The organism is Modestobacter lapidis (genome assembly GCF_054780755.1).
The window spans coordinates 56551-112780 of the sequence record NZ_BAAGVS010000004.1; the positions used below are offsets into that span (position 1 = coordinate 56551).

The window sequence follows — 56230 nt, forward strand, 5'->3', positions numbered from 1 at the left end:
GTTCGCGACGGCGACCTCCTCCTCCAGCTCCGGGGAGGCGGTGACCCACTCGGTCAGCCGCTGGGCCAGCACCAGGGCATCGTCGCCGAGCATGAGGCAGTAGGCACCCAGGTCGGCGGGGTCCACGCCGTCCGGAACGGTGGTGTCGACGCCGGCCAGCGGCTCGTCGAAGCCGGTGCCGAACGCCCACTGCCCCTCGCCGCCGTGGGCGTGGTCCAGGGCGTCGTACACGGTCTCCTCGTGTCCCATCCCAACGGTCCTCTCCTCGGTGGGCAACCAGCCATCGGTCCTTCACATGTGGGGGACGTTCTCGGGGATCTCGTAGAACGTGGGATGGCGGTAGACCTTGTCGCCGCTCGGGGCGAACATCGGGTCCTTCTCGTCCGGGCTGGACGCGGTGATGTCGGCCGCGCGCACCACCCAGATGCTCACGCCCTCGTTGCGCCGGGTGTACAGGTCGCGCGCGGCGTGCACCGCCATCTCGTCGTCCGGTGCGTGCAGCGACCCGACGTGCACATGGTTGAGCCCCCGCTTGCCGCGCACGAACACCTCGTACAGCGGCCAGTCGCGCCGGGCCGTCGCCGCCTTCGGTGCGACGGGCACCTCCGACCCGGTCGGGACGGCGCCGTGCCCGCCCTCCGCCGTCACGTCGCTCACGCCGAGACCGCCGCGTGCTTGTGGGCGTACACCGTGGCCGCCTCGGTCACCCACGCGTTGTCGTCCCGGGCGGCCCGCCGACGGCGGATGCGCTCGGCGTTGGCCGGGCCGTTGCCGCTGATGACCTGCTTGAACTCGTCCCAGTCGATGGCGCCGAACCGGTAGCGGCCGGTCTGCGGATCCGGGGCGAGCTCCGGGTCGGGCAGGGTCACCCCGAGCGCCTCGGCCTGCGGCACGCTCATGTCGACGTACCGCTGCCGCAGCTCGTCGTTGGTGTGCCGTTTGATCCCCCACGCCATCGACTGCGCCGAGTTGGGGCTGTCGTCGTCGGGCGGCCCGAACATCATCAGCGAGGGCCACCACCACCGGTCGACGGCGTCCTGCACCATGGCCCGCTGCTCCGGCGTGCCGCGCATCATCGTCATCAGCAGCTCGTAGCCCTGCCGCTGGTGGAAGGACTCCTCCTTGCAGACCCGGATCATCGCCCGGGCGTAGGGCCCGTACGAGCTGCGGCACAGCGGCACCTGGTTGCAGATCGCCGCGCCGTCGACCAGCCAGCCGATCACCCCGACATCGGCGTAGGTCGGCGTCGGGTAGTTGAAGATTGAGCTGTACTTCTGCCTGGACTCGATGAGCTTGTCGGTGAGGTCGGCCCGGTCGGCGCCGAGGGTCTCGGCGGCCGAGTACAGGTACATCCCGTGCCCGGCCTCGTCCTGCACCTTCGCCAGCAGGATCGCCTTGCGTCGCAGGCTGGGGGCGGCCAGCAGCCAGTCACCCTCGGGCTGCATCCCGATGATCTCCGAGTGCGCGTGCTGGGCGATCTGCCGGATCAGCGTCTTCCGGTAGCCCTCCGGCATCCAGTCGCGCGGCTCGATCCGGTGGCCGGCAGCGATGACGCCGTCGAAGTGCGCCTGAAGGGAAGCCTCGTCGAGCGTGCGGTCGAGTGCGGGTGCGGACATCGCAGCTCCTCTGGTGGATCAAGCGGCGGGGCCATTTACCGACCGCCCGGTCAGGAATAGTGTGACCCGGAACGCCGCTCGTCCACAAGCCTTGGGGCGGGCGCAGCTGACCGAGGGGACGGCCCGGCGATGACGACGATCGATGGAGCACGGCGACTGGGGAGCCCGGCCGACCCCGCGACCCTCGATCCGGCCGAACGGGCAGGAACCGACGAGCTCCGCGCCCTCCAGCTCGGCCGGCTGCGGTGGACCCTGCGGCACGCCTACGACAACGTGCCGCACTACCGGCAGGCGTTCGACGCGGCCGGCGTGCACCCCGAGGACTGCACGGAGCTCGCCGACCTGGCGCGGTTCCCGACCACGGGCAAGGCCGACCTGCGCGACAACTACCCGTTCGGGATGTTCGCCGTCCCGCAGGCCGAGGTGCGCCGGGTGCACGCCTCCTCCGGCACCACCGGCCGGCCCACCGTCGTCGGCTACACCGAGCGGGACATCGACACGTGGGCCACCGTGATGGCCCGGTCGATCCGCGCGGCGGGTGGGCGCGCCGGCGACACGGTGCACAACGCCTACGGCTACGGGCTGTTCACCGGGGGGCTCGGTGCCCACTACGGCGCGGAGAAGCTCGGCTGCACCGTCATCCCGGTGTCGGGCGGGATGACCCCGCGGCAGGTGCAGCTCATCCAGGACTTCCGACCGCGGGTGATCATGGTGACGCCCTCCTACATGCTCACCGTCATCGACGAGTTCGACAAGCAGGGCATCGACCCGCGCTCGTCCTCCCTGGAGATCGGCATCTTCGGCGCCGAGCCGTGGACCGAGGAGATGCGCCGGGAGATGGAGCAGCGCCTGGACATCCAGGCGGTCGACATCTACGGCTTGTCCGAGGTGCTGGGCCCGGGGGTCGCCCAGGAGTGCGTGGAGACCAAGGACGGCCTGCACGTCTGGGAGGACCACTTCTACCCGGAGGTCATCGACCCGGACACCGGCGACGTCCTGCCCGAGGGCGAGCAGGGGGAGCTGGTGCTCACCTCGCTCACGAAGGAGGCCATGCCGGTCATCCGCTACCGCACCCGCGACCTCACCCGCCTGCTGCCGGGCACCGCCCGCCCGGGGATGCGCCGGATGGAGAAGATCACCGGTCGCACCGATGACATGATCATCCTGCGCGGGGTGAACCTCTTCCCGACCCAGATCGAGGAGATCGTGCTCCGCACCCCGGGGCTCTCCCCGCACTTCGCGCTGGAGCTGACCACGCGCGGGCGGCTGGACCACCTCACCGTGCGGATCGAGGCCCGCCCCGACTGCCCGGCCGAGCGCCGCGACCCGGCCGGTCAGGAGGTCCGGCAGGCGGTGCGGGACACGGTCGGGATCAGCGTGGACGTCCTGGTGGTCGACCCGGAGACGCTCGCCCGGTCGATGGGCAAGCTGCAGCGGCTGGCCGACCTCCGGAATCGCGCGTGAACCCCTCGAGGGCCAAAGTCGCGATTTTGGCCCCTGGGGGCGGGGCGTGACGACGACGGCCGGGCGGCGGGGCCGGCCGGGCCACTCGCTGGACTCGCTGCTGGGCGTCGCCGTCGCCGCCTTCAACGAGCGGGGGTACGAGGCCACCAGCATGGAGGAGCTGGCGACGCGCCTCGGCATCACCAAGTCGGCGATCTACCACCACGTGCCGAGCAAGGTGGAGCTGCTGCGTCTCGCGCTGGACCGGGCGCTCGACGGGCTGTTCGCCGTCACCGGCGAGCCGGGGGCGACCACCGGCCGGGCGATCGACCGGCTGGAGCACGTCGTCCGGGGCTCGGTCCGGGTGCTCACCGCAGAGCTGCCCTTCGTGACGCTGCTGCTGCGGGTCCGGGGCAACTCCCCGGTCGAGCAGGACGCCCTGCGCCGGCGGCGGGAGTTCGACCGGATCGTCACCGACCTGGTGCGCGCCGCCGAGGACGACGGCGACGTCCGGCCCGACGTCGACCCCGCCGTCACCAGCCGGCTGCTGTTCGGCACGGTCAACTCGCTGACCGAGTGGTACCGGCCCGGCGGCGGCCTCTCGGCGGACGACCTCGCCGACGCACTGGTCACCACGACGTTCCAGGGGCTGCGCGCCAGGTCGTGACCCGCCATCCGGCTCAGGCGGCGGTCCAGCGGATCGGGAGCCGCTTGACGCCGCGCTGGAAGTTCGAACGCAGCAGCGCCGGTGGGCCGTCGAGCTCGACCGTGCCGGTGCGGCGCAGCAGTTCGGCGAACAGGGCGCGCATCTGCACTCGGGCCAGCTGGGCGCCGAGGCAGAAGTGCGGGCCGTGCCCGAAGGACAGCTGCGGGTTCGGGGAGCGGGCGACGTCGAACCGGTCGGGGTCGGCGAACACCGACTCGTCGCGGTTGGCCGACGTGAAGGAGACGACCACCTTGTCCCCGGCCCGGACCCGGACACCGGCGAGGTCGACATCGGCTGTGGCGGTGCGGCGGAAGACCATCACCGGGGTCCACCAGCGCAGCATCTCCTCGACCGCCCCGGGCAGCAGAGCGGGATCAGCGCGCACGGCGGCCAGCTGATTCGGGTGCTGCAGCAGGGCGATGAGTCCACCGGGCAGCCCGTTGCGCAGCGTCTCGTTCCCGGCGACGGCGAACAACCAGAACATGTTCTCGAACTCCGCGTCGGTGACCCGGCCGCCGCCCTCGTCGACCTGCGCGAGCAGCACCGACATGACGTCGGTGCCGGGGGAGCGGCGCTTCTCCTCGGCCAGCAGGCGGGCGTAGGCGTAGAGGTCGGGCATGCCGGCGCGGGTCCGCGGGTCCGGCATCCGCCCGTCCGGGCCGGGCGCCGGCCGCAGGGCCAGCGCCGCCCGGGCCATCGACGTCCCGGTGCTGCCGTCGAAGGCCGCCGACGAGGCGTAGTCCGGATCCTGCCAGCCGATCACCCGGTTCGACCAGTCGAACATCAGCCAGCGGTCCTCGGCCGGCACGCCGAGGACGTCGGCGAGGGTGTGCAGCGGCAGGTCGGCGGCGACGTCCTTGGCGAAGTCGCCGCGTCCGCCGGCAGCTCCGCCGATCATCCGGTCGACCAGGCCGGCCGCCGTCGCCTCGATCGAGGCGGTCAGCGCGGCCACCGCCCGCGGGGTGAACGACCGGGTGAGCAGCCGCCGCAGCCGGGAATGGTCCGGCGGATCCATGTTGAGCATCATCCGGCGCACCCACGGCAGGTCCGCGGCGTCGCGGACCTGGGTGGCGCCCAACCAGGAGGAAAAGGTCGCCGGGTCGCGCAGCACCCGCTCCACCTCGCCGTGCCGGAGGACCAGCCAGAACCCCGGCCCCGCGGGCTGGCCGTGCAGCGCCGGCTCCGCCACCCACGTCACCGCCGCCTCGGCCCGCAGCTGGCGCAGCAGCGCGAACGGCGGCCCCTGCTCGTAGGTGGCCGGGTCGACCAGGATGGGTGCGGCCACGGGGCTCCTCCGGGATCAGGCGGGCGGGTAGCCGGAGGACGTGAGCAGCCGGGCCAGGTGTGCGGCGTTCGCGGCGACGGTGGCCATCGTCGCGGCGACGCCGTCGGGCTGCTCGGGGAGATCCTTGTAGTCGCGGGCCGAACTCTGCGCCTCGTCGTTCCAGTACGTGACCGCGTTCGCCGCGAGGGTGAAGCCGACGTCGTTGAGCCCCTGGAAGAGGATCCCGCTGATGTGGTGGGCGCCGTCCTCGTTGCCGACGACCGCGGCGACGGCGACCTTGCCGAAGGTCTGCAGCCGGCCCTCGTCGTCGGTCTCGGCGAGCTCGGCGTCGAGCCGTTCGAGAACGCGCTGGGCCACGCTGGAGTGCTGGCCCATCCAGGTCGGCGTGGCGAACACCAGGATGTCGGCGTCCATGAGCTTGGCGCGGATCGTGGGCCAGGCGTCGCCCGCGCCCATGTCGAGCTGGACGCCGGGCCGCACGTCGTGATCGACCACCCGGACGAGCTCGCCGGTGACCCCGTGCGGGGCCAGGGCGCCGAGCACCTGCTCGGCCATCAGGGCGCTGCTCGACTCCGCCGGCGACGGGGTCAGCGTGCAGACCAGGGCGAGGGCGCGCAGGGGTGGAGGCGGGTCGGTGGGAGCGGTCATCCGGAGACCCTGCCCACGGCGGAGTGCGATGACACCCGAACCGGAATGATTGACGGCTCAAGTACCTTGTTCTCAGCAGGAACGTGAAACTTCATGCAGGGAGCCAGCCATGACCCCGTCCATCCCGCTCAGCAGCACCGCCGCGGCCGACGCCCGCATCCCCGCCGCGCACCCGTTCGCCGCCCACCTGCGCCGGGTGGCCGCCGCGGGCACGGTGGCCCGGCCGCGGTGGACGCCGGCGGACGGCGCGCTGCCCAGCCTCTTCCTCAGCCACGGCGCGCCGATGCTGTTCGAGATGGCCGACTGGATGACCGAGCTGCACGACTGGGCCCGGGCGCTGCCGACGCCGAAGGCGATCCTGATCGTCAGCGCGCACTGGGAGTCCGCGCCGCTGAGCATCAGCAGCACCCGGCCGGCCGAGCTGGTCTACGACTTCGGCGGGTTCGACCCGATGTACAGCGCGATGCGCTACGACACCCCGGACGCCGCCGACCTGGCGCGGCAGGTCGCTGCGCTGATGCCCGACAGCGAGCCGGTGCACGAGCACCGCAGCCGCGGTCTCGACCACGGTGCCTGGGTGCCGCTGAAGATCATGTACCCGGAGGCCGACGTCCCGGTGCTCCAGCTGAGCATGCCCACCCACGACAGCACCCGGCTGCTGGCCCTCGGCGAGCGGCTCCGGGCTCTCCGTGAGCAGGGCGTGCTGGTGATCGGCTCGGGCTACATGACCCACGGCCTGCCGTTCCTCACCCGCTCGGACTGGACCGGCGCGACCACGCCCGGCTGGTCCGCGGACTTCGACGCCTGGGCCGCCGACGCGCTGGCCCGCGGCGACGTCGACGAGCTCGCCCGGTTCCGCAGCGCCGCGCCCGGCATGCCCTACGCGCACCCGACGGTGGAGCACTACACGCCGCTGTTCGTCACGCTCGGTGCCGCGGCCGATCCCACCGCGCCGGTGACCACCACGATCGACGGCTACGCCCTCGGCCTGTCCAAACGCTCCTTCCAGGCTGCCTGAGGCCGGGCCTGCGGCGCACCGGGCACCGGCCCGGCGGCCGGTTCCTGCCCCGCGCCGCGCTGCCACAGCACCAGTGCCGCCAGCCCCAGCGGGATCGGCAGCAACCAGGTCAGGGCCCGGAACAGCAGGACGGCTCCGGACGCCGTGACCGCGCCGACGCCCACGGCGGTCAGCCCGGCGACGTAGCTGAGCTCGGCCACGCCCACCGCGCCCGGGGTGATCGGCACCAGGGTCACCAGCCGGGTCAGCGCGAACACGGCCAGCACCCACGGCCAGCCGACGTCGGCCCCCTGCCCGCCGATGCTGCGCAGCGTGGCGATCAGCAGGATGAAGAGGAGGGTGTGGTTGACCACCGCAGCGACGGTCAGCGCCGGCCAGCGCCGGCGCAGCAGTGCCAGCGAGTCGGCCCGGAAGCGGTCGACCCGGGCCTCCCAGCCGCTCGGCTGCCGGCGGCGCAGCCGCCGGGCGAGCCGGCCGACCAGTCGTTCGGCCGCCCGGGCCAGCGTGATCGCCGCGCCCCGGTGGACCAGCACCGCCACCAGCGCGCCGAGCGCGAGCACGAGCACGACGGTGCCCGAGACGGCGGCGACGGCGAGCGCACGGTCGGCGTCGCCGGTGAGCGCCAGGCTGAGCAGGGCCACGACGGGCATCCCCAGCTTGACGAAGTTGTTCCAGACGCCGGTGAGCACCACGGCCCGGGTGATGGGGGCCGGGGCGAAGCCGAAGGAGCGGTGCATGGCCGCCGTCGTCCCGACGCCGAAGGCGAAGCCGACCGGGACCGCGTTCGACACGGCGGTGGACGCGAGGTCGGTGAGCACCGCCCGCCGCCAGCCGAGGCCGGGCAGGGCGACGGCCCAGACCGGCGCGTAGGAGACGACGTGCACCGCCGCCAGGCCGGCCAGCAGGGCCGTCTCCAGCCAGGTCATGGCCGTGACCAGCTCCCAGACCTGGGCGTAGTCGGCGATCCGCGGCAGCACGAAGGCGAAGACCGCCACCACCACGAGGACCGTCAGCACGGCCCGGGCCGCCGGGCCGGTGAGGGCCCGGCGCAGGGGCTGCTGTGCGGTCTCCACGGTCACATGGTGTCCGATGGCCGGCCATGGCGTCCGATGGCCGGTGGCGGGCGGCCGTCCACCGGCCAGGTGCCCGCCGGTCAGCTCTCCACGAGCCAGACCGCGCTGTCCGCCGGCAGGGCGACGCTGCCGGCCGACTGGCGCACGCGCGTGGTGGAAGCCAGGAGCACCGACCCCGGCGAGCCGACCAGCACGGTCCCGGAGCCCATGTTCAGCACGCACCGCACGGTCTCGGCACCGCTGACGCAGGTCACGGTCAGGACGTCGTCCTGCGTGCAGACGGTCGCCTGGCCGGACCCGAGCGCCGGGTGCGCCGCACGCAGGGCGAGCGCCCGCCGGTAGAGGGTCAGCACCGATCCGCCGTCCCGGGCCTGCCGGGAGACCGCGTACCGGTCCCATCCGGACGGGACCGGCAGCCACGGGTCGGCGGACTCCTCCGGGGAGAAGCCGACCCCGGGGGTGTCGTTCCACGGCATCGGGACGCGGCAGCCGTCCCGGCCGGCTCGGGCGCCGCCGCTGCGGAAGAAGATCGGGTCGCGCTTGACCTCGTCGGGCACCGTGGCCTGCGGCAGGCCGAGCTCGTCGCCGGCGTAGACGTAGGGCGAGCCGGGCAGCGCGAGCATCAGCAGCGCCGCGGCACGGGCGCGGGCGGTGCCCAGGGCCCCGCCGCCGAACCGGGTGACCTGACGGTCCTTGTCGTGGTTGCCCAGCACCCAGGACACCGGTGCACCGACCCGGCCGAAGGCGTCGAGCGCGCTCTGCACGCCGTCGGCGAAGGCCGCGGTGTCCCACGGCGACTTCAGCAGCCGGAAGGAGAACGACTGGTGCATCTCGTCGGGCCGTGAGTACAACGCCACCTGCTCCAGGTCGGCCAGGCAGACCTCGCCGACCAGCATGGTGTCCGGGTACTCGTCGCAGATCGCCCGCCACTGGCGCCAGACGTCGTGCACCTCGGGCTGGTTCCAGGTCATCGCCTGCTCCGGGCCGTGGCCGAACAGGGTGGGGGAGTAGGAGCCGGGGTTGTCGCGGAGCCCGGCGTCCTTGAACAAGCCGTAGGCGACGTCCACCCGGAAGCCGCTGACGCCGCGGTCCAGCCAGAACCGCAGGGTCTGCTCGAAGTCGGCTGCGACCGCGGGATCCCGCCAGTTCAGGTCGGGCTGCTCCGGGGCGAACAGGTGCAGGTACCAGCGGCCGTCCGGGGTGCGCGACCACGCCGGGCCGCCGAACAGCGACTGCCAGTTGTTCGGCGGCTCGTCGGACGGCGGGGCGAAGTGGTAGCGGGCGGCCTCCGGGGAATCGGCGTCGGCGAGCGCCGCCTGGAACCACCGGTGGCGGTCGGAGGTGTGGTTGGGCACGACGTCCAGGACGACGCGCAGCCCGAGCCGGCGGGCGTCGGCCACCAGGTCCTCGAGGTCTCCGACGTCGCCGTACTCGGGGTCGACCGCGCGGTAGTCGACGATGTCGTAGCCGCCGTCCGCGCCGCCGGAGGGGTAGTGCGGATTGATCCACAGCGCGTCGACGCCGAGCCAGGCGAGGTAGGGCAGCCGGGAGCGCAGCCCGGCCAGGTCGCCGACGCCGTCGCCGTTGCCGTCGGCGAACGAGCGCAGGTAGACCTGGTAGACGACGGCGGTCTGCCACCAGGGCGACGGTGATCGCTCGATCGCGACCGAACGATCGGTCGGGGACCCTGCAGCGGCGAGGCGGCGTGCCATGGTGGATTCATCGGCAGCCGACGTCCGCTGCGGGTGTGTTCCAGATCACCAATCGTCCCGGGATGTCTGGCGATTTCCGACAGGACCGGAGCGCCGTCAGCGGCGGCCGGACGGCGGCGGCAGGGTGTGCCGGCCGCTCACCGGGTGGCCTGCCGGGCCGAGCAGTGCCGCGCGCTCGCGGCGAACCGTGCGGTAGCGGTCGTGGAAGGTCACGAGCAGGGTCAGCAGCAGCAGGAAGAAGAGGCTGCTGGCGACGTCGAACGACGCTCCGCGCTCACCCGGCAGCAGCCGGAGGGTGACGGTGATGCCGGCGTTCACCGCGGCCATCGCCAGGAACTGGGACAGGGTGCTCGTCCAGCTGGTGCCATGGCGGGCCAGGAGCTGGCTCACCACCGCGTTGGCGGTGATGAAGGTGCTGGTGGACAGCACGATCTGGGTGGCCGTGGCCTCCATGGTCGGCAGCACCTGGGCGAAGATCACCACCACGAGCGAGACGAGCAGGGCCTTCTCGCCGACCATGCCCAGGAAGATCCGGCTGCGCAGCGGCACCGCCCGTGCCGGGCCCACCGCCACCGAGGGCAGGTGCGCATCCACCCGGGTGGTCGACGGCCAGTCGCGCGGCCGCCCGCGATGGAGCCACCAGGTGCAGCCCGCGAGGGTCGCCGCCGCGGCGGCGGCGAGCCAGGACGCCAGCTGCGGGTGGTCCGCCAGCTGCTCGGTGACGTCCAGCCGGGCGATGTGGATCCACCACTCCTGCGGCAGCTTCACGAACACCCAGATGCCACCGGCCAGGGCGAGGATGCACCGGCGCGACAGTCGCCGCGGGTCCCGACCGGTGCGGATCACCTCGTAGGCGAGGAAGTAGTACTCGAAGGTGTTGGGGAACACCAGCAGCAGCGGGCGGGCGCCGGTCAGCTCGAACGCGGCCACCCCGACGAGCCGGTAGTACCAGAGGAACCGCGCGGTCGTGAAGGCCAGCCCGGGGGGCCAGTTGCGCAGCGTCGACGCGTACGCGATGGCCAGGTAGTAGACGTCGAGGGCCTTGTCGTAGCTCTGGTAGCCGTCGAAGTCCGCGCCCACCGACTGGAAGACCGTCTGGTCGACGGCGTCGAGCACCAGCGCCGCGAGCAGAGCGGGCACCGGCCGCCGCGGGATGCCCAGCGGAACGATGAAGCGGGCGGCGATGACCACCACCACCACGGCGAGCCCCACTACCCACCCAGCGACAGGGTGACGCGCAGGCCGCCGTCGGCGAGGTTGGCCGCGGTGACCCTGCCGGAGTGCGCGGTCGCGACGGCGGAGACGATCGCCAGTCCGAGCCCCGCTCCGCCGGGTTCGTGTCGCGCGTCGTCGACCCGGCTGAAGCGGTCGAAGAGACTGCCCAGCTGTTCGGGCGGCACCCCGGGACCGGTATCGCTCACGGCGATGGTCACTCCCGCCGGGCCGGTCGCGCGGACCTCGACCGTGACGAGGCCGCCGTCGGGTGCGTGCCGGAGCGCGTTGTCGACGAGGTTCGCCACGGCTCGTTCCAGGCCGGCGGAGTCGCCTCGGACGACAGCCGCTCCGGCGGACTCCAGCCGCACGCCACGCCGGCCGGCGAGGGTGGCGAACCGGGTGATCACCACGTCGACGAGCTCGCCGACGTCGAGCGGGCGGTGGGTCCCGAGATCACCGGAGTCGGCCCGGGCGAGCACGAGCAGGTCGTCGACCAGCCCGGACAGCCGGGCGGCTTCCTGCAGGGCGGTGTCGAGCGCCGATCGAACGGCGGGGTCGTCGGCCCGGTCGAGGGCCAGCTCGATCTCGGCCCGGAGGATGGCCAGGGGGGTGCGCAGCTCATGGCTGGCGTCGGCGGTGAACGCGCGTTCCCGGCCGATCGCCGCGTCCAGGCGGGCCAGCATCCCGTTCAGCGTGCGCGCGAGGCGGCCGACCTCGTCGAGGCGGGCAGGAGCGGACAGCCGGCGGGACAGGTCCGACCCGCCGATCACCTCCGCCTCGTCGGTCATCCGGCGGACCGGCGCCAGGCCCCGCCGGGCGATGCCGAAGCCGAGCAGGCCGGCCACGGCGACGCCGAGCAGCGCCACCGGGCCGTAGACGGCGACCAGCGCCTGCTGCGCGTCCCGCACGTCGTCGAGCTCCGCGGCGAGGACCGCGACCAGTTCCCCGTCGCCGTACGGGACGGCCAGCACGCGCAGCGGGTCGTCGTCAGCCGGGCTCTCGGGGAGGGTCCGCAGCACGGCAGCGCCGTCGCGGGCTCTCTCCAGGTCGGCCCGACCGAGGAGCGGGCGAGCGGCATCGACGTCGTCGCTGGTCACCACCAGCTCGCCTCGCCCGTCCACGAGCTGGACCAGGCGGTCACCGAGCTCCAGCTGGTCGAACTCGTCCGCCGCCTCGGCGAATCCCTCCTCCGGCAGGCGCGGCGGCAGCGCCGCGGCGAGGGCGGCGAGCTGCTGGTCGATGCCCGCGCGCAGCCCGGCACCGAGCTGGTGGTGGACCACGATGCCCACCAGGGCGAGCAGCGCGCTCAGCGATGCGGCCGTCAGGAAGGCGAGCCGCACGCTGATCGGCAACCGGCGCATCGCGAATCACCGGGCCTGATGCGGACAGGCGAGCCGGTAGCCGGCCCCGCGGACCGTCTGCAGCAGGTCGACGTCGAACCGCCGGTCGATCTTGTCGCGCAGGTACTTCACGTAGACGTCGACGACGTTGGAGAAGCCGTCGTAGTCGTGGCCCCACACGTGCTCCACGAGCTCGGTCCGGGACAGCACCCGATCCGGGTTGCGGAGCAGGAACTCCAGCAGCGCGAGCTCGCGTGCGGACAGCTCGACGAGCTCCCCGCGGCACAGGACCACGCGGGTCGCCGGATCCAACGACAGCGGCCCGCACTGCAGCACGGCGGGCCGCGGCGGGCGGCCGCGCCGCAGCAGCGCGCGGAGCCGCCCGAGGAGCTCGGTGAAGGCGAAGGGCTTGACCAGGTAGTCGTCCGCGCCGTGGTCGAGCCCACGGACCCGGTCGGCGACCGCGTCCCGGGCGGTGAGCATGATCACCGGCGTCCAGACCGCCCGGTTCCGCAGCGTGCGGCACACCTCGAACCCGTCCAGGCCCGGCAGCATGACGTCGAGCACGATCGCGTCGTACGTCGTCGACGTGGCACGGGCCAGGCCGGCCGGGCCGTCGGCGACGGCATCGACGGCGTATCCGGCCTCGGTCAGCCCCCGCCGCAGGACGTCGCGCATCTTGTCGTGGTCCTCGACGACCAGCACGCGCATCCGGTGAGCCTCGCACGCCCCGATGAGGGGGCGATGCGGCGCTCGACCGCACGGCGTGGTCGCGCCGCTGCTGCGCGGCGGCGGGTCGATGAGACGAACTCCCAATCCCAGCTCATCGATCTCTCATCGACGGTCGGGATCGTGGAGGAAGAGGAACCGGCACCCGGCCGGGCCCTGTGGAGAGGAACGTCTGATGGGCCTTCGCAAGCGAGTTGTCGTCGTCACCGCCGCCACCGCCGTCGGACTCGCGGCCGCCGGCGGTATCGCCGTCGCAGCCGACGGCAATGGCGGCGACGAGCTGGGCCGGCCGGGCACGGTTCCCGTGGACGAGTCGACCCTGCCCGAGGACGACGCGGCCGAGCAGACGGCGTTGGCCGACCTGGCGGCCGTCGACGAGGCCGCCGCCGGAACCGCGGCGGTCGAGTCGGTCGGCGGCGGGGACGTGGCCGGGAGCGAGTTGGAGGAGGAGGACGGGTTCGTCGTCTGGGAGGTCACCGTCCGGGCGACCGACGGCTCGGTCCACGAGGTCACGGTGGATGCCGGCGATGCCGGCGTGCTGAGCACCGAGCGCGAGGACGACGACAGCCAGGACGACGACAGCGAGGACGACGACGGTGCGGACGACGACAGCCAGGACGACGACGGTGCGGAGGACGACGACTGAGCTCGGGCGCCGTCATGGTGACGGCGAGGTCCGCCTCGTCGTCGGTGCCGGCCAGCAGACCCGCAGCCCGGCCGGCCGAACCCGGCCATCGGATCGCTCGCCGGCCGACGGATGGTGGGTCATGCTGCACGCCCCGCGCGGGCGGCGATCACGGCGAGGCGGGTGTCCTCGGCGGTGAGGTCGGCATTGATCGCCGCGCCGGCACCCAGCCCGGCCGCGGCCGCACTGATCACCTGGGCCTGCAGCGTGGTCACGTTCCCGGCCACCCACACGCCGGGAACGGCGGTCGCCCCGGTCGGGTCGGCGGGCACGGCGCTGCCGATGACGGCACCGTGCATCTCCTGCGGCACCGCCTGAAGCCCGAGGGAGACGAGCACGTCGGACCGGGCGGTGAACCGGGGGGCGACCACCAGGGCCGAGCGCCGGACCACCTCGCCGTCGGCCAGCCGGACGCCGGACAGCCGACCGCCGGTGGTCTCCAGCCCGGCGACGGGCCCCGGAACGACGACGATGCCCCGGGCGGCCAGCTGCTCGAACTCGTCGCCCGACGGGGCGGGGGAGGTGTGCTGGAAGAGGACGACATCCGCGCTCCACTGCCGCCAGAGCAGCGACTGGAAGACGGCGAACGGGCCGGTGCCCAGCACGCCGAGCGGCTGGTCGCGCACCTCCCAGCCGTGGCAGTACGGGCAGTGCAGGACGTCGGAGCCCCACAGCGCGGCCAGGCCGGGCAGGTCGGGCAGCTCGTCGACCAGCCCGGTCGTCACCAGCAGCCGCCGGGCCCGCACGGCCGGGCCGTCGGCGAGCTCCACCCGGAAGCCAGCGTCGTCCACCCGGCGGGCGGCGACCACGGTGCCCGCACGCACCGCGCCGCCGTAGCCGGTGACCTCGGCCTGCCCGGCCGCCAGCAGCTCGGCCGGCGGGGTGCCCTCGCGGGTCAGGTAGTTGTGCACGTGCCCGGCCGGTGCGTTGCGCGGTGCGCCGGCGTCGACCACCAGGACCGACCGGCGCGCCCGCGACAGGGCGAGGGCGCCGCTCAGGCCGGCGGCCCCGCCGCCGATGACCACCACGTCGTACTGCTCGTCCATCGGAGTCTCCCGTCCGGGCCACCGGGGAGTGGTGCCTCGGGAAGACCCTGGACCCGGGCCGGAGGTGTTGACAACATCCGTTGCCGGAATGGCAAGCTGACCGTCGTGGACGACGAGGGCGGCGACCTGGACGGCGTGCTGGACGCAGTGGGACCGCGGCTGCGTGGCCTGCGCCAGCAGCGCGGCGCGACGCTGGCGCAGCTTTCGGCGCGCACCGGCATCTCGGTGAGCACCCTCTCCCGGCTGGAGTCCGGGCAGCGCCGGCCCACCCTGGAGCTGCTCCTGCCGCTGGCCCGGGCGCACCAGGTGCCGCTCGACGAGCTCGTCGACGCCCCGCCCACCGGCGACCCCCGGGTCCACGCGCGCGCGTTCCAGCGGCACGGCATCACCTTCGTGCCGCTGACCCGCCGCCCCGGCGGGCTGCGCGCCTACAAGCAGGTGTTCCCGCCCGGTCCGCCCGGAGGCGAGCCGGAGCTCGCGGTGCACGAGGGCTACGAGTGGCTGTACGTGCTGTCCGGCCGGCTGCGCCTGCGGCTCGGGGAGCACGACGTGGTGCTGGTCCCCGGTGAGGTCGCCGAGTTCGACACGCACGTGCCGCACTGGATGGGCAATCCCGGGCCGGAGCCGGCCGAGGTCCTCTGCCTGTTCGGCCCGCAGGGCGAGAGGATGCACGTGCGCGCCCGCCCCTCGGCCGGCTGAGCCCCGCCCCTCGGCCGGCTGAGCCCCGGGGCGGCACCGGTTAGCCGCGGGCGGCCTCGAATTCGGCCCGCGTCGGGGGGTTGGCCCCGGCCCGGGTGCAGGCCAGCGCGGCGACCAGGGCAGCGTCGTCCAGCAGGGCGGCCAGGTCGTCGTCGGTCAGGTCGAGCAGCGCCGCGCGGCTGAGCGTGCCGGTGCGGACCAGCCCGGAGAACAACCCGGCCGCCAGGCTGTCACCCGCGCCGACCGTGTCGACCACCGTCACCCGCGGCGGTTGCCGGCGCAGCAGGGTGCCGTCGGGGCGGGCCGCGCGCAGCGGCTCGCCGCCGTCGGTCAGCACCACCAGGGCCGGACCCTCCGCGGCCCAGCGGGCGGCCGCCTCGTCCAGGTCGGCACCCGGCTCCAGCCACTCCAGGTCCTCCGAGCTGACCTTGACGACGTCGGCCGTGCGCCGCAGGTCGTCCACCTGCGCCCGGACGGCATCGGGGTCCTCGACCAGGCCGGCCCGGACGTTGGGGTCGAAGCTGACCAGGGCGCTGCCGTCGGCGCGCACCCGGCGCACGAGGTCGGCGATGTGCCGGGACCCCGGCGGCGTCCAGCTGGAGATCGAGCCCACGTGCACGATCCGGGTGCCGGCCGGCCACGCCTGCTCGAGCTCGGCGGGGGTCCACTGCCAGTCCGCCGCGCCCCGGGTGTGGAAGGAGTAGCTCGCCGATCCGTCCGTGGCGAGCTCGACGACGGCCAGGCTCACCGGCTCCGGTGCGGCCAGCATCGCGTCGGTCGCGACCCCCGCCCGGGCGGCGTGGTCGCGGAGCAGGACGCCGAAGGGCCCCGGCCCGACCCGCGACATCAGGTGCACCACGTTGCCCAGCCGCGCGGCGGCGACGGCCACGTTCAGCGCGTTGCCGCCCGGGAACGCGGCGTACGTCGGCGGCCCGGGAGCGTCGTCGACCGGAGTGTCCCCGGAGGGGACGGGGATCAGGTCGATCACGAGCTCGCCGCAGACGGTGATCACGGGGCGACGGTAGCCAGCGGCGGGCAGGACGGCGCGTCGACCACTGCGCGGCCGCTGCCCGTCAGTCCGGCGGCGCCAGCAGTCGCGGCGCGAAGACCTCGTCGATCGGCCGGGGCCCGACGTACTGCCGGCAGCGGCAGTCCACCCAGGTCTGCCCGGCCCGGTGACCGGCCCAGTTGAAGGCGTCCCGCGGCACCTCCGCGTGGCAGGTGTGGTCCTTCGGGTCGTGCTGGCTGAGCGAGTGCCCGCAACCGCACGTGGCGACGGGCAGCTGCGGCGCCCGGGTGCGGGAGGCGCGGCGGGCGCCGAGCCGGCCACCCAGGTAACCGGCGGCGAGCAGCACGCCACCCACCACCAGGCTCAGGGGATCCACCGGCGCCTCCTCCGCGTCACGTCCGACGGTAGCGCGGCGGGCGGGGGCCGTGGGGTCGCCCCGCGCCGACGGATCGTTGCCGCTTCCGGTGGTCGCGGGATGTGTTCCGGGGCACAATGGAGTCGTGGGCAATTACGTCGTCGGGTTCGCCCGACCAGACCGTCGGTCCTGGGCTCAGCCCGTCGACCAGCCGGCCTCCTGGCACGCCGTCGAGGCGCACCGTCCGGCCGACGAGCTGGACGGGGAGGTGGAGCTCGCCGTCTGCGGCGCCATCGTCCAGGTGTGGGGATCGCTGCGCTGGAACCGGCTCGGCGCCGGTCGCACCGCCTGCGCCGACTGTCGCCGGGTCACCGCGGCGCAGCTCCAGCGCGCGGGCTGAACGCTCGGATCGACCCGCCGCTCAGAGCGACTGCGGCGGCTCCGGTGCCGGCTCCGCCGCCCGGACCTTCCGCCGGCCGGTGATCGCCGAGATCCCGGTGACCTCCCGGCCGACGATGAGCGACTGCACGTGGTCGGTGCCCTCGAAGGTGTAGATCGCCTCGATGTCGGCGTGATGCCGGGCGATGTGGTGCTCCAGCAGGATCCCGTCGCCGCCGAACAGATCGCGGGCGTCGGCCACGATCTGCCGGGCCTTCCGGCAGTTGTTCATCTTCGCCAACGACGCCATCGCCGCGGTCATCCGCCCCTGGTCGGCCAGCTTGGACAACCGCCAGCTCAGCAGCTGCATGCTGGTGATCTCGGCGAGCATCCGGGCGAGCTTGTCCTGCACGAGCTGGTAGCCGGCGATCGGCTGGCCGAACTGCTCGCGCTGCAGCGTGTGGGCCAGCGCGAGCTCGTAGGCGGCCTCCGCGACCCCCAGCGCCCGCCAGGCGACGGTGTACCGGGTGCGGTCCAGCACGAGGGAGACGTCGGTGAAGGAACGGCAGTGGGCGAGCTTGTTCTCCGCCGGCACCCGGACCCCGTCGAGGGTGATCTCGGCCTGCCACACCGCGCGCAGCGCGGTCTTGCCGGTCATCCGGGTCGCCGTCCAGCCGGCCGAGCCCCGCGGGACGACGTAGCCGCCGACGTTCCCGTCCTCGTCGCGCGCCCAGATGAGCACGAGGTCGGCGATCGTGCCGTTGCCGATCCACTTCTTGGCGCCGGTGAGCACCCACTCGTCGCCGTCCCGGCGGGCCCGGGTCTCCAGCGCGACGGCGTCCGACCCGTGCTGGGGCTCGGTCAGCCCGAAGGCGCCGATGGTCTCCATCCGGGCCATCGCCGGCAGCCAGCGCTCGCGCTGCTCCTCGCTGCCCAGCATGGCGATCGACTGCATCGCCAGGAAGCTGTGCACTCCGTAGAAGGTGCCCAGGCTGCCGTCGGCGCGCGCCCACTCCGCGGCCACCAGCCCGGCCGCGACCGCGCTCATGCCCGGTGAGCCGTACCCCTGCACCGTGCCACCGGCGATGCCCAGCCCGGCGATCCCCGGCAGCAGCGGGAACGGGAACTCGGCCCGCTCCCAGTAGCCGTTGATCACCGGGGTGACCTCGCGGGCGCAGAAGTCGCGCACCCGGTCCCGGACCTCGATCTCGGCCGGTTCCAGCAGGTCCTCGAGGGCGTAGAAGTCGACGGCCGGGGCGGTGGGATGGGTGCCAGCAGCGCTCACCCGGGCGACGTTACCTGCGGGTAGGCACCGGGGTCAGCGCTGTTCGAGCACCCCGCGCAGGAAGGCCGCCTGACCGGCGTGCTGCAGGTCATCGGTGACCACGCTGACCAGTCGGACGCCCAGGGTGACCGGCGGGTCCCAGCGGGTGTCGACGACGCGGTCGAGGTCGTCGGTGGTGACCGCGGCGAGGAACTCCGCCGTGCGCCGGTGCACGTCGGCGTGGTACTCGACGAGCAGCTGCGGATCGTCGACCCGGACGGCGGCGACGTCGGCGCTGCTGGCGCCGTAGCCGGTGGCGCCCGCGTCGAAGGGCAGCGCGAACCGCCCGGTCCAGCCGGCCGCCGTCCAGGCCTGCTCCTGCCCGGCGACCTCGGCGACGTGGTCGTCCTGCACCCGGGTCAGGTGCCAGACCAGCCAGGCGATCGTGTTGGCCTCCGGGGCCACCCGGGCGGTGAGCAGGTCGGTATCGATCCCCTCCACCGCGCCCCGGACGGCTTCCTCGACGTTGTCGAAGGCGTTCAGCAGCAGCTCGTGACTCTCCATGGGACGGCGCTACCCCGGGCCGGCCGGCAGCCAACCGCCGGGCGGCGGGCCGGCACCGACGGCGAACCCTGGATCTTCTGCGTGCGGGCGAGGACCCTGGAGTCAGCGGGGTACCGATCGAGGAGGTGGCGTCATGACCGACCAGACTCCGCTGGTCGAGGACGAGGACGAGGCCGAGGTCGAGCAGCTGCACGGCCCGCGCGTGGTCGTCGGTGTCGACGGCTCGGCGGGCGGCCGGACCGCACTGCTGTTCGCGCTGCACGATGCGGCGCGACGCGGGGTGCCGGTGGAGGCGGTGGGCGCCTACGCCGATCCCGACCGCTGGATGGACCTGTACGTGCTCGGCGACCACGCGGCGGACCAGGTCGGGGCCGCAGCGGTCGACCGCGTGCGCGGCTGCGTCGCCGACGTGCTGCCGGAGGGGCCGCAGCCGCCACCGCAGGTGCACCTGCGGGTGGAGCAGGGTTCCGCGGCGGACGCGCTCGTCCGGGCGTCGCACGATGCGGACCTGCTGGTGGTGGGCAGCCGGGGGCACGGCGGGTTCGCCAGCATGCTGCTGGGCTCGGTGAGCATGCAGTGCGTGCAGCACGCGACGTGTCCGGTCACCGTCGTGCACTCGCCGGAAGCCCATCACCATCGACTGCACCTGCGCCGTAGCCACCACGAGGAGGCTGGGCAGGCGGACCCGCCGGTCGGCTGAGCGTTCCTGCGGCCCGGAGACGGTAGGTTGCCCCGACCGTCGTCCCCGGCAGGAGGCCCGTGCTGTTCTTCCTCACCCGGCTGACCCGCCTGCTGGGCGGCCGGCTCATGGGCTGGCGGCTGCCGCTCGCCGTCATCGTGGGGGTGTTCCTCACCAGCTGGCTGGCCATGGCCCTGGTCGAGCCGGCCGACAGCGGGATCGCCGCGCCGGGCAACTACTGGTGGTACTTCGTCGTCACCGCCGCCACGGTCGGCTACGGCGACTTCTTCCCGGTGTCGACGGCCGGCCACGTGGTCGGCACCTACGTGATCGTCGGTGGCATCGTCACGCTGACGCTGCTGTTCACGCGGCTGGCCGACTACCTGCAGTCGGTCCGTGGCAAGCGCCTGAGGGGTGTGGTCGGACTGGACCTGGCAGATCACGTCGTCGTCCTGGGGTACACCCCCGGGCGCACCGAGCGGATGCTGGCCGAGCTCGCGGCCGAGGGCCGCGCCAGCATCGCGTTGTGCGCCTGGGACGGCGACGTCCCCCAGAACCCGGTGCCCGAGCAGCAGGCGGTCTCCTTCGTGCGCGGCGACCTCACCAACGTCGACGTCATGACCCGGGCGTCGGTCGCGCGCGCCCGGACGGTCATCGTCGACGGCCGGGACGACAACGAGACGCTCGCGATGGCCGTGGCGGTCGACCACGCCAACCCCGGCGTCCACATGGTCGCCGCGCTGCGGGACCTCGGCCGCCGGGAGAGCCTCCGCTACGTCAATCCGGGGATCGCCTGCGTGCAGTGGCACATGCCCAGCCTCATCACCGAGGAGGCGTGCGACCCGGGGCTGACCGAGGTCTACAGCGACCTGATGACCAGCGGCGGGCACGGCAACACCTACTCCCTGCGCCTGCCCGCCGGCCACCGCTTCGCCACGTTCGGCGCCTGCCAGGTGCACCTGGGGGAAACCTTCGGAGCCACCGTCCTGGCAGTGCGCGACGCCGACGGCCTGACCGTCAGCCCGCCGTGGGACCGCCCGATGCCGGTCGGGACGACGCTCTACTACGTCGCCGGCCGCCGGATCGAGGCCCGGGAGCTGGCCCCTGCCCGCTGACCGCCGTCACTCCCCGGGCTGGGCCGGGGTCGCCCGGAGCTGCGGCCCGACCAGCGCGATCAGCGTGCTGAGCATCCGCGCGGTCATCTCGACGACCGGCAGGTTGCGGGCCAGGCTGCGCGGTTGGGCCCGGGCGGAGACGCCGCACAACGTGCCGAAGACCGTTCCGTCCCGGTCCACCAGCGGCACGCCGACGTAGGCGGCGACCCGCTCGGCACGCGCGTTGAGCGGCTGGGCGTAGGCGGGGGTGGCGGCGGTGACGGTGGAGACGCGCGGGCCGGTGCCGCTGACCATCTTGCGACAGAAACTCTGGTCCCAGGGCATGGCGGTGCCCACCGGCACCGCCTCGAACGGGTGGGCGTGCAGCACGATCTGCTGGTCGCCCTGCACGCGGGTGAGCATCCACACGTCCAGGCCCACCGTGCGGTGCAGGAAGGCGAGGGCGCTGCGGGCGGCCGACGGCCAGTCCTCGAAGGGGACCACGTCGTCCACTGCGGACGGAACCATGCCGTTTCCTTATGCCGGTAGGGGCCGGGAGTCAACACGAAGGGGCGCCCCGTGGCCGAAGCGTCGCCGGGCCGCTCGCGATCCGACGGGCGCACTGCGTGGGTGGACGGCTACCGGCCGAGCCAGCGCCGCAGGAGATCGTGGTCGCGGCGAGCGACCACCATCGCCAGCTCCCGGACGGCGGCCTCGGCCTGCCGGCCGATCAGCGGTGCATCGACCGTGGCCTCGCCCGTGACGGTCGAGCGGGTGCCGCCCCCGGAGGGGACGAGCCGGCGTTCCCCGGTGACGCCGGCCAGCCGCCCGAACACCCGGGCGTGCACCTCGACGACCGCGCGGTGGCCGGTGCCGCCGTCGGTGGACCAGGTCTGCCGGTCGACGACGGCCACCTCCGCCCCGACGAAGCGGGCGAAGACCGGCGGGATGCCCGCCGTGGGGGTGGTCAGGCGGACGGTGGTCCGGTGCCCACCGTCGACCGGGACGCTCTGCACGTCCTGCACGCGGGTGCCGAGCGCGTCGGCCCGCTCCCGGAGGAACGTCTCGTCGAGGAGGACGGCGAGCACCTCGTCCGGGCCGGCCGGGTAGGTCGCGCTGTGGTCGAAGGGCACGTCCCATCCTCGACCGGACCGGCGCTCCTGCGCGCGGCGGGGCGGCGGAGGTCAGGCCGCGCAGCGGCCACCGGAGGACAGGGCGCCGGCCTGGACCGGGAGGCCGGGACCGGGGTCGACGATCACCTCGGTGACGCCGGTGATCGCACCCGCGCAGCGGCCGGACTCCGAGGAGCCGCTGTCCCGGCCGTCGACCCAGACGTCGAGCCACGTCGAGGCGTTGGACGGGTAGCCGGTGTGGCAGGCGCCGTGCTGGGGTGCGCCGCCGTCGCCGCAGGTGTCCTCCACGATCAGGTAGCGGCTGAACGCGGGCACGTAGAAGCGGGTGCCGGCCGGCCAGTCGAGCACGCTCCGGCCGCTGGACTTGTCGTGGCCGACGGCCAGGGTGATCGGGTCCTCGAACGTGCCGGTGCCGCCGGCCGTCTCGTGGATCTGCGGGTGGGAGATCTGCGGGCTGCCGGCGGGGGTGTTGTCGTGCCAGGTGTACCCGGTGAGGTAGGCCTGGATCGTCTGCCCGGAGCCTGCCGCGACCTGGGCGGGCACTGCGGCCGGCTTCGGGGCGGGTTTCGGGGCGGGGGCGGGCTTCGGGGCGGGCTTTGGCTCGGGCGCGGGTTCCGGGGCGGGCGCGGGGGCCGGTTCGGGCGCGGGGGCCGGCGGCTCCAGGGCCTGCGTGGTCTGCGTGGGAACCGGGCCCGGTGCCCGGGTGGTCTCGCCGATCGTCGTCGAGGGGGCCGCGGTGCTGGCCTCCGGCATCGTGGTGGGGCTCGGCGAAGGGAGGGCGGGGACGCGGTGCACCCGGGAGGCCCGGTCGGTGCCGGCGAGGCTGTTCCGGCCGGCGGCCTGGTCGGCCGTCGCGGCGACCTCCACCGAGGTGGCGGCGGTGTCGCCGTCCTCCAGCACCAGCGTGCCCAGGGCGGCAGCCATCACCACGACGGACAGGGCGCCGAGGATGCCGGCGTTCCGGGGCCGGCCCCCGACGGCATGCCGGTGCCGCAGCGAGGTGGTCCGTGTCGCAGTGGTCCGCGTCGAGGTCGTCCGGGCCGATGGGGTGCCGCGCATGTGGTGGTCCTTTGGTTTGCTGATCGTGCCCGGTGCTGAGACGTCCGGTTCGCGCACGGGAGGGACCACGCAATGCAGTCGACACGCCGCCGGGCGGGACGAAACTAGCCGGGCTGGTTCGGTGCCGATAGAGGCATCGCCACATCCGTCACAGGAGTCACACGGCTGTGCTGCTGCGTCGCCGGGCGCCGCGCACGGGGGCCCGCGGAACGCCGCGCGAGCCGCGCCGACTGCGGGGGCCGTTCTGTCGGTGCCCCGGCCTAACGTCCGGCCCGTGCCCGAGCTGACCGACGACGAACTCGCCCTGCTGGACTTCGAGGACCAGTGGTGGCGCCATCCGGCTGCCAAGGAGAACTCGATCCGCGGCCAGTTCGGGCTGGCGCCGACCAGGTACTACCAGCGGCTCAACACCCTGGTGAACCGGCCCGAGGCAGAGGCCGCGCGCCCGGTCGTGGTGCGGCGCCTGCAGCGGCTGCGGGCCACCCGTACCCGGGGCTGAGACCGCGGGGCGGCCCCACCGGCCCGGTGCTGGACCGGCGAGGCCTGGGCGCTCCGACCTCCCGGGACACCCGCAGCGCCTGCGGGCCACTGTGCGCCCCTCCGGCAGGCCAGGCCACCGGAGCCGGCGTCGCGGCGCGCTCGGTCCGGGCCGGCGGCATCCATGACCGGCGCCCCACCGGGCGGGGCGCCGGAGGTCAGTGCCGGTCGAAGAGGACGACCCGGGCGGGCTCGACGGTGAACGGGTTGGCCCACTCCGAGGCGGCGCCGGTGATCGGCTGGGCGTCGGTGACCACTGTGAAGGGCGACCCGGGGTAGATGGCGAGCACCCGGGAGGTGGAGGTCAGCGTCTCGATGCGCTCGATCAGCTCACCGCGCCGCAGCTGCCGCGTCGTCCGCTCGCCCCGCAGCTCCTCCCCGACCTCGGCCACCCACTCCGCGCCGTCCTGGGAAAAGGCGATCGAGCGCACGCGCTCCCCGCGCGGCGCCGGGGCGCCTCCGGCGAACTCGGCGAACGCCTCGTAGAGGCGCTCGGCCTGGTCGTCGTCGCCGGCGCGCGGAACGAAGAAGGCCACCATGCCCGCATTGTCGCCGTCGGTACCGACGGTTGCGCCGGCACCGGCGCCGGCGAGGTCGCTCGAGCGCCACCGGGGCGCTCGGCAGTCAGCCGAACGCGCGGGCGTACTCCTCGCGGCGCGCCGGCGGGATCTCCGGGTCGGCGCTGCGTCGCGGGACCGGGGGCGGCAGGACACCGGTGACCCCGCGCACGGCCAGCTGCGCGGCGCCCAGCGCCGTGGCCTCCTGGGCGTCGACGAAGGCCGCGGCGCCCTCACCGATGGCCGTGCGGATCTCCCGCCAGGCCGGTGAGCTCGCGGGCGTGCCCGCAAGCAGGCGCTGGACGATGGCCCGGCCGGCGGTGCGGCTCAGGTCGCGGGTCATGTCCCGGGACGCCACCGCGGTGGTCTCCATGAGGGCGCGCAGCAGCGTCGCCGGGAGGACGTCGAGCGGCAGGCCCGCCAGGGTGAGCCGCCGGTCGGCGGAGATCTGCCCGCGCACGCCGCGGCTGCCGACCGGCTCCCCGGCGAGCAGGGTGTCCAGCGGAGTGGCGGGGTCGAGGCCCAGCAGGCGGGTCCAGGAGAGGTACAGCCCTCCGGAGGGAAGCGCTGCGTGCAGGTAGAACAGCCCGTCGGTGACGAAGCAGCCGACCTCGCTGCCGGCGGTCGCCGCGGCGTCGAGCGAGTCGGTGACCAGGAGGTGCGCCTCGGAGGTACCGGCCGAGACGAACAGGTCGCCGGGGGAGCGGGCGCCGGCGGCCAGCGCGCCGCAGAAGTGGTCGTGCCCGCCGGTCACCAGCGGAACGCCGGACGCGATGCCGAGCTCGGCGGCCGGCCCGGCGCCCAGCTCGCCGACGACGGTGCCCGAGGGCACCAGCCGGGGCAGGGTCAGGTGACCGGTGCCGACCACGGCCAGACCCTCGGGACGCCAGGACCGGGTCGGGGCGTCGAACAGGCCGGTCCGGGAGGCGTGCGAGTGGTCCATGACCAGGTCGCCGGGGCCCAGCGAGGACAGCAGCCAGCTGCCCAGGTCGGTGAGCGTCGTGGCCGCCTGCGCCTGCGCCGGACGGGTCCGGGCCCACCAGGCGAGGGTGTGGACGGTGTACTCCGGGTGCCGCAACCCGGTGACCGGGGCGCGACGGTCGAGGTCGGCGGCGTGCTGCCGGGCCGGGCCGTGCCCGACGCCGGAGAACCAGGTGGGCACGTCCCCGACCGGGCGGGCCGCGGCGTCGAGCAGCACGGCCTCCTCACCGACCGACGTCACGGCGATGCCGCCCAGCGCCGCGCGCGCCTCGGGGCCGGCCTCGGCGAGGGCGCGCCGGGCCGCATCCACCGCGACGTCCCGGACCGCCGCGGGGGAGTGGACGGCGACGCCGTCGGCGTCGCCCTGCGGCGTGGGGGCGGCGGCCGCGGCGAGGACGGTGGAGCCGTCCGGCGCGAGCAGCACCGCCTTGGTGCGCGTCGTGCCGACGTCGATCCCGAGGAAGGTGGCGGTCACTCGCCCACCCCCGGGACGGCGGTGGCGATCGCCCGGGCCCGGAGCTCGGCGACCTCGGCGGGGCCGCTGAGGTCCGGTTCGAGCCGGGCGGCGTTGGCAGCGCCGGCGGCGGCGCCGGTGCGCAGCGCCGTCTCCCGGTCCTCGCCGTGCGCCAGGGCCGTGACGAAGCCGGCCAGCATCATGTCGCCGGACCCGGTGGCGTTGACGACGGACACGGCGGGGCTCGCCACCTCCCACCCCTCGGTCGCCGACCGGTAGGACAGGCCGGCCGCGCCGCGGGTGACGACGACCGCTCCGACCCCGGCCGCCAGCGCCCGCGCCATGAGGATCGGGAGGTCCGCGTCGCCCTCGGCCGGGTCGGTGAGCCCGGCGTCGGCACGCAGCTCGTCCTCGTTGACCTTGAGCACGTCCGGGCCGGACCGGATGGCCGGCGCCAGCCCGGGCCCGGAGGTGTCGACCACGGTGAGCACCCCGCGCCCGCGCAGCGCGGTGACGCACCGGGCGTACAGGTCCGGCTGGGCGCCGCGCGGCAGGCTGCCGGTGCACACGACCAGGTCGCCCGGGCGTACCGCCGCCAGCAGCCCGTCGACCAGGGCGTCCACGTCCGCGGGGCGCACCTCGGGCCCGGGCTCGTTGACCACGGTGGACGCGCCCGTGGCGCTGTCGACGACGACCGTGCTCACCCGGGTCTCCCCGGCGATGGGGACGTGCCGGTCCTCGACTCCGAGCTCCCGGCAGCCGGCCGAGATCTGCGCGCCCACCGATCCGCCGACGAAGCCGTGCAGCGCTGCCCGGCCGCCCAGCCGGACCACGCCGCGGACGACGATCATGCCCTTGCCACCGGGCCGGCTCACCACCTCGGTCGCGCGGTTGACCTCGCCGACCAGCAGCCGGGGCACCACCTGCAACCGGTCCTGGGCGGGGTTCGGTCCGACGACGTGGACCGTCGGGCCTGCGGGGGGTGCGTGCACGTGTCCTCCTGGTCCGGCCGGTGCTCGCTCCGCAGGCTAGAGGGATGCTGCTGCTACTTTCGCCGCCGGGCCGGGGTCGACCCTGATCCCCGGACGGTCCCGGCGACATGCCGACCCGAGGAGCACGCCGTGCCACGCACAGCACTGACCGACGTCCTGTCCGGGGCGCAGCGGGGGCGCGCCGGGCTGGGCGCCTTCAACGTCATCCAGCTCGAGCACGCCGAGGCGATCGTCGCCGGGGCCGAGGCCGCCGGCCGGCCCACCGTGCTGCAGCTGAGCGAGAACGCCGTCCGCTACCACGGCGCGCTGGCGCCGGTCGGGCGGGCGATGCTCGAGATCGCCGACGCGGCCGACGTGCCGGTGGTGGTGCACCTGGACCACGCCACCGACGTCGAGCTGGTGGCGCAGGCGCTGGCGCTGGGGTTCACCTCGGTGATGTTCGACGGCTCCACCCTGGCGGTCGAGGAGAACCTGGCCGCCACCCGCGGCGTCGTCGAGCGGGCGCATGCCCTCGGCGTCTCGGTGGAGGCCGAGATCGGCGAGATCGGCGGCAAGGACGGCGTGCACGCCCCCGGTGTGCGCACCCGGCCGGAGGATGCCGCACGGTTCGTGGCGGCGACGGGCATCGACGCGGTCGCGGTGGCGGTGGGCAGCTCCCATGCCATGACGACGCGCACGGCGCAGCTCGACCTGGACCTGATCAGCGCCATCCGGGATGCCGTGCCGGTGCCGCTGGTGCTGCACGGTTCCTCCGGTGTCCCGGACGACCACCTGCGGGAGGCGGTCGCGGCCGGCATGACGAAGATCAACATCTCCACGCACCTGAACGGCACCTTCACCGACCGGGTGCGGCAGGTGCTGGCCGCCGACCCGGCGCTGGTGGACCCGCGCAAGTACCTGGGCGCGGCGCGGACGGCGACCGCGCAGGAGGTCGAGCGGCTGGTCCGCCTCCTCGCGGACTGACCGGTCGGGTCAGGCGCCGCCCAGCTCCTGGCGGAGGGCGGCGGCGAGCACCGGGGCCAGCGGGAGCTGGGGGAGCAGCGTCGCCTGGTAGGCGTGGTAGACGTCCGGCTTGCCCGACCAGACGGACTCCGCGTCGCCGACCGGCAGCTCGTGCACCCAGCTGCCGCGCTCCCGGTCGAGGAAGCGGGTGGCGGCCTCGTCCCAGAAGGTGCGGTACCAGCGCTCGTAGCCGGCATCGCCGGTCCGCCGGACGAGCGCGGCCGCCGCGCCGATGGCCTCGGTGAGCACCCAGTGCAACCGGGAGGCGACGACGGGCCGGTCCGCCCAGTCCAGGGTGTAGACGAAGCCGGGCTCGCCGTCGGGTGCCCAGCCGACCTCCACGGCGGCGTCGAACAGGCTGCGGGCGTCGGGCAGCAGCCAACCGGGGGCGTCGGCACCCAGCGCGGCTTCCAGGTGGAGCAGCAGCCGCGACCACTCCAGCCAGTGCCCGGGGGTGGAGCCATAGGGGCGGAACTTGTCGTTCTTGCGGTCGGCGTTGTAGTCGGGAAGCGGCTGCCACTGCGGATCGAAATGCTCGGGCATGCGCCAGCCGTTCGCCCGGGTCGCATGGTGCACCAGCCGCTCGGCGATGCTCAGGGCCCGGGTGAGCCACCGGTCCTCGCCGGTGACGGCCGCTGCGGTGAGGAAGGCCTCGACCGTGTGCATGTTGCTGTTCGCGCCGCGGTAGGGCTCCAGCTCCGTCCAGGTCCGGTCCCAGCTCTCCACGCTGCGGCCCTCCTCGGCCGACCAGAAGTGCTCCTCGACCACGGCGAGCGCCTCCTGCAGCAGCTCCGCGGCGCCCGGTCGCCCTGCCGCGGTCGCGCTGGCGGCGGCCAGCACGACGAAGGCGTGGTCGTAGGCGGACTTGCCCGTGGCGGCAGGCGCACCCTCGGCGGTCAGCGACGAGTACCAGCCGCCGTGCTCGGCGTCCCGGAAGGGGCCGGTCAGCGCGGCCAGCCCGGAGTCGACCAGCGGCCCGGCGCCGGGCCGCCCGCGCAGGTGGGCCAGGGCGAAGACGTGGGTCATCCGGGCGGTGATCCACAGCTGGGGTGCCTGACCCGGGTCGGGGCGGCCGTCGTCGTCGAGCCAGGCGAAGCCCGTCGTGCCGCCGCCGGCGGCCTCGGCGAAGGCGAGCAGCCGCTGTCCCTCACGCTCCAGCCAGGCGCGGTGGCCCGGCAGCGTGGTCCAGGAGCCGGACTGCGGGGAGTCACCGGTCGTGGGCATGGGTCCTCCTCGGGGGGTGGCCGTCCGGGGCCGGCCGGAGCGGTCGGTGCAGGGACATTAGCTGTCTGCGACGGCTGTGTCTCAGCCAGATATCGGTTGCTTGACATCGATGACAACGCGGTTGTTCGATGACCCAGGTCACCCGGTGACCGCTCATCGACCCGCAAAGGTGCGTGCCGTGCCCGTTCCCGCTCCGGCTGCCCGTCCGCTGGACGGCGGCGGTCCTGCGGCGGTGCCGGAGGGCGGCGGTCGTGCCTGAGCGCGTCACGCTGCGTGACGTTGCGCGCATCGCGGCGGTGAGCGCGAAGACCGTCTCCCGGGTGGTCAACGGCGACGCGCACGTCACCCCCAGCACCCGGGCCCGGGTGCAGCAGGCGATCGCCGACCTCGGCTTCCAGCCCAACCTGGTGGCCCGGTCGCTGCGCGTGGGCCGCACCGACGTGGTCGGTCTCGTGGTCGAGAGCCTCGCCGACCCGTTCTTCGCCCGGCTCACCAGCGCCGTCGAGCAGGCGGCCCACGAGCGGGGGCTGGCGGTGATGGTCTCCAGCGTCGGCAACCGGGCGCCGGAGCGGGAGTCGGTGATCGTGGAGAGCCTGCTCGTCCGCCAGGTCGCCGGCCTCATCGTCGCCCCGATGGCGCAGAACTCGGCCTACCTCGCCGGCGCGGGCCGGCGGACGCCGATCGTGTTCGTGGACCGGCTCCCCGAGGGGATCGTCAGCGACGCCGTCCTGGTCGACGACCTCGCCGCCGGGGAGATGGCGACCCGCCACCTCCTCGACCACGGCCACCGCCGGATCGCCTTCCTGGGCTCCGAGCTGCGCAACCCGACGACGCGGCTGCGGCTGGCCGGCTACCGCCGGGCGCTGGCCGCGCGCGGGCTACCCGACGACGGGTCGCTGGTGGCCGTGGGTGCCGGATCGGCCCGCGAGGCCGGCGCGGCGGCCGAGGAGCTGCTCGCCGGCTCCCGGCCCCCCACGGCGATCTTCTCCTCGAACATGCGCTGCTCGCTGGGGCTGGTGCCGCTGCTGCACGGCCGCGGGCGCACCGACGTGGCGGTGGTCAGCTTCGACGACTTCCCGATGGCCGACTCGCTCGTGCCGGCGGTCACGGTCATCGACCACGACCCCGAGGTCATCGGCCGCGCCGCCGCGGAGCGGCTGTTCCGCCGGCTCGAGGACCTGGACGCCCCCGCGCAGACGGTTCTGGTGCCGTTTCGCCTGGTGCCGCGGGGCTCCGGCGAGCTGCCGCCGCCGGCGGGGCACGTCCAGACCCGGCACCAAGCCCAGGACCGTCGCTTCGAGCAGGACAGGGAGCAGGACATGGTGCACCACGCAGGAGAAGGGAGGGCGTCGACCATGACGTCGCCGCACGCACAGGAGGGGGCACGGTGACCCCCGCCCTCGAGGCACGGGGCCTCCGTCGCGAGTTCGGGCACGTGCGTGCCCTCGACGGTGCCGACTTCGACGTCGACCCCGGTGAGGTGGTCGCCCTCATCGGCGACAACGGTGCCGGGAAGAGTACCCTGGTCAAGGCGTTGTCGGGCTCGCTCGCGGTCGACTCCGGCGAGCTGTACAGCGACGGTCAGCGGGTCGCGATCGACACCCCGGCCGCCGCGCGCTCGCTGGGCATCGAGACCGTCTACCAGGACCTCGCGCTCGCCCCGCACCTCGACCCGGTGCAGAACATGTACCTGGGCCGGGAGGTCATGCGGTCCGGCCTGCTCGGTCACCTGGGGTTCATGGACCACGTCGAGATGAAGGAGAACACCCGCCGGGCGTTCGCCGACCTCGGAGCGACGGTGCGCGACTTCGCCGCACCCGTGGGCTCGATGTCCGGCGGTCAGCGGCAGCAGATCGCCGTCGCGCGCGCCGCCGCGTGGGCCAGCCGGGTGATCTTCCTCGACGAGCCCACCGCGGCCCTCGGCGTCGTGCAGACCCGCAACGTGCTCGACCTGATCCGGCGGGTACGCGACCGCGGCATCGCCGTGGTGCTCATCAGCCACTCGATGCCCCACGTCATCGAGGTGGCCGACCGCATCCAGGTGCTGCGGCTGGGCCGGCGGGTGGCGACCTACGACGCGAAGAAGACCTCGATGGAGGAACTGGTGGGGGCCATGACCGGCGCGATTAGCCAGGGGGCGACGTGAGCGAGCTTGCGAGTTCACGCATGAGCACAGCAGCTCCGCGAACGCGGTTGACGAGCGCCAGCGAGGAGGACGCGTGAGCACCGCGACGGGGCAGCAGCAGGCCGCCGCGCCCGCCGACGAGGAGCAGCCGAAGACCCCGCTGCAGCGGCTGCTCGGCGCCCAGGCGTTCCAGATCCTGGGCGTGCTGCTCATCCTCATCGTGCTGTTCAGCATCGCCGAGACCGACGCGTTCCTGTCGGTGAACAACTTCCGCAACGTCGTCGTCAACGTCTCGATCCTGGCGATCCTCGGCGTCGGGATGACGTTCATTATCATCACCGGCGGTATCGACCTGTCCGTCGGCAGCGTGCTCGTCTTCAGTGGCGTGGTCGCGGCCAAGGTCATGGACGCCCTGGGCGGGGAGGGCGTCGGCGTCTCGGTCGTCGGCGCCCTGGCCGCCTGCGCCTCGGGCACGTTGTGGGGCCTGTTCAACGGCGTGCTCGTCGCCCGGGCGAAGGTGCCGCCGCTGATCGTCACGCTGGGCACCCTGGGCATGGCGCTGGGCGGTGCGCAGATCATCACCGGCGGCATCGACCTGCGCGGCGCCCCCACGGTGCTGACCGACACGATCGGCTTCGGGCGGCTGTTCGGCCAGATCCCCTACCTGGCGATCATCGCGCTGGTGGTCGTGGCGCTCGGCGCGGTGATCCTGCACCGCACCCGCTTCGGGCGCTACACCTACGCCGTCGGCTCCAACGACGAGGCCGCGCGGCGGGTCGGCGTGAAGGTCGACCGGCACCTGATCCTCGTGTACACGCTGGCCGGCTTCTGCGCCGGCCTGGCCGGGATCCTGAACCTCGCGTTCTACGCGTCGACCACGATCGCCGGGCAGTCGAACACCGCCCTCAACGTCATCGCCGGCGTCGTCATCGGCGGCACCAGCCTCTTCGGTGGCATCGGCACGGTCGCCGGCACGGTGATCGGCCTCTTCATTCCCGCGGTGCTGCAGAACGGCTTCGTGATCATGGGTGTCCAGCCCTTCTGGCAGCAGGTCGTCGTCGGGGCGTTCCTCATCGCCGCGGTCTACGTCGACCAGGTCCGCCGCGCCGCGGCCACCCGCGGAGCGAGCAGCCGCCGGTCCTTGTCCTCCCGGTTCTCCCGCCCATCAGGGGCACGTCGAAAGGAATCACAGTGAACAGAAGCACCACTGCGAAGATGGCCGCCATCTCGGCGCTGGCCCTCGGCCTCACCGCGTGCGGCGGTGACGACGCCGGCGGCGGCGGGGCCGCTGCAGGCGGCGAGGAGGCCTACGAGGTGGCTTTCGTGCAGGGCGTCGCCGGCGACGAGTTCTACATCACGATGCAGTGCGGCATCGAGGAGGCGGCCGAGGAGCTCGGCGTCGAGGTCACCACCCAGGGCGCGCAGCAGTTCGACCCCGCGCTGCAGACCCCGATCGTCGACAGCGTCGTGGCCAGCTCGCCGGACGGGCTGCTCATCGCCCCGACCGACGTGAGCGCGATGTACCGCCCGATCAAGGCGGCCGCGGACGCCGGCATCACCGTCGGCCTGGTCGACACCACCCTGGAAGACCCGTCGATGGCCGTCACCCAGGTCGCCTCGGACAACGAGGGTGGTGGGGCCGCGGCGTTCCAGGCGATCCAGGAGGCCAACCCCGACGGCGGCAAGGTGCTCGTCGTCGGGCACGAGCCCGGCATCAGCACCAACGAGTTGCGGATCAAGGGCTTCCTGGACGCCCTGGCCGAGGACCCGAAGTTCACCGCGCTGCCCACGCAGTACGCGCAGAACGAGGTCGCCGAGGGGGCCCGCATCGTCACTTCCACGCTGCAGGCCCACCCCGACCTGATCGGGATCTTCGGCACGAACCTGTTCGCCGCGGAGGGCGCCGCGACCGGGCTGCGCCAGGCCAATGCCGCCGACCGGGTCACCGTCGTCGGCTTCGACGCCGGCCCGGCCCAGGTGGAGGCGCTGGAGAACGGCACCGTGCAGGCCCTCGTCGCCCAGCAGCCGGCCGAGATCGGCAAGCAGGGCCTGGAGCAGGTCGTCGCCGCGCTGAACGGTGAGGAGCCCGAGGCCGAGATCCAGACCGGGTTCACGATCCTCACCCAGGAGAACCTGGCCGACAACCAGGACGCGGTGTACCGCTCCGACTGCTGATCCACCGGCGATGCACGGCGCCCCGTCCCTCTCGCGAGGGGCGGGGCGTCGTGCGTCCGGGCCGGGCGTCAGCCGGGGACGCCGTTCCCGGGCGCCTCCGGGACGTCCAGGTGGACGACGAGGTCGGCGCGCGACCGCGAGGGCTCCACCGTGCGGGCGTTGCGGCCGTCGACGCGGCGGACCCAGTCCTCGGCCGCCTCCGCCTCGTGGCCGTAGGACCGCCGCCGGCGGAGCAGGCGCTGCTCGCGCACCCCCGGCGGGACGTCGAGGTACCAGACCTCGTCCAGGCAGGCGCGCACCGCCGACCAGCCGTGCTCCTCCAGCAGCAGGTAGTTCCCCTCGGTGAGGACCAGGGGCGTGGCCGGGGCGACCGGGACGGCGCTGCCGATGGGCTCCTCGAGGGCACGGTCGAACACCGGCGCGTAGACCGGCACCGCGGGCGGCGTCCGCAACCGGGTGAGCAGGGCGACGTAGCCGTCGACGTCGAAGGTGTCCGGCGCGCCCTTGCGGTCCCGGCGCTGCAGGCGTCGCAGCTCGACGTCGGCGAAGTGGAACCCGTCCATCCCCACCAGGGCCGCCTGCTCGCCGAGCGAGCCGAGCAGCGCCGCGCACAGCGTCGACTTGCCCGCTCCCGGGGCACCGGTGATGCCGAGGATGCGCCGGGCGCCGGACCGGGCGAGGCCGGCCGCCCGCTCGGCGAGTTCCGCCGGCGTGGCACGGACCACCGGAGGATCGCCGGAGGTTGGTCGGGGCACGGGTGCACGTCCTTCCTGGCGGGCCGGGCCGGCACCTGCGGCCGGGTGCGCCGGGGCCCGGCTGGCGTCCGACCGCGATGTCCGGGTCGGCGACAGGCTACCCATGTCACCGGTGACATGGGTGCCGGTCGTGTGGTTGCATCGCCTGCGTACCCACCGTCCACCGGCGGTGCGCGACCACGCTGGACCTGCTGAGGAGATGCGCTCGCATGACGGACTTCAACGGCCGCACCGTGCTGGTCACCGGGGCCACCGGGGGCATCGGCGGGGCCACGGTCCGCCACCTCGTCGCCGCCGGCGCCGACGTTCTCGCCAGCGGCCGGTCGGCCGAGGGGCTGGCGGCGATCGCCGCCGAGACGGGCTGTCGCACGCTGGCGTTCGACCTGACCGCCGAGGACAGCGTCCGCTCCGCGCTGGAGGGGCTGGACCTGTGGGGCGTGGTGAACTGCGGCGGGTTCGGCGGCGAGATCGCCACCCCGATGGACACCGACATCGCCGTCTTCGACAAGGTCATCAGCATCAACGCCCGCGGCGCGCTGCTGGTGACGAAGTACGCCTCCGCCTCGATGATCCGGCTCGGTCAGGGCGGATCGATCGTGAACGTCTCCAGCCAGGCGAGCCTGGTGGCGTTGTCCGGCCACATCTCCTACGGCTCGTCGAAGGCGGCGCTGGACAACATCACCCGGGTCTCGTCCCTCGAGCTGGGCAGGTACGGCATCCGGGTCAACAGCGTGAACCCGACCGTGGTGATGACCGAGATGTCGGCGTTCTACTGGGGGCGCCCGGAGATCGAGGGGCCCTTCCTCGACCAGATGCCGCTGGGCCGGTGGGCGACCGAGGACGAGATCGCCGCGCCGATCGTGTTCCTGCTCAGCGACGGCGCATCGATGATCTCCGGGGTGTCGCTGCCCATCGACGGCGGCTACACCGCCCGCTGACGGCCGCCTTCCCGGCCACCAGGCGACAGCGATGACGACGATGCGGGACGTCGCCGCCCGCGCCCGGGTCAGCGCCAAGACGGTCTCCCGGGTGTTCAACGACGACCCGCACGTGCTGCCGGAGACCCGGGCGCGGGTGACCGAGGCGCTGCGCGAACTCGGGTACCTCCCCAACTCGCTGGCCCGCACCTTCCGCACCGGTCGGCCGCCGGTGCTGGGCGTGGCCGTGCCCGATCTCGCCGACCCCTTCTTCGCCGTGCTCGCCACAGCGGTGGAGCAGGTGGCCGCCCGGGCCGACATGGCCGTCGTGGTCAGCAGCCTCGGCTACGACCCGGCCCGGGAGGCGGTAGCGCTGGAGTCGCTGCTGCGCCGCTCGCTCAGCGGGCTGGTGGTCGCGCCGACGTCACAGGACCAGGGCCACCTGGGCACCTGGGCCGCCCGGCTGCCCGTCGTCTTCGTCGACCGCCCGCCCCGCGGGCTGACCGCCGACGCCTTCACCGGCGACGACCACGAAGGTGGCCGGCTCGCCACCGCGCACCTGATCGCGCACGGCCACCGGGACATCGCCTTCGTCGGGGACAGCCCGGCGATGACCACCACCGGCGAGCGTCTCGCCGGCCACCGGTCGGCGCTGGCCGACGCCGGGCTGCGGCCGAGGGACGAACTGGTCGCGTTCGGTGCCGGCGACCGGGGGAGCGCCGAGCGGGTGGTGGGCCGGCTCCGGTCGGCTGTTCCGCCACCGACGGCGCTGGTCAGCGGCGACGCCCGGACGACGATGACGCTCGTCCCGGCGCTGGCCGGCAGCAGCTGGGCCGTCGTCGGCTTCGGTGACTTCCCGATGGCGCACATGCTCTCGCCGGCGGTGACCGTCGTCGACCAGGACCCGGCCGCCCTCGGGCGGCTGGCCGCCGAGCGGGTGGTCGAGCGGCTGGGGGCGCCCGAGCGCCGGTTCCGCCGGCACACGGTCCTCCCGGTCCGCCTCGTGGAGCGCCGGTCCTGCTGGTCGCCGGCGGACGCGTCGGCCCTGTTCCCGTCCTCGTGCCCGCGGGCCGTCGTCGCGGCCAGCCCACCGCCACTCGCAGAGGAGCCTCCGCCGTGACCGCCACCCCGCTGAGCGAGACGACCCTGGCCGTGCTGCCCGAGGCGGTGCGGCGGCCGGCCTACGACCGCACCGCGGCCGGCAGCGGCGTCGTCCACCTGGGCGTCGGGAGCTTCCACCGGTCGCACCAGGCGGTCTACTTCGACCGGCTGCTGGCCCGCGGGCACGCGGGCTGGGGGATCACCGGCGTCGGGGTGCTCGCCGCCGACCGCCCGCTGCACGCCGCGCTGCGGGCCCAGGACGGGCTCTACACGCTGGTGCTGAAGGCCCCGGACGGGTCGATCGAGCCGTCCGTGATCGGCTCGCTGCTGGAGCTCCTGCTGCTGGACGACGACCCCGAGGCGGTGCTGGCGGCGATGGCCGCGCCGGCGACCCGGCTGATCACGCTGACCATCACCGAGGGCGGTTACAGCACCGACAAGTCCACCGGCCGCTTCCGGCTGGACGACGCGCTGGCCGCCGACCTCACCGGCCCGCGTCCCCGCACCGCGTTCGGGCTGCTCACCGAGGCGCTGCGCCGGCGGCGCGCGGCCGGGACGCCGCCGTTCACCGTCGTCTCCTGCGACAACGTGGAGAGCAACGGTGACCTCGCGCGCCAGACGCTGCTGGAGTTCGCCCGGCTGCAGGAGGCGCGCACTGGTGACGGGCTGGCCGGCTGGATCGCCGCCTCCGTCGCCTTTCCGAACTCGATGGTCGACCGGATCACCCCGGCCACCACCGACGGGGACCGCCGGCGGCTGACGGCCGAGACCGGCGTGGCCGACCGGTGGCCGGTGGTCGCCGAGCCGTACCTGCAGTGGGTGCTGGAGGACCGGTTCAGCGATGCGCGCCCGCCGCTGGCGGAGGTCGGTGTCCAGCTGGTGGATGACGTGCGCCCGTACGAGCTGATGAAGCTGCGGCTGCTCAACGCCAGCCACCAGGTGATGTCCTACCTGGGGTACCTGGCCGGGCACCGGCGGGTCGACGAGGTGCTGGCCGACCCGATCTTCGCCGAGCTGATCGAGCGGTACATGCGGGACGAGGCCACGCCCACGCTGCCGCCGGTGCCGGGCACCGATCTCGCGGCGTACCGGCGCACCCTGCTCGAGCGCTTCGCGAATCCCGCCGTCAGCGACACGCTGGCCCGCAACTGCGCGGAGGGATCGGAGCGGATCGCCACGTTCGTGCTGCCGGTGATCCGCGAGCAGCTGGCCTCCGGCGGCGCGGTCGACCTGGCGGTGCTCGCCGTGGCCGCCTGGGCGCGGTACGCCATCGGTACCGACGAGGCCGGCGAGCCGATCCCGGTGGTGGACGCCCGGCAGGACCGGCTGGCCCCGCTGCTCGCCCGCTGGGCCGAGGACCCGCTCGCCGTGCTGTCGGTCGGGGAGGTGTTCGGCGACCTCGTCGGCGACGAGCGCTTCCGCGCCGCCTACCGGCGGGCCGCCGGGCTGCTGGCCCGCTACGGTGCCCGCGGCGCCGTAGCGCACGTGCTCGGCTCCTGAGATCGGGCGTTCGCCGGCCCGGCAAGCCGCTGGCCTGGTGATTCGCGGTGGGGCGGGTGGGGCGGGTGGGGCTCGAACCCACGACCCAGGGACTATGAGTTTTCTCCGCTCGTCCGCGTCACCTCGCCGTTTCCGTTCCGGGTGGGCGTCTTGCGGGCATGGTGCGGGCACGGTGGGCGTGTCCTGCGGGGATGCCCTCGGGTAGCTGAGCGGCCCGCGAAACGACAGAAGGCCCCGCCCTCTCCGAAGGGGGAGGACGGGGCCTTCTTGTCGCTCGGGCGCTTACAGCCCGTTGAGGACCTGCTCGTACTGCGGCCGGGCCTGCTCCGGCGTCCGGGCCGCCGTGTAGGACAGCACGACAAGGCCCCGGCGGTAGGCGCCGGTGTACTCCTCAGCGACGGTCTGTGATTCTGCCTCCGTAGCGAAGCGGATGACCGTGATGTGCTCGGTCGTCACCTGCTGTCCACATCCGGGCAGGCTCGTGCAGCTCCCGCCGGTGGTATCGCGGGAGTCGGTCACCGGAAGCCCGGCCGCCGCGAACGCATCCACAACGGCCTGAGCATCAGTAGTGAAGACGTCGGCAGGAGCGGCGGCGTCGGCCGACGTAGACGTAGGCGGGGACGAGGCCGCATCCTCGGTCCCCGAGTCCCCGCAGGCGGTCAGCGCCAGTGAGGCGGCGGCGAGTAGTGCGAAGGTCGTCTTGCGCATGAAGTCCCCGCGAGTCGTTGGTTGGGCCCGGACCTGTCTACCGACCAGCCGCAGACCGCTCGCTCAGGTTCTTCGGCGTGTTCATGAGCGGGTCGTCTCGTCAGTCACAGGGAGACCATGAGACGCGGAGGACCGGTCAGGGGGCCGATGAGTCAGGCCCGGCGGGCAGCCCTCCGGGGAGCCTCCTCGCGGCCAGCGGCAGCGGAGGAGGCCGGGGCGGGCTTCCTCGGCGTTGTCACGGGCGGCGGCCGGGGCGCCGCCGGTGCCGGTGCCCTTCGGGTAGCGGGCACGGGCGGCGACGCCGTCGGCCCAGCCGAAGCGGCGAGGGCGGCCCTCGGCGGAGATCCTTCGGGCCTCCTGACCGGCCATCTCGTCAGCGAGCTTGGTGCGGAGCTGAGGGCATGTGCTGCTTCGTTCGTGTAGGTATGGGAAGGGGCTCCAAATCGCCGCGAAGGGAAGTGCTCGGTGAGTGGAAGTAGCCGGGTTGCTGAGAGCGCATCTCATCGGGCGGGCAAGCTCGTCAGACAGGCCTGGCGGGCCACGGGAAGGCAGTCGGCAAGCGCGTCACTCGTCATTGCTCTCGTGGCGCTGGTTTTGGCGTGGGCCGCCTGGAAGCGGCCCTATCCGACGGATCCGACGCAGATCCCAACTTGGGGCTTCTCCGATGAGGAGGAGCGGACTATTGACGGACCCAAGGATGCAATGGATTTCATCGGGTGGATCGAAGCGAACGCTGGCCGCAAGGTGCGCATACAGGCGTTTCTTGGCCCGTACTTTGATACCGCCAACGAAGGGGCGGCTTTCGAGACAGAGGAAACGGGCTTCTGGACGCCCGTGGACGAGTGTGGCGACGCCTCCTTGGCGGAGCTGTCTCGAACGTTCTTTACGGGTCCGGTCGATTGCCCAGGCATGGTGCAGTTGCGTCTGGACAATGTTGGTCCAGAGCGGCCGGGGATGTCTCGTGATAGTCGGGGCTGGCAGCTCAATGGCTACTTTGCGGACATCGGCTATCTAGGTATGCAGATGGGGCAGAGTGTGTACTCGGTTACGCCGCTTACCGCAGTAGAAGCGGTCAGTTGAGCGATCACCGGAGCGTTTGACCCGCCCGACCCGACTCCCGAGCGCCCCGTGATCGAGCGTGCGGCAGCCAGTACCAGCCTGTGAAGCGACCAGGAGACCGCCCGGCTGTTGCGTCCCCTGCGGGGTTCCATTGGTGTACCGACATCGATGTATGGCTCGGAGCTCCGCCCCGTGCCCGCTCGCCGCGATGTACGAATCGACCATCCGGTTGTCGTCCGGCCCTCCTGAGTTCGGTCATTTCGTTAGTGCCTGAGGTTCCGGGCCGGTGAGTGCGTCGATGATCGCCTGGCGGTCGCGATCGATCTGGGGCGGGAGCGTGGCGGTGGTGCCGTTGATCGCGATGGTCGCTGAGCGCAGGGGCCGGAGCTGACGGATCACGTTGCGGACCGCCAGACCGGTGCGGTTCTGCACGGTGCGGGCCACGGCAAGAGCGGTGAACACGATGGTCAGGTGCGCTTCGATCGCGTCCCTGGTGCGCACGAACATGGGCCGGGCGGCCAGGTCGGTCTTGCTCATCCGGAAGGACTGCTCCACGTGCCACAGGTCGTGGTAGGAGCTGATGACCTCGCTCCGGGCCATGATCGAGGCCGGGATGTTGGTGACGTAGCCCTTGAGCCCGACCAGTCGCCGGGCGCGGTCCAGGGCCGCCTGGTCCATGCGATGCCCGTCGCCTGTGGCCTTGACGAACCGCGGGGTCCGCGCGGCCTTCTGGCCGTCGATGACCGCACGGGCCCGGTCCTCCTGGGCGGTGAGCGTCCGGTTGTCCCGCGCCGCTCGCTTGGCCGAGTAGGCCCACACCGCCCGCCACGAGCCCGTGTGCTGGTCAGGGTTCCAGACCGGTTCGGCGCGCAGCGCCTGGTCGTTGTCGCGGTTGCGTCCGGTTCTGGGGGTGAGGGTGTCGATGATCTGTCCGTCGGCGAAGGCGTCCCCGTGCCAATGGAAGTGGGATTCCAGGTCGATCGGGGCTTTCGTCACCCGGGACCCGACGATGAAGCGCAGGTTCGCCTCGTCCAGCTCGCGCAGGTTCTTCGCCGAGAGCATGCCGGCGTCGGCGACGATGACCATGTCGGCCAGACCGTGACGGGTCTGGAACTGCTTCACGATCGGGACGATGGTGGCCGTTTCGGCCTGGTTTCCTTCGAAGCAGCCGATCTCCAGCGGAAAGCCATGGCGGTCCACCAGTAGGCCGACGACGATCTGCGGGTCGACCCGGCGTTCCTTGGAGTAGCCGACCTTGCGCAGGTCGTCTTCCTTCTCGGCCTCGAAGTACAACGTGGTCACGTCGTAGAGGCACAGCGAGACGTCTCCGCTGCTCGACGCGTGGTCGAAGCACAAGGCGGCGACCTTGTCGCGGTAGGTGCCCTGGTGCGCGCGGGTCAGGGTGCGGCGCATCGTCCTCTCACTCGCCGGCTTGCCCCCGAGATCGGTGAGCACCCGGCCGGTGTCCAGGATCGAGGTCGGCTCCACCAGCCGGGCGATCATCAGGTCCTGGAAGACCTCGTCGGCCAGCGCGTCGAATCCCAGGCTGGTGAACACTCCGGCGAGCACGTCGTAGAGCACTCGCGAGGCCGTCGCCACGACTCGCGGCGCAGCGACCACCGGGCGCTCCCGCGTCGGGAGAGCTGGCTCCTCGAAGAGGGCCGCCTCGACGGCTGGGCCGATCAGCGACGCCTGCACAGTCATCGGCTCGACGCCGAGGTCGAGCTCACCCTGCCCAGGATCGGCCAACAGTTCGCGCGCCCGTTCCATCAGCAGGCCGAGCTCGGCCTCGGTGTGCGCCGAGCCCACATGCGCGACGATCCGCCGCCGGCCCTTCACCGACTCGGCGATCTGTACGGCCGTCGCCCCCGACGCCGTCCGCACCCGCCGAATCCAGGCCACCCGTCAACCGTAGGCCCCGATTAGTGCCTCAGAAGCGCCTGCCCCGAACCCATCACCCCAGGTCAGCGCGCTGCCACTCACCGATCCGCGAGGCAGTGACCAAACTCAGGTGTGAAGCGACCAGGAGACCGCCCGGCTGTTGCGTCCCCTGCGGGGTTCCATTGGTGTACCGACATCGATGTATGGCTCGGAGCTCCGCCCCGTGCCCGCTCGCCGCGATGTACGAATCGACCATCCGGTTGTCGTCCGGCCCTTATCTCGTTCCAGACCGCCGCTGTATGGCGCTCACCCTCGACTCAGCCGATGTCGTCCAATAGCGGCGCCAACTGGTTATTGACGATGTCGCGGATCATGTCCGCGTTGACGCGAAAGTATTCGTGGACAACTACGTTGCGGAGACCAGCGATCGAGTTCCAAGGCGTGTCCGCGTGCTTCCGCTTGAAGTCTTCGGGCAGGGACTTCACTGCCTCACCGACAACCGCAAGGTTGCGAAGTACGGCGTCATAGGCCATCGAGCCGAGTTCCGCCGAGTCGAGATAGTCGCGGTAGGCGATACAACGCCCGATGGCGATCCGGATGTCCGCCAGGCGCTCCGCGTCCGAGCGGCTCACACTGCCACCGCGTCTGCGAAGGCGGTGGCCGAGACCTCGTCGCGCATGAGCGTTGCCGCCACGACATCGACTCGGACGCCCAGGAGCGCGCTCAGTTCCTCGGCGAGCCCGGCTACACGCAGAAGCTCGTTCCCGGCTCCTGGAGCCAAGTCGACCAGAAGATCCAGATCGCTGTCTTCGTGAGCGTCGCCTCGGGCCACTGATCCAAACAGGCGTGGGTTGCTGGCGCCGTACCGCCCCAGCATCTCCGCAACGCGACTCCGCTGCCCCGTAAGGACAGCACGAAGCCGCAGCGTCGCGGCGGTCGGCTCGCTCCCCATAGCTCAAGGGTACGAGAGCCGCGCGGCACCGCTCTTGTCGAGATCCGCAGCTGGGTCGTCCAGGGCAGCGACTCGGCAGGCTCTGTGCTGGTCGGGCACTGCAGGACGAGATGCGCATAGGGCGCCGCGAAGTGGCCAATGGCCGTCTCCGGACAGCGAGGCCGGCCGGCTCGTGGCGGCGCTGCTCACCGGCCAACTCGGCGGACAAGCGCCACGGCGCTCCTCGCGGCGGGCGACCCGCGCCGCCTCGGCGGTCGCTTGATGGCCGGGCAGGTCGGTACGACCGATATCAGTCCCACCCTGTACGAGAGCTGTGCCAAACTCCTCGTGCGGGCCCCTTCCGGCATATGGCCTGGTGGTGGGGCGGGTGGGGCTCGAACCCACGACCCAGGGATTATGAGTCCCATGCTCTGACCGGCTGAGCTACCGCCCCGAACGCCTCCGACCGGGCGTCGGCGCGCCCGGTCCCGAGGCCACCCCGGGTGCTCCCGGCGTGCCCGCACAGCCTGCCATGCGGGGTCCCGGACGGTCCGGTCAGGAGGGTGGGCCGACCCTCCGGACGGGCCCCGGCATGCCGACGCTCGGTCGTCGCTCTCTGCGACCGTGTGGGTGACACGGTCACTCCCGGACCGGCCTCCAACGGGTGAATCTCAGCTCACAGACGCCGTTTGGTCACCCTGCGTCTTGACTCCTCCTCACGTTCCGTAGACGTTCTGCGCCGACCGACCTGCCGGACGGAGCCGACGCCACGCGTCGGAGCCGCCGTGACGTCGGCATTCGACAGCGGCGTCACGTCATCGGGAGACCACGGCATGGACCAGAACTCAACTACTCGGAAGAGCGCGTGCCGGAAGGCCGGCTCGGCCTCCATGGCCGGGCTCCTGACCGTGGGGGTCATCGCCTTCGGCGTGGCCGCCCCGGGGACGGCGGCCGCCGATACCCGGCCGGACGCCGGCACCCCCGCGACCGTCTCCGCCGACGCCCTGGGCACCGTCCAGGTCAACGGCGTCGTCTGGTCGATGGTCACCGTCGGCAACACGGTCTACGCGACCGGCAGCTTCACCAACGCCCGCCCGGCCGGCGCTCCCGCGGGCACGCAGACCACGCCCCGCGCCAACCTGGTCGCCTTCGACATCCGCACCGGTGAGCTGGTGACCGGCTTCGACCACACCCTCAACGGGCAGGGCCGCACGATCACCGCCTCGCCCGACGGCACCCGCATCTACGTCGGCGGCGACTTCACCACCGTCGACGGCGTCGCCCGCGGGCACGTCGCCGCCTTCGACGTCGCCACCGGCGCGCTGGTGCCCGGCTTCGCCCCGACCCTGAACCGCGCCGTCTACTCGCTGACGGCCACGGACTCCCTGGTCTACGCGGGCGGCAACTTCACCAGCGCCGGCGGCCAGAGCCGAACCCGGCTGGCCGCCTTCGACGCCGGCAACGGGTCGGTCACCCCCTGGGCGCCCACCGCCAACAACACCGTCCGCGGCATGGTGATCGACCCGACCGGGACCCGCGTCGTCTTCGGCGGCCAGTTCGACCAGGTCAACGGCGCGACGGCGATCGCCCTGGCGTCGGTCGACCTGTCCGGCGGGAACATGGACACCTGGGACTACGGCATCACCAACGCCGGTGACAACGGTGGCGTCTACAGCCTCAAGACCGACGGCGTGAACGCCTACGCGAACGTCTACGGCTTCGCCGTCGGCAACATCGAGGGCACGGTCGCGCTCAACCCGACGAACCTCGACCTCGTCTGGATGAACGACTGCCACGGCGACCCGTACGACACGTTCACCACCGGCGGGATCGTCTACCAGGCCGGGCACGCGCACGACTGCGAGACCTCCGGCAACTTCCCGGACCCCAACCCGCGCACGTGGAAGCGTGCGATCGCCATGACCGTGGAGACCACCGGCCTGCTCAAGGCGACCACGGACGTGCCGCGCTACGGCAGCTGGGAGGGGCGGCCGCACCCGTCGGTGCTGAACTGGTGGCCGACCATCCCGACCGGCAACGTCACCGGGCAGTACCAGGGCTCCTGGTCGGTCACCGGGGGTGGTGACTACGTCGTCTACGGCGGTGAGTTCAACTCGGTCAACGGTGGCGCGCAGCAGGGCCTCGTCCGCTTCGCCAACCCCGCGATCGCCCCCAACAAGCGCGGCCCGGAGTCGTCGGCGGGCGAGATGCGGCCCAACGCCACCTCCACCGTGGCCGGCCAGGTCACCGTTCGCTGGCAGTCGTCCTGGGACATGGACAACGAGAACCTGACCTACCGGGTCTTCCGCGGCAACGAGACCACCGCCGTCCACACGGTCACGGCCAAGTCGCAGTGGTGGGACCGCCCGCTGCTGGGCTTCACCGACACCCGTCCCGGCGGCTCCACCGCCACCTACCGCGTCGAGGTCAGCGACCCGCACGGGAACAAGGTCACCAGTTCCGCGTCCGGCGCGGTCACCGTCGCAGCCGAGACCAGCGCCTACGCCGACCGGGTGCTCACCGACGGCCCGTCGCAGTACTGGCGGCTGGGGGAGACCTCGGGCGCCACCGCCTACGACCACGTCGGGACGACGAACCTCACCGAGGGCGCCGGCATCTCCCGGGGCACCGCCGGTGCGGTCACCGGGGATGCCGCCGTCACCGCCGACGGCACCGCCGCAGGGCTGGCGGCGACCAGCGCCACCCTGTCGACCTCCGGCACCGCTTTCTCCGTCGAGGCTTGGGTGCGGACGGCGTCCACGGCGGGTGGCGTGATCGCCCAGTACGGGGAGTCACTGGCCGCGGACAACGTCGCGAACACCGACCGGGCGCTCTACGTCGACGCCGCCGGGCAGGTCTCTTTCGGCCTCTCCGCCCGCGGCGCGGACCGGGCGACCCGCTACACGACCGTGCGCAGTGCTGCACCGGTCAACGACGGGGAGTGGCACCACCTGGTGGCCACCGTCGGTGAGGGGGGCACCACCCTCTACGTGGACGGCGCCCAGGTCGCCACCGACGCCACGATGACGCGGGCCAACACCCGGGTGGGTCCGGCCTACTGGATGGTGGGCAGCGGCACCCTGGCCGGCGTCCCCGACGCCCCGGCGAGCTCGTCGCTGGCCGGTGCGATCGACGAGGTCGCCGTCTACCCGGCGACGCTCACCGCGGAGCAGGTGGCCGCGCACCACGCCGCCGCGAACGAGGTGGCACCGCCGCCGGTGAACGTGGCGCCCACCGCCGCCTTCACCGCCGCGGCCAGCGGGCTGGACGTCACCGTCGACGGGGCCTCCTCGGCCGACCCCGACGGCACCGTGGCCGCCCACTCCTGGAACTGGGGTGACGGCTCGCCCGCGGCGACCGGGGCGACCGCCACGCACACCTACGCCGAGGCCGGCACCTACACCGTCGAGCTGACGGTCACCGACGACGACGGGACGACGGCGACCACCGAGCAGGAGGTCACCGTGACCGCCCCGCCGACCGGCGTGCTGGCCAGCGACGCCTTCGACCGCACGGTCGCCGGCGGGCTGGGCGCCGCCGACGTGGGCGGCAGCTGGACGGTGGCCGCCGGTGGGTCGCGCCAGTCGGTGACCTCGGGCGTGGCCGAGCTGTCCCTGCCGCGGAGCGGGAACAACACCGGGTCCTACCTGGCCGACGTCTCGTCGACCAGCGCCGACATCCGGACGTCGTTCTCGCTGAGCTCGATGCCTACTGGCGCCGGCACCTACGTCTACGTGAACGGTCGCCGCGTCGGCGCCGGCGACGAGTACAAGGTGCGTGTCCGGGTGCTGGCCGACGGTCAGGTCGCCCTGGCCCTCGAGCGGCTGTCGGGCGGGGCGGAGGCCTGGCCGGGCGGTGAGGTGTTCGTGCCCGGGCTGACCTACACGCCGGGGAGCACGCTGAACATGCGGGTGCAGGTCTCCGGCGAGGGCACCACCGAGATCACCGGGAAGGTCTGGGCCGGGGACGCCGAGCCGGCCGACCCGCAGCTGGTCCGCACCGACACCACCGCCGGCCTGCAGGTGGCCGGCAGCGTGGGCCTGGCGGCCTACCGGCCCGGCAGCGCCACGGAGGCGACCGCCGTCCGGTTCGACGCCGTCAGCGTCGCCGCGGTGATGGCGACCGAGCCGGAGCCGCCGGTCGAGGAGCCGCCGGTGGAGGAGCCGCCGGTGGAGGAGCCGCCGGTGGAGGAGCCGCCGGCGGAGGCGGGCCAGCTGGCCCGGGACGCCTTCGACCGGACGGTGACCGACGGGCTGGGGGTCGCCGACGTCGGCGGTGAGTGGAGCGTGACCGCCGGTGCGAGCCGGCAGTCGGTGACCTCGGGCGTGGCCGAGCTGGCCCTGCCGCGCAGCGGAAACAACACCGGCTCGTACCTGGCCGGGGTGGCCTCCACCAGCACCGACATCCGGACGTCCTTCGCGCTCAGCGCGATGCCCGACGGCAACGGCACCTACGTCTACGTGAACGGTCGCCGCGTCGGCGCCGGCGACGAGTACAAGGTGCGCGTCCGGGTGTTGGCCGACGGCCAGGTGGCACTGGCCTTCGAGCGGCTGTCGGGCGGGGCGGAGGCCTGGCCGGGCGGTGAGGTGTTCGTGCCCGGGCTGACCTACACGGCGGGTGACACGCTCAACGTGCGGGTGCAGGTCTCCGGCGAGGGCACCACCGAGATCACCGGGAAGGTGTGGACCGGGGACGCCGAGCCGGCCGACCCGCAGCTGGTCCGCACCGACACCACCGAAGGGCTGCAGGCGCCGGGTGCGGTGGGCCTGTCCGCCTACCGTCCCAGCAGCGTCACCACGGCCAACGTCGTCCGGATCGGCGGCTTCACCGTCGCCGAGGTGGCGGCCGGCGAGGAGCCGCCGGTCGAGGAGCCCCCGGTCGAGGAGCCCCCGGTCGAGGAGCCCCCGGTCGAGGAGCCGCCGGTCGAGGAGCCTCAGGTGGAGGAGCCCCCGGCCGAGCAGCCGCCGGCCGAGGAGGGCCAGCTGGCCCGGGACGCCTTCGACCGGACGGTGACCGACGGGCTGGGCGTCGCCGACGTCGGCGGTGAGTGGAGCGTGGCCGCCGGTGCGAGCCGGCAGTCGGTGACCTCGGGCGTGGCCGAGCTGGCCCTGCCGCGGACGGGGAACAACACCGGCTCGTACCTGGCCGGGGTGTCCTCGAGCAACACCGACGTGCGGACGTCGTTCTCGCTGAGCGAGATGCCGACCGGTGCGGGCACCTACGTGTACGTCTCCGGCCGCCGGGTGAGCGACGGCAACGAGTACCGGGTGCGGGTCCGGGTGCTGGCCGACGGCCAGGTCGCCCTGACGCTGTCCCGCCTGGCGGACGGGGCGGAGGCCTGGCCCGGGGGTGAGCTGATCGTGCCCGGACTGACCTACACGGCGGGCGGCACGCTCAACGTCCGGGTGCAGGTCTCCGGCGAGGGCACCACCGAGATCACCGGGAAGGTGTGGACCGGGGACGCCGAGCCGGCCGACCCGCAGCTGGTCCGCACCGACACCACCGCCGGCCTGCAGGCAGCCGGTGGCGTGGGGCTGGCGGCCTACCGGCCGGGCAGCAACACCGTCGCCACCGCCGTCCGGTTCACCGCCTTCGACGTCCGGACCGGCGCGTGAGCCGCCCGGAGGGGCCCCGGCGGAGCCGCTCGACGCTGCTCCGCCGGGGGGTCCCGGCGCTGGTCGCGCTGCTGCTGGCCGCCCTGCTGGTCCTGGTCCTCGACCTGGGCGGGGACGACGGCGAGCGCGGTGCGACGGCCGCCCCGGCCACCGCGACGGCACCCGCCACCGCACCGGCCGAGGACCCCTCGGGGGCGGGGGAGGCGGAGGCCACACCGACCGAGCCGCCCGCGCCGGCCACCGAGCTGCTCGCGGCGCCGGTGGTGGTGCGGGAAGGCGTGCCCTCCTCGGCGCGCACGGTGTCGGTCGCCCCGGCGGCGTTCACCGCTCCGGCCGCGTGGTCCGACGGTGCCTCGGTCCGGGTCACCGAGGCCCGCCAGCAGGTCAGCGGCGGGCAGGGCCCGGGCGCCCTGGCCGGGCAGCCGCAGACGGTGTTCACGCTGGAGGTCACCAACGGTTCCACGGCGCCGCTGGACCTCAACGGCGTGGTGGTGCAGGCGACCTACGGCGCGGGGACGACGCAGGCCAGCCCGCTCTACGACGGCGGGACGACGGACTTCAGCGGCACCCTCGAGCCCGGTGCCACCGCCACCGCCGTCTACTCCTTCGCCATCCCCGCCGACGAGCTGGGAGAGGTGAGCCTGTCGGTGGACGTCGACGGCCTCCGCTTCCCGGCCGCCTTCACCGGCAGCGTCCCGGCGAACTGAACCAGGGCCCGTGTCCGCCCGCTGACCCGGGCGGACACGGAACCCGCGAGAACGGCCCCCGGTCGGCGGGCGCTCCCTTCGGGGAGCGTCCCGCCGGCCGGGGGCCGTCGGCGTCGGGAGGGTCGGTGCCGGCGGCTTCGGAACGGTGCACCGACCTGCAGGGACCCGAAGATTGGACGTTCCGGGTGGGCGATGACCAACGCGGGCGGCGGACCTGCGAGATCATCCGGCATCGCTGGACGACTCGGGTCCCAGGCGTCCCATCTGCACCGTTCCGCACTGGCGCGACGCCGGACCGGTCGGGCAGACTGGTGCGCGGTACCAGAGCAAGCGAGACACGCCACCGCACGACAGGTCCGTTGGGGAAGACGAGACCAGTCGAGTCGATGGAGGTGCCCCGTGCAGCGACGGTCTACCCAGGGTGTGGTCTTCGTGCACGCATGCCCGAAGGCCCTCTGCCAGCACGTCGAATGGGCGCTCGAGCGCGTCGTCGGCGGGCCGGTTTCTTTGACGTGGACGGAACAGTCCGCAGCGCACGGTTCCTACCGTGCGGAGGTGGCGTGGACCGGTGTTCCCGGTACCGGTGCCAAGCTCGTTGCTGCCCTCAAGGCGTGGCCGATGCTGCGCTTCGAGGTCACCGAGGAGCCCAGCCAGGGCGCCGACGGCGAGCGCATGGCCTACGTTCCCGGCCACGGCGTCTTCCGTGCTGCCACGAGCGCGAACGGCGACCTCATCGTCACCGAGCAGCAGTTGCGGCACCTGGCGGCCACGGCCACCTCGCCGGAGGCGTTCCGGCACGGCGTCGACGTCCTGCTCGGGGCGCCCTGGGACGCCGACCTCGAGGCCTACCGGTACGCCGGCGACAGCACGCCGGCCACCTGGCTGCACCAGGTGGTGTGAGCCCCAGGACGGGGTTCTCCAACGGCCCGGCATCCCGAGAGGGTGCCGGGCCGCTGGGTGTCTCCCTAGAGCGGGATGTTGCCGTGCGCTCCCCGTCCGGACGGCGCCTCGGCCAGGGCGGCCACCAGCCGCCGCTTGGTCTCCTGCGGGGTCACGACGTCGTCGACGACGCCGATCTCCCGCGCCCGGTTCACCCCGCCGGCGATCCGCTCGTGTTCCGCGGCCAGCTCCGCGTGCAGCGCCTCCCGCTCACCGGGCGGGGCGGCGGCCAGCTTCTTGCGGTGCAGGATGCCGACGGCGGCCTTGGCGCCCATGACCGCGACCTCGGCGCCGGGCCAGGCGAACACCGCCGTGGCGCCCAGTGAACGGGAGTTCATCGCGATGTAGGCCCCGCCGTAGGACTTGCGGGTCACCAGCGTCACTCGCGGCACGACGGCCTCCGCGAAGGCGTGCAGGAGTTTGGCGCCGCGCCGCACCACGCCGTCCCACTCCTGCCCGACGCCGGGAAGGTATCCGGGCACGTCGACCAGCACGACCAGCGGCACCCCGAAGGCGTCGCACATGCGCACGAACCGGGCCGCCTTCTCCGCCGACGCGGAGTCCAGGCAGCCCCCCAGCCGCAGCGGGTTGTTGGCGACCACCCCGACGGTGCGGCCGGAGAGCCGCCCCAGCGTGGTGACCACGTTCGGCGCGAAACGCGGGTGCATCTCCAGGCCCGGCTGGTCGAGCAGGGCGGCGACCAGCGGCTTGACGTCGTAGGCCCGGTTCGGCCGCTCGGGCATCAGCGCCTCGAGGTCGACGTCCGGGGTGTCGTCCGGTGCGGCGAGGGTGCCCTGCGCGGCGAGCAGGTCGACCGCCTGGCGAGCGGTGGCGAGCGCATCGGCCTCGCTGTCGGTGACCACGTGGACGACGCCGGAGCGGCGGCCGTGGGTGTCGGGGCCGCCGAGGCTCTCCATGTCGACGTTCTCACCGGTCACCGACCGGACGACGTCGGGACCGGTGACGAAGACCCGGCCGGCCGGGCTCATGATCACCAGGTCGGTGAGCGCCGGGCCGTAGGCCGCGCCGCCGGCGGCCGGGCCCAGGACGACGGAGATCTGCGGGATCCGCCCGGAGGCGCGCACCATCGCGGCGAAGACCTCGCCGACCGCGTGCAGGGCGGTGACGCCCTCGGCGAGCCGGGCGCCGCCGGAGTGCCAGATGCCCACGACGGGGACCCGCTCGCGCAGCGCGACGTCCATGGCGTCGACGATGTGCCGGCAGCCGTCGACCCCCATCGCACCACCCATGACCGTGGCGTCGGTGCAGAAGGCCACCGCGGACGAGCCGGCGACCGTGCCCCGCCCGGCGAGCACGCCGGAGGTGTCCCGGGCGGCCAGCAGCTGCAGCGAGCCGGGGTCGAAGAACGCCGCCAGCCGGGCCTCGGGGTCCCGGGGGTCGGCCGTCGGCGTGGTGGGGGGCGCGGCATGGAGCGTCGTCACGGGCATCTCCGTCTTCGGGGCTCCGGCGGGATGCGGGAGCCGGCTGCCTCAAGCAGTGGTGAACACCAGGGCCATGTTGTGGCCGCCGAAGCCGAAGGAGTCGTTCAGCGCGGCGGAGAAGGACGCCTTCCGCGGTTCGCGGCGGACGATGTCGAGGGCCTGGACGGCGGCATGGTCGTCGGGGTCGTCGAGGTTGGCGGTGGCCGGCACCAGCTGGTCGCGCAGCGCCAGGATGGTGAAGACCGACTCGAGGGCGCCGGCGGCGCCGAGCAGGTGCCCGGTCGACCCCTTGGTGGCGGTGACCAGGGTGTGCTCGCCGATGGTGCCGTGGATGGCCATGGCCTCGGCGGTGTCACCGATCGGGGTGGAGGTGGCGTGCGCATTGACGTGGCCGATGTCGGCGGGGGTGAGCCCGGCGTCGCGGATCGCGGCGACCATCGCCCGGGCACCGCCGGCACCCTCGGGGTGCGGGGCGACCAGGTCGTAGCCGTCGGCGGTGGCCCCGGCGCCGGCGAGCCGGGCGTGGACCTTCGCACCCCGGGCCCGCGCGGAGTCGGCGCGTTCCAGCACCAGACAGGCCGCCCCCTCGGCCAGCACGAACCCGTCCCGGCCCTTGTCGAACGGGCGGGAGGCGCGCTGGGGCTCGTCGTTACGGGTGCTCATCGCACGCATCGCGGCGAAACCGGCCATCGGCAGCGGGTGGACGCAGGCCTCGGTGCCCCCGACCAGCACCATGTCGGCGCGGTCGAGGCGGAGCAGATCCAGGCCCCAGCGGATCGCCTCGGCGCCCGACGCGCAGGCGCTGACCGGGGCGTGGACGCCGGCACGGGCGCCGACGGCCAGCCCGACCGCGGCGGCCGGACCGTTCGGCATGAGCATCGGGATGGTGTGCGGGGAGACCCGCCGGGGCCCCTTGGCCTCGAGGATGTCGTCCTGGTCGAGCAGGGTGAGCGCCCCGCCGATGCCGGTGCCGACGACGACGGCGACACGCTCGGGGTCGACCCCCGCATCGGCACCCCCGGCGTCCCGCCAGGCCTCCTCCGCGGCGATCACCGCGACCTGCTGGCTGCGGTCCAGCCGGCGGGCTCGCACCCGGTCGATCTGCTCGGCCGGGTCGACGGCCAACCGGGCGACCAGCTGGGCCGGGAATTCCTGGGCCCAGTCGTCGGTGAGGCGGCTCACCCCGGACCGGCCGGCCAGCAGCGCCTCCCAGGTGGAGGCGACGTCGCCACCGAGGGGCGTGGTGGCGCCCATCCCGGTGACGACGACGTCGGCGGTGGACGTGCTCATGGACGTTCCTCCTGGGATTGACTGGCCGGACGGCCGGGGGGACTTACCGGAACGGCCCCGCTGCAGGGTCCCGCTGCGAGCTTGCGAGCGGTGGGGAGCAGTGGGGTCCTTCTACTGTTACTGGTTCTTCTCGATGTAGGAGATGGCGTCACCGACGGTCTTGATGTTGCCGAGCTCGTCGTCGGGGATGGCGACACCGAACTTGTCCTCGACGGCGGTGGCGATCTCGACCATCGACAGCGAGTCGACGTCGAGGTCGTCGGTGAAGGACTTCTCGGGGGAGACGTCGGCGGGGGCGACCCCGGCGACCTCCTCGAGGATCTCGGCCACGCCGGTCTGGATCTCCTGGGTGCTGCTCACGGGCGGTCCTCTCTCGAAGGCGATGCAGCGGGCCGGGTCGGCCCACCGCGTCGTCCGGGACGTTCGTCCCGGCGGTATGGGTCGTGCGGTGGTGCGGTCAGGGCAGTTGCAGGACCTGGCCGGCGAAGGTGAGCCCGGCGCCGTAGCCGAGCACCAGTGCGGTGTCGCCGCTCTTCGCTTCGCCGGACTCGATCAGCGCGGTCAGCGCCAGCGGTACGGAGGCCGCCGACGTGTTGCCGGACTGGACGATGTCCCGGGCGATGACCGTCGATTCGGGGAGACCGAGCTTCTTGGCCATCGACTCGATGATCCGGAGGTTGGCCTGGTGCGGGGCGAAGACGTCGATGTCCTGCGGTCCGACGCCGGCCCGTTCCATCGCGGCGAACAGCGTCTCGGTGAGCTTCGTGGTCGCCCAGCGGTAGACCGCCTGGCCGGCCATGGTCATGTGCGGCAGACCCTCGGGGATGGAGATGGCGGTGTGCTGGTCGCCGTCGCTGCCCCACACCACCGGGCCGATGCCCGGCTCGTCGGAGGCGCCGATGACCATCGCCCCGGCTCCGTCGGCGAAGATCACGGCGGTGCCGCGATCGGTCAGGTCGGTGACGTCGGTGAGCCGCTCGACGCCGATGATCAACGCGTTGACCGCGGAGCCGGCCCGGATGGCGTCGACGGCCACCCCGAGGGCGTAGCAGAAGCCGGCGCACCCGGCGTTGAGGTCGAAGGCGCCGGGGCGGTTCACGCCGAGCCGGTGGGCGACCAGCGGACCCATGCCGGGGATCGGCTTGCGCAGGCTGGCGCTGGCCACGATCACCAGGTCGACGGCGTCGGGGGCCAGCCCGCTGGCGGCCAGCGCCTTGCCACCGGCGGCCACGGCCATCTCGACGAGCGTCTCGTCGGGCTCGGCCCAGCGGCGCTCGGCGATGCCGACCCGGCTCTGGATCCATTCGTCGTTGGTGTCCATCGTCTGGGCCAGCTCGTCGTTGGTGACCCGCCGGCGCGGGCGGTATGCCCCCAGGCCGAGGACACGGGCGCCCGCGGCGCCCTGCTGGATGCGTAGCGAAGTCACGCGGAGACCTCCGGGTAGAGACGGGCCAGTGGATCACCGGCATCGACGAGATCGCCCTCGTGCACCAGCCACTCGGCGAGCACGCCGTCGTAGCCGGCGGAGACGTTGACCTCCTCGCGGCGGCTGCGGACGCAGCCCAGCGGGGTGCCGGCGGGCAGGTGGGTGCCCTCGGCGACCTCGGCGGGGCTGACGGTGCCGCGCACGGGAGAGACGACCACGCGCCAGTCGGGCTGGTGCTCGGCCTCCGACCGGCTGCGCTCGGCGGTGATGAGCTCGCGGGCACGGTCGAGGTCGGCGGGGCCGGCCAGGGCCAGCAGTTCGATGTCGGAGCCCTTCCACTCGCGCTTGGCCAGCCCGGCCAGCGCGCCGGCCGGCGGCAGCTCGAGCACTGCGGTCACGCCGAGGTCGCGCAGGGTGGCCAGGCAGGCGTCGAAGCGGACCGGGTTGGTGACCTGGCTGACCAGCCGGGACAGCACCTCGGTGCCGGTGTCGACCGCGGCGCCGTCGGCGTTGGACAGCAGCAGCCGGCTGGGGTCGGCCGGGTGCAACCCGTCGACCAGGGCTTCCAGCTCGGCCCGGGCGGTGGCCATGTACTCGGTGTGGAAGGCGCCGGCCACCGACAGCGGCATGATCCGTGCCTTGGCCGGCGGGTCGGCCTTGAGCGCGGCCAGCGCGTCGAGTGCCCCGGCGGCGACGACCTGCCCGCCGCCGTTCCGGTTGGCCGGGACCAGCCCGTGGCGCTCGATCGCGGCCAGCACCTCGTCGGGGTCACCGCCCAGGACGGCGGACATCCCGGTAGGCGTCCGTTCGCAGGAGCGGGCCATCGCCCGGCCGCGGACGGCGGTGAGCGCGATCGCCGCCTCCACCGACAGCACCCCGGCCAGCGCAGCGGCGGTGAGCTCGCCGACGCTGTGGCCGGCGATGACGACGTCGCGGCCGGCGTGCGGGCTGTGCGCGACGGGGCCGGGTAGGCCACCCAGCTCCCGCGCGATGAACAGGCTCATCGCGACGACGAGTGGCTGGGTGACCGCGGTGTCCTTGATGGCCTCCGCGTCACCGGCCGTGCCGAGTTCGAGGAGATCGGCGTCGGCGATGGCGCCGGCCCAGCGGAAGAAGGGCTCGGCGCCGGGCAGCTCCAGCCAGGGGGTCAGCATTCCGGGCTTCTGGGCACCCTGTCCGGGGGCGAGGACGGCCAGCACTCGTTCACCGTGCCAGTCCCGGCCGGGTTCCGCGCCGCAGACGGGAACGAAAGATCAGCACACCTTTTTGGAGGATCCCTCTAAAGCGAGGCCAGTCAACCGGAGATCCGGCCGCGTGTCGGTGGCGGAGCCCACAACGACCGGGCGTGGGAACCCACAATGACACCCACACATGGCACCCGGCCGTTGCGGGCCCGCCGGGTGCCGGTCAGTGCCACAGCGACCGGTCGACCTCCAGTTCGGTGAGGGCCAGCGCGAGCTGCAGGGTCCAGCTGCCGCGAGGGTCGGTCAGGGAGTAGCCGGTCAGCTCGGTGACGCGCTTGAGCCGGTACCGAACGGTGTTGGTGTGCACGAACAGCGCCCGGGCGCTGGCCTCGAGGTTGCCGCCGTTGCCCAGCACCACCCGCACCGTCTCCAGCACCTCGGCCCCCGCCGACTGCAGTGGCACGGCGACGCGCTCGGTGAGCGCGGTGCGCGCCGCCGGGTCGCCGGCCAGGGCGCGCTCGGGCAGCAGGTCGTCGGCGGCGACCGGGCGGGGCGCCTCGGGCCAGGCGGCGGCCGCGCGCAGGCCGGCCAGGGCGGCGGTCGCCGACTCGCCGGCCTGGGCGAGCGACTCCACCCGGGGACCGCGCACCACCGGGCCCGGGCCGAACTCGCGGCTCACCCGGTCGGCGACCTCCTCCAGCCCGGTCACCCCGCCCAGGACGACGACGAGCTTGTCGGCGTGCACCCCGACGAGCACCTCGCTGCGCTGCGACCGGGCGGCACGGCGGACGGCGGCGCGCTGGTCGTCCACCCCGGCCGGGGCCGCGCCGACCAGCACGAGTACCGGGCCGGTGGTCGCCCAGCCCAGCGCCGCGGCCCGCCCGGGGAGCTCGTCGGACCGCTCACCACGGACGAGCGCGTCGACGACGAGGGCCTCCAGTCGGGCGTCCCAGGCGCCCCGGCTCTCGGCGAAGCTGGCGTAGACGTGCGCGGTGGCGAACGCGACCTCTCGGCTGTACTGCAGCACCGCCAGCCGCAGCTGCTCGGCGTCGCCGGGTTCGGCGACCTGCTCCACCCGGTCCTCGACCACCTCGACGGTGACCTTGATGAGGTCGACGGTCTGCTTGAGCGGAACGGCGCGCACCAGCTCGCGGGGGGCTGCGCCGAACACCTCGCCGGTGAGCCGCGGCGGGCGGCCGGGGTTGCGGCACCACTCGACCATCGAGGCGACGCCGGCCTGCGCCACGAGCGTCACCCACGAGCGCTGCGCGGCGGGCATGGCGCGGAACCACGGCAGCTCCTCGTCCATCCGGGCGACCGCCTGGGTGGCCAGTGCGCTGGAGGCGCGCTCGAGCCGGCTCAGCGTGGCCGCCGAGGGCTGTGCCCTCACCGGCCGTCTCCCGCGGTCTCCACGCGCCCAGCGTGTCACGCGGGCCGGGGTCGGGGATGGTGGAGCGGTGTCCGCACCCCGACCCGCCGCCGCACCGGCGCAGGAGGTGACGCAGTGATACCTCCCGACTCCCGGCTCCTGCTCGAGCCCGTCGACGGCTCGGCGGGCCCGCTGCTGAGACTGGCCGACGACCGGCTGACCCCGGGTCAGGGCTACGGCGGGCACGCCCACCGCGACGTCGATGTCGTCGCCCTCGTGCTGCGCGGCTCGCTCACCCACCGCTGGCAGCGGGGCGCGGTGCTGGGGGCCGGCGACGTGGGCGTGCTGCGTGCCGGGGCCGGGCTGGCCCACGACGAGGTCGCCGGGGACGACGGGGCGCACGTCGTCCAGGCGTACCTGCGGGCCGCCGATCCCGGCGCGCCGCCGGCATACGACGTCCGCGCGGCCCCGGCGGGCTGGGTGGACCTCGGCCGGGCCGACGCGCGGCTGTGGCTGGCCGTCCTGGGCGCGGCGGAGGAGGTCACCCCGCCGCCGGGGCTGTGGGTGGTCTGCCGCGAGGGTGCGGTCACCGCCGGACCCGGCGACGGG

55 protein-coding genes and 1 tRNA gene (2 of these 56 running past the window's edge) are annotated in these 56230 nt (G+C 73.7%); 22 read left to right on the forward strand and 34 right to left on the reverse strand.

The annotated features are described in order from the left end of the window. The 3 genes in view from paaC to paaA are tightly spaced (at most 42 nt apart) and all read right to left on the reverse strand, a layout consistent with a single transcriptional unit that may run on beyond the window. Positions 1-249, reverse strand: partial view of a 1,2-phenylacetyl-CoA epoxidase subunit PaaC gene (gene paaC / locus ACYVG5_RS07250; RefSeq protein WP_222044438.1) — the 5' portion only. 663 nt of this gene lie to the left of the window's left edge; the window shows 249 of its 912 coding nt (coding positions 1-249); the start codon lies at positions 247-249; its stop codon lies off the left edge, out of view. A gap of 42 nt (positions 250-291) precedes the next feature. Beyond that, complete coding sequence (paaB, locus tag ACYVG5_RS07255) at positions 292-657, reverse strand: 1,2-phenylacetyl-CoA epoxidase subunit PaaB (protein WP_460683065.1); 366 nt, start codon at positions 655-657, stop codon at positions 292-294. After that, positions 654-1616, reverse strand: coding sequence for a 1,2-phenylacetyl-CoA epoxidase subunit PaaA (gene paaA / locus ACYVG5_RS07260; protein ID WP_222044440.1), 963 nt, complete (start codon positions 1614-1616; stop codon positions 654-656). Before paaA ends, paaB begins: the two co-directional genes overlap by 4 nt. 129 nt (positions 1617-1745) lie before the next feature. Between paaA and paaK the strand changes: the two genes are divergently transcribed. Continuing rightward, a complete protein-coding gene (paaK, locus tag ACYVG5_RS07265) occupies positions 1746-3080 on the forward strand; it encodes a phenylacetate--CoA ligase PaaK (protein WP_222044442.1) in 1335 nt (444 codons plus the stop codon). A 46-nt stretch (positions 3081-3126) separates the two neighbouring features. Beyond that, positions 3127-3726: a TetR/AcrR family transcriptional regulator gene (locus ACYVG5_RS07270; RefSeq protein ID WP_222044444.1), complete on the forward strand. Its 600-nt coding sequence runs from the start codon at positions 3127-3129 to the stop codon at positions 3724-3726. A gap of 13 nt (positions 3727-3739) precedes the next feature. Here ACYVG5_RS07270 and ACYVG5_RS07275 read toward each other — a convergent pair whose 3' ends face one another. Together ACYVG5_RS07275 and ACYVG5_RS07280 are read right to left on the reverse strand one after the other, a co-directional pair. Beyond that, complete coding sequence (locus ACYVG5_RS07275; protein WP_222044446.1) at positions 3740-5050, reverse strand: cytochrome P450; 1311 nt, start codon at positions 5048-5050, stop codon at positions 3740-3742. A 15-nt stretch (positions 5051-5065) separates the two neighbouring features. Continuing rightward, entirely contained in the window at positions 5066-5698 is a 633-nt protein-coding gene (locus ACYVG5_RS07280; RefSeq protein ID WP_246629405.1) for a flavodoxin family protein, read from the reverse strand. A 109-nt stretch (positions 5699-5807) separates the two neighbouring features. On the opposite strand from ACYVG5_RS07280, the gene ACYVG5_RS07285 reads away from it, so the two are divergent. Beyond that, on the forward strand, positions 5808-6716 hold the full coding sequence (locus ACYVG5_RS07285) for a dioxygenase family protein (protein ID WP_222044448.1): 909 nt from the start codon (positions 5808-5810) through the stop codon (positions 6714-6716). Here ACYVG5_RS07285 and ACYVG5_RS07290 read toward each other — a convergent pair. The 5 genes from ACYVG5_RS07290 to ACYVG5_RS07310 form a co-directional block, all read right to left on the reverse strand. Then, positions 6674-7789: a lysylphosphatidylglycerol synthase transmembrane domain-containing protein gene (locus ACYVG5_RS07290; RefSeq protein ID WP_222044450.1), complete on the reverse strand. Its 1116-nt coding sequence runs from the start codon at positions 7787-7789 to the stop codon at positions 6674-6676. The two genes, ACYVG5_RS07285 and ACYVG5_RS07290, sit on opposite strands and share 43 nt — an antisense overlap. A gap of 80 nt (positions 7790-7869) precedes the next feature. Further along, positions 7870-9501, reverse strand: coding sequence for a glycoside hydrolase family 13 protein (locus tag ACYVG5_RS07295; RefSeq protein ID WP_222044451.1), 1632 nt, complete (start codon positions 9499-9501; stop codon positions 7870-7872). Between the two features lie 96 nt (positions 9502-9597). Beyond that, positions 9598-10713 (reverse strand): hypothetical protein, encoded by a 1116-nt coding sequence (locus tag ACYVG5_RS07300; protein WP_222044453.1) that lies wholly within the window; start codon positions 10711-10713, stop codon positions 9598-9600. Beyond that, complete coding sequence (locus ACYVG5_RS07305; RefSeq protein ID WP_222044455.1) at positions 10713-12077, reverse strand: sensor histidine kinase; 1365 nt, start codon at positions 12075-12077, stop codon at positions 10713-10715. Before ACYVG5_RS07305 ends, ACYVG5_RS07300 begins: the two co-directional genes overlap by 1 nt. 6 nt (positions 12078-12083) lie before the next feature. Beyond that, positions 12084-12767, reverse strand: a complete 684-nt coding sequence (locus ACYVG5_RS07310; protein WP_222044457.1) for a response regulator transcription factor — start codon at positions 12765-12767, stop codon at positions 12084-12086. Between the two features lie 193 nt (positions 12768-12960). Here ACYVG5_RS07310 and ACYVG5_RS07315 point away from each other — a divergent pair, with 193 nt between their 5' ends. Continuing rightward, on the forward strand, positions 12961-13431 hold the full coding sequence (locus tag ACYVG5_RS07315) for a PepSY domain-containing protein (RefSeq protein WP_222044459.1): 471 nt from the start codon (positions 12961-12963) through the stop codon (positions 13429-13431). A 119-nt stretch (positions 13432-13550) separates the two neighbouring features. On the opposite strand, the gene ACYVG5_RS07320 is transcribed toward ACYVG5_RS07315, so the two are convergent. Beyond that, positions 13551-14516: an NAD(P)/FAD-dependent oxidoreductase gene (locus tag ACYVG5_RS07320; RefSeq protein ID WP_222044462.1), complete on the reverse strand. Its 966-nt coding sequence runs from the start codon at positions 14514-14516 to the stop codon at positions 13551-13553. A 105-nt stretch (positions 14517-14621) separates the two neighbouring features. On the opposite strand from ACYVG5_RS07320, the gene ACYVG5_RS07325 reads away from it, so the two are divergent. Then, positions 14622-15215, forward strand: coding sequence for a helix-turn-helix domain-containing protein (locus ACYVG5_RS07325; protein ID WP_222044464.1), 594 nt, complete (start codon positions 14622-14624; stop codon positions 15213-15215). Between the two features lie 40 nt (positions 15216-15255). On the opposite strand, the gene ACYVG5_RS07330 is transcribed toward ACYVG5_RS07325, so the two are convergent. Both ACYVG5_RS07330 and ACYVG5_RS07335 read right to left on the reverse strand, forming a co-directional pair. Then, entirely contained in the window at positions 15256-16227 is a 972-nt protein-coding gene (locus ACYVG5_RS07330) for a PfkB family carbohydrate kinase (RefSeq protein ID WP_460683066.1), read from the reverse strand. 61 nt (positions 16228-16288) lie between these two features. Further along, positions 16289-16600, reverse strand: a complete 312-nt coding sequence (locus ACYVG5_RS07335; protein ID WP_222044466.1) for a hypothetical protein — start codon at positions 16598-16600, stop codon at positions 16289-16291. Positions 16601-16724: 124 nt separating this feature from the next. On the opposite strand from ACYVG5_RS07335, the gene ACYVG5_RS07340 reads away from it, so the two are divergent. Beyond that, positions 16725-16979, forward strand: coding sequence for a hypothetical protein (locus ACYVG5_RS07340; RefSeq protein ID WP_222044468.1), 255 nt, complete (start codon positions 16725-16727; stop codon positions 16977-16979). A 21-nt stretch (positions 16980-17000) separates the two neighbouring features. Here the strand turns inward: ACYVG5_RS07340 and ACYVG5_RS07345 are convergent, their stop codons facing one another. Both ACYVG5_RS07345 and ACYVG5_RS07350 read right to left on the reverse strand, forming a co-directional pair. Then, complete coding sequence (locus ACYVG5_RS07345) at positions 17001-18242, reverse strand: acyl-CoA dehydrogenase family protein (protein ID WP_222044471.1); 1242 nt, start codon at positions 18240-18242, stop codon at positions 17001-17003. A gap of 33 nt (positions 18243-18275) precedes the next feature. Then, a complete protein-coding gene (locus ACYVG5_RS07350; protein WP_222044473.1) occupies positions 18276-18785 on the reverse strand; it encodes a mycothiol transferase in 510 nt (169 codons plus the stop codon). A 133-nt stretch (positions 18786-18918) separates the two neighbouring features. Between ACYVG5_RS07350 and ACYVG5_RS07355 the strand changes: the two genes are divergently transcribed. Both ACYVG5_RS07355 and ACYVG5_RS07360 read left to right on the forward strand, forming a co-directional pair. Further along, on the forward strand, positions 18919-19485 hold the full coding sequence (locus ACYVG5_RS07355; RefSeq protein WP_222044475.1) for a universal stress protein: 567 nt from the start codon (positions 18919-18921) through the stop codon (positions 19483-19485). 59 nt (positions 19486-19544) lie between these two features. Continuing rightward, entirely contained in the window at positions 19545-20579 is a 1035-nt protein-coding gene (locus ACYVG5_RS07360) for an ion channel (protein ID WP_222044477.1), read from the forward strand. 6 nt (positions 20580-20585) lie between these two features. On the opposite strand, the gene ACYVG5_RS07365 is transcribed toward ACYVG5_RS07360, so the two are convergent. From ACYVG5_RS07365 to ACYVG5_RS07375, 3 genes are all read right to left on the reverse strand, one after another. After that, entirely contained in the window at positions 20586-21086 is a 501-nt protein-coding gene (locus ACYVG5_RS07365) for a GAF domain-containing protein (protein WP_222044479.1), read from the reverse strand. Between the two features lie 110 nt (positions 21087-21196). Continuing rightward, positions 21197-21691 carry a DUF2505 domain-containing protein gene (locus ACYVG5_RS07370; RefSeq protein WP_222044481.1) on the reverse strand — a complete coding sequence of 165 codons (495 nt, stop codon included), beginning with the start codon at positions 21689-21691 and terminating at the stop codon, positions 21197-21199. A gap of 51 nt (positions 21692-21742) precedes the next feature. Beyond that, on the reverse strand, positions 21743-22750 hold the full coding sequence (locus ACYVG5_RS07375; protein ID WP_222044483.1) for a hypothetical protein: 1008 nt from the start codon (positions 22748-22750) through the stop codon (positions 21743-21745). Between the two features lie 274 nt (positions 22751-23024). Between ACYVG5_RS07375 and ACYVG5_RS07380 the strand changes: the two genes are divergently transcribed. Continuing rightward, positions 23025-23249 carry a DUF3263 domain-containing protein gene (locus tag ACYVG5_RS07380; RefSeq protein ID WP_460683067.1) on the forward strand — a complete coding sequence of 75 codons (225 nt, stop codon included), beginning with the start codon at positions 23025-23027 and terminating at the stop codon, positions 23247-23249. A gap of 196 nt (positions 23250-23445) precedes the next feature. Here ACYVG5_RS07380 and ACYVG5_RS07385 read toward each other — a convergent pair whose 3' ends face one another. From ACYVG5_RS07385 to ACYVG5_RS07395, 3 genes are all read right to left on the reverse strand, one after another. Continuing rightward, positions 23446-23826, reverse strand: a complete 381-nt coding sequence (locus ACYVG5_RS07385) for a hypothetical protein (RefSeq protein ID WP_222044485.1) — start codon at positions 23824-23826, stop codon at positions 23446-23448. A gap of 85 nt (positions 23827-23911) precedes the next feature. Continuing rightward, positions 23912-25300 (reverse strand): FGGY-family carbohydrate kinase, encoded by a 1389-nt coding sequence (locus ACYVG5_RS07390; protein ID WP_222044487.1) that lies wholly within the window; start codon positions 25298-25300, stop codon positions 23912-23914. Then, positions 25297-26271 (reverse strand): 1-phosphofructokinase family hexose kinase, encoded by a 975-nt coding sequence (locus tag ACYVG5_RS07395; RefSeq protein ID WP_222044489.1) that lies wholly within the window; start codon positions 26269-26271, stop codon positions 25297-25299. Before ACYVG5_RS07395 ends, ACYVG5_RS07390 begins: the two co-directional genes overlap by 4 nt. 129 nt (positions 26272-26400) lie before the next feature. Here ACYVG5_RS07395 and ACYVG5_RS07400 point away from each other — a divergent pair, with 129 nt between their 5' ends. Then, the gene (locus ACYVG5_RS07400; RefSeq protein ID WP_222044491.1) at positions 26401-27234 is read left to right on the forward strand and encodes a class II fructose-bisphosphate aldolase; all 834 of its coding nucleotides are present in this window, start codon (positions 26401-26403) and stop codon (positions 27232-27234) included. 9 nt (positions 27235-27243) lie between these two features. Here the strand turns inward: ACYVG5_RS07400 and ACYVG5_RS07405 are convergent, their stop codons facing one another. After that, positions 27244-28497, reverse strand: coding sequence for an AGE family epimerase/isomerase (locus ACYVG5_RS07405; RefSeq protein ID WP_222044493.1), 1254 nt, complete (start codon positions 28495-28497; stop codon positions 27244-27246). Positions 28498-28748: 251 nt separating this feature from the next. Here ACYVG5_RS07405 and ACYVG5_RS07410 point away from each other — a divergent pair, with 251 nt between their 5' ends. The 4 genes from ACYVG5_RS07410 (at position 28749) to ACYVG5_RS07425 (ending at position 32797) form a co-directional block, all read left to right on the forward strand. Beyond that, positions 28749-29888 carry a LacI family DNA-binding transcriptional regulator gene (locus ACYVG5_RS07410; RefSeq protein WP_222044495.1) on the forward strand — a complete coding sequence of 380 codons (1140 nt, stop codon included), beginning with the start codon at positions 28749-28751 and terminating at the stop codon, positions 29886-29888. Beyond that, positions 29885-30643 carry an ATP-binding cassette domain-containing protein gene (locus ACYVG5_RS07415; RefSeq protein ID WP_222044497.1) on the forward strand — a complete coding sequence of 253 codons (759 nt, stop codon included), beginning with the start codon at positions 29885-29887 and terminating at the stop codon, positions 30641-30643. Before ACYVG5_RS07410 ends, ACYVG5_RS07415 begins: the two co-directional genes overlap by 4 nt. A 73-nt stretch (positions 30644-30716) precedes the next feature. After that, on the forward strand, positions 30717-31817 hold the full coding sequence (locus tag ACYVG5_RS07420; RefSeq protein WP_222044499.1) for an ABC transporter permease: 1101 nt from the start codon (positions 30717-30719) through the stop codon (positions 31815-31817). Continuing rightward, positions 31814-32797: an ABC transporter substrate-binding protein gene (locus ACYVG5_RS07425; RefSeq protein WP_222044501.1), complete on the forward strand. Its 984-nt coding sequence runs from the start codon at positions 31814-31816 to the stop codon at positions 32795-32797. The genes ACYVG5_RS07420 and ACYVG5_RS07425 overlap by 4 nt, the downstream gene beginning before the upstream one ends. Positions 32798-32865: 68 nt before the next feature. On the opposite strand, the gene ACYVG5_RS07430 is transcribed toward ACYVG5_RS07425, so the two are convergent. Beyond that, positions 32866-33552: a nucleoside/nucleotide kinase family protein gene (locus ACYVG5_RS07430; protein WP_460683068.1), complete on the reverse strand. Its 687-nt coding sequence runs from the start codon at positions 33550-33552 to the stop codon at positions 32866-32868. Between the two features lie 209 nt (positions 33553-33761). On the opposite strand from ACYVG5_RS07430, the gene ACYVG5_RS07435 reads away from it, so the two are divergent. From ACYVG5_RS07435 to ACYVG5_RS07445, 3 genes are read left to right on the forward strand one after another with little or no spacing between them, the layout of a single operon-like run. Next, positions 33762-34490, forward strand: coding sequence for an SDR family oxidoreductase (locus ACYVG5_RS07435; protein WP_222044504.1), 729 nt, complete (start codon positions 33762-33764; stop codon positions 34488-34490). Positions 34491-34521: 31 nt separating this feature from the next. Then, positions 34522-35589, forward strand: coding sequence for a LacI family DNA-binding transcriptional regulator (locus ACYVG5_RS07440; protein ID WP_246629407.1), 1068 nt, complete (start codon positions 34522-34524; stop codon positions 35587-35589). Further along, positions 35586-37070 carry a mannitol dehydrogenase family protein gene (locus ACYVG5_RS07445; protein ID WP_222044505.1) on the forward strand — a complete coding sequence of 495 codons (1485 nt, stop codon included), beginning with the start codon at positions 35586-35588 and terminating at the stop codon, positions 37068-37070. The genes ACYVG5_RS07440 and ACYVG5_RS07445 overlap by 4 nt, the downstream gene beginning before the upstream one ends. A 282-nt stretch (positions 37071-37352) precedes the next feature. Here the strand turns inward: ACYVG5_RS07445 and ACYVG5_RS07450 are convergent, their stop codons facing one another. After that, the gene (locus ACYVG5_RS07450; protein WP_460683069.1) at positions 37353-37526 is read right to left on the reverse strand and encodes a hypothetical protein; all 174 of its coding nucleotides are present in this window, start codon (positions 37524-37526) and stop codon (positions 37353-37355) included. Positions 37527-38360: 834 nt separating this feature from the next. Between ACYVG5_RS07450 and ACYVG5_RS07455 the strand changes: the two genes are divergently transcribed. Beyond that, complete coding sequence (locus tag ACYVG5_RS07455; RefSeq protein WP_222044508.1) at positions 38361-38858, forward strand: hypothetical protein; 498 nt, start codon at positions 38361-38363, stop codon at positions 38856-38858. A gap of 234 nt (positions 38859-39092) precedes the next feature. Here the strand turns inward: ACYVG5_RS07455 and ACYVG5_RS07460 are convergent, their stop codons facing one another. From ACYVG5_RS07460 to ACYVG5_RS07475, 4 genes are all read right to left on the reverse strand, one after another. Next, positions 39093-40739, reverse strand: a complete 1647-nt coding sequence (locus ACYVG5_RS07460; protein ID WP_222044509.1) for an IS1634 family transposase — start codon at positions 40737-40739, stop codon at positions 39093-39095. A gap of 296 nt (positions 40740-41035) precedes the next feature. Continuing rightward, on the reverse strand, positions 41036-41350 hold the full coding sequence (locus ACYVG5_RS07465; RefSeq protein WP_222044510.1) for a HepT-like ribonuclease domain-containing protein: 315 nt from the start codon (positions 41348-41350) through the stop codon (positions 41036-41038). Beyond that, complete coding sequence (locus ACYVG5_RS07470) at positions 41347-41595, reverse strand: nucleotidyltransferase domain-containing protein (RefSeq protein ID WP_222044511.1); 249 nt, start codon at positions 41593-41595, stop codon at positions 41347-41349. Before ACYVG5_RS07470 ends, ACYVG5_RS07465 begins: the two co-directional genes overlap by 4 nt. A gap of 431 nt (positions 41596-42026) precedes the next feature. Further along, positions 42027-42103 (reverse strand) — tRNA-Ile (locus tag ACYVG5_RS07475). Between the two features lie 331 nt (positions 42104-42434). On the opposite strand from ACYVG5_RS07475, the gene ACYVG5_RS07480 reads away from it, so the two are divergent. The 3 genes from ACYVG5_RS07480 to ACYVG5_RS07490 all read left to right on the forward strand — a co-directional run bounded on the left by ACYVG5_RS07480 (position 42435) and on the right by ACYVG5_RS07490 (position 48871). Then, the gene (locus tag ACYVG5_RS07480) at positions 42435-47264 is read left to right on the forward strand and encodes a LamG-like jellyroll fold domain-containing protein (protein WP_222044512.1); all 4830 of its coding nucleotides are present in this window, start codon (positions 42435-42437) and stop codon (positions 47262-47264) included. Next, a complete protein-coding gene (locus ACYVG5_RS07485; RefSeq protein WP_222044513.1) occupies positions 47261-47971 on the forward strand; it encodes a hypothetical protein in 711 nt (236 codons plus the stop codon). Before ACYVG5_RS07480 ends, ACYVG5_RS07485 begins: the two co-directional genes overlap by 4 nt. 192 nt (positions 47972-48163) lie before the next feature. Further along, positions 48164-48871, forward strand: a complete 708-nt coding sequence (locus ACYVG5_RS07490; protein ID WP_246629408.1) for a DUF3145 domain-containing protein — start codon at positions 48164-48166, stop codon at positions 48869-48871. A gap of 65 nt (positions 48872-48936) precedes the next feature. Here the strand turns inward: ACYVG5_RS07490 and ACYVG5_RS07495 are convergent, their stop codons facing one another. The 6 genes from ACYVG5_RS07495 to ACYVG5_RS07520 form a co-directional block, all read right to left on the reverse strand. Further along, positions 48937-50352 carry an acyl-CoA carboxylase subunit beta gene (locus ACYVG5_RS07495; RefSeq protein WP_460683070.1) on the reverse strand — a complete coding sequence of 472 codons (1416 nt, stop codon included), beginning with the start codon at positions 50350-50352 and terminating at the stop codon, positions 48937-48939. Positions 50353-50400: 48 nt separating this feature from the next. Then, entirely contained in the window at positions 50401-51642 is a 1242-nt protein-coding gene (locus ACYVG5_RS07500; protein WP_222044518.1) for a beta-ketoacyl-[acyl-carrier-protein] synthase family protein, read from the reverse strand. 117 nt (positions 51643-51759) lie between these two features. Continuing rightward, on the reverse strand, positions 51760-52002 hold the full coding sequence (locus tag ACYVG5_RS07505; RefSeq protein ID WP_179651488.1) for an acyl carrier protein: 243 nt from the start codon (positions 52000-52002) through the stop codon (positions 51760-51762). Between the two features lie 97 nt (positions 52003-52099). Then, complete coding sequence (locus tag ACYVG5_RS07510) at positions 52100-53068, reverse strand: beta-ketoacyl-ACP synthase III (RefSeq protein WP_222044519.1); 969 nt, start codon at positions 53066-53068, stop codon at positions 52100-52102. Further along, positions 53065-54267: an acyltransferase domain-containing protein gene (locus tag ACYVG5_RS07515; protein WP_222044521.1), complete on the reverse strand. Its 1203-nt coding sequence runs from the start codon at positions 54265-54267 to the stop codon at positions 53065-53067. The genes ACYVG5_RS07510 and ACYVG5_RS07515 overlap by 4 nt, the downstream gene beginning before the upstream one ends. A 208-nt stretch (positions 54268-54475) precedes the next feature. After that, the gene (locus ACYVG5_RS07520; protein ID WP_460683071.1) at positions 54476-55642 is read right to left on the reverse strand and encodes a PucR family transcriptional regulator; all 1167 of its coding nucleotides are present in this window, start codon (positions 55640-55642) and stop codon (positions 54476-54478) included. Positions 55643-55756: 114 nt separating this feature from the next. Here ACYVG5_RS07520 and ACYVG5_RS07525 point away from each other — a divergent pair, with 114 nt between their 5' ends. After that, positions 55757-56230, forward strand: partial view of a pirin family protein gene (locus ACYVG5_RS07525; RefSeq protein ID WP_222044523.1) — the 5' portion only. The gene runs 69 nt beyond the window's last position; only the first 474 of its 543 coding nucleotides appear in the window; the start codon lies at positions 55757-55759; its stop codon lies off the right edge, out of view.

Excerpts from the sequence above, each read along its gene's own strand:
- paaA (WP_222044440.1), bottom strand. The coding sequence starts at position 1,616 with ATGTCCGCACCCGCACTCGACCGCACGCTCGACGAGGCTTCCCTTCAG.
- paaK (WP_222044442.1), top strand. The coding sequence starts at position 1,746 with ATGACGACGATCGATGGAGCACGGCGACTGGGGAGCCCGGCCGACCCC.
- ACYVG5_RS07280 (WP_246629405.1), bottom strand. The coding sequence starts at position 5,698 with ATGACCGCTCCCACCGACCCGCCTCCACCCCTGCGCGCCCTCGCCCTG.
- ACYVG5_RS07285 (WP_222044448.1), top strand. The coding sequence starts at position 5,808 with ATGACCCCGTCCATCCCGCTCAGCAGCACCGCCGCGGCCGACGCCCGC.
- ACYVG5_RS07295 (WP_222044451.1), bottom strand. The coding sequence starts at position 9,501 with ATGGCACGCCGCCTCGCCGCTGCAGGGTCCCCGACCGATCGTTCGGTC.
- ACYVG5_RS07305 (WP_222044455.1), bottom strand. The coding sequence starts at position 12,077 with ATGCGCCGGTTGCCGATCAGCGTGCGGCTCGCCTTCCTGACGGCCGCA.
- ACYVG5_RS07310 (WP_222044457.1), bottom strand. The coding sequence starts at position 12,767 with ATGCGCGTGCTGGTCGTCGAGGACCACGACAAGATGCGCGACGTCCTG.
- ACYVG5_RS07315 (WP_222044459.1), top strand. The coding sequence starts at position 12,961 with ATGGGCCTTCGCAAGCGAGTTGTCGTCGTCACCGCCGCCACCGCCGTC.
- ACYVG5_RS07320 (WP_222044462.1), bottom strand. The coding sequence starts at position 14,516 with ATGGACGAGCAGTACGACGTGGTGGTCATCGGCGGCGGGGCCGCCGGC.
- ACYVG5_RS07350 (WP_222044473.1), bottom strand. The coding sequence starts at position 18,785 with ATGGAGAGTCACGAGCTGCTGCTGAACGCCTTCGACAACGTCGAGGAA.
- ACYVG5_RS07355 (WP_222044475.1), top strand. The coding sequence starts at position 18,919 with ATGACCGACCAGACTCCGCTGGTCGAGGACGAGGACGAGGCCGAGGTC.
- ACYVG5_RS07365 (WP_222044479.1), bottom strand. The coding sequence starts at position 21,086 with ATGGTTCCGTCCGCAGTGGACGACGTGGTCCCCTTCGAGGACTGGCCG.
- ACYVG5_RS07375 (WP_222044483.1), bottom strand. The coding sequence starts at position 22,750 with ATGCGCGGCACCCCATCGGCCCGGACGACCTCGACGCGGACCACTGCG.
- ACYVG5_RS07385 (WP_222044485.1), bottom strand. The coding sequence starts at position 23,826 with ATGGTGGCCTTCTTCGTTCCGCGCGCCGGCGACGACGACCAGGCCGAG.
- ACYVG5_RS07405 (WP_222044493.1), bottom strand. The coding sequence starts at position 28,497 with ATGCCCACGACCGGTGACTCCCCGCAGTCCGGCTCCTGGACCACGCTG.
- ACYVG5_RS07435 (WP_222044504.1), top strand. The coding sequence starts at position 33,762 with ATGACGGACTTCAACGGCCGCACCGTGCTGGTCACCGGGGCCACCGGG.
- ACYVG5_RS07440 (WP_246629407.1), top strand. The coding sequence starts at position 34,522 with ATGACGACGATGCGGGACGTCGCCGCCCGCGCCCGGGTCAGCGCCAAG.
- ACYVG5_RS07470 (WP_222044511.1), bottom strand. The coding sequence starts at position 41,595 with ATGCTGGGGCGGTACGGCGCCAGCAACCCACGCCTGTTTGGATCAGTG.
- ACYVG5_RS07490 (WP_246629408.1), top strand. The coding sequence starts at position 48,164 with ATGACCAACGCGGGCGGCGGACCTGCGAGATCATCCGGCATCGCTGGA.
- ACYVG5_RS07500 (WP_222044518.1), bottom strand. The coding sequence starts at position 51,642 with ATGAGCACGTCCACCGCCGACGTCGTCGTCACCGGGATGGGCGCCACC.